At 64.5% G+C, this 57,438-nt stretch carries 51 protein-coding genes (1 of these 51 cut by a window edge); 27 read left to right on the forward strand and 24 right to left on the reverse strand.

What is annotated here, in order from left to right; translation table 11 throughout:
- The first annotated feature begins 163 nt into the window (after positions 1–163).
- The 3 genes from AC5LXK_RS31560 to fnr all read left to right on the forward strand — a co-directional run bounded on the left by AC5LXK_RS31560 (position 164) and on the right by fnr (position 2,419).
- On the forward strand, positions 164–571 hold the full coding sequence (locus AC5LXK_RS31560) for a DUF3005 domain-containing protein (protein WP_493392563.1): 408 nt from the start codon (positions 164–166) through the stop codon (positions 569–571).
- A 530-nt stretch (positions 572–1,101) separates the two neighbouring features.
- The gene (locus tag AC5LXK_RS31565) at positions 1,102–1,569 is read left to right on the forward strand and encodes a universal stress protein (RefSeq protein WP_493392564.1); all 468 of its coding nucleotides are present in this window, start codon (positions 1,102–1,104) and stop codon (positions 1,567–1,569) included.
- Between the two features lie 103 nt (positions 1,570–1,672).
- Complete coding sequence (gene fnr, locus AC5LXK_RS31570) at positions 1,673–2,419, forward strand: fumarate/nitrate reduction transcriptional regulator Fnr (protein WP_493392565.1); 747 nt, start codon at positions 1,673–1,675, stop codon at positions 2,417–2,419.
- Between the two features lie 46 nt (positions 2,420–2,465).
- Here fnr and AC5LXK_RS31575 read toward each other — a convergent pair whose 3' ends face one another.
- Positions 2,466–3,359 carry a LysR family transcriptional regulator ArgP gene (locus AC5LXK_RS31575; protein ID WP_493392566.1) on the reverse strand — a complete coding sequence of 298 codons (894 nt, stop codon included), beginning with the start codon at positions 3,357–3,359 and terminating at the stop codon, positions 2,466–2,468.
- A 109-nt stretch (positions 3,360–3,468) separates the two neighbouring features.
- Between AC5LXK_RS31575 and AC5LXK_RS31580 the strand changes: the two genes are divergently transcribed.
- The 5 genes from AC5LXK_RS31580 (at position 3,469) to AC5LXK_RS31600 (ending at position 9,226) form a co-directional block, all read left to right on the forward strand.
- The gene (locus AC5LXK_RS31580; RefSeq protein ID WP_493392567.1) at positions 3,469–4,089 is read left to right on the forward strand and encodes a LysE/ArgO family amino acid transporter; all 621 of its coding nucleotides are present in this window, start codon (positions 3,469–3,471) and stop codon (positions 4,087–4,089) included.
- Positions 4,090–4,423: 334 nt separating this feature from the next.
- Positions 4,424–5,371, forward strand: coding sequence for an aldo/keto reductase (locus AC5LXK_RS31585; RefSeq protein ID WP_493392568.1), 948 nt, complete (start codon positions 4,424–4,426; stop codon positions 5,369–5,371).
- A gap of 179 nt (positions 5,372–5,550) precedes the next feature.
- Positions 5,551–6,354, forward strand: coding sequence for a hypothetical protein (locus AC5LXK_RS31590; protein WP_493392569.1), 804 nt, complete (start codon positions 5,551–5,553; stop codon positions 6,352–6,354).
- A 188-nt stretch (positions 6,355–6,542) separates the two neighbouring features.
- Entirely contained in the window at positions 6,543–7,511 is a 969-nt protein-coding gene (locus AC5LXK_RS31595; protein ID WP_493392570.1) for a helix-turn-helix domain-containing protein, read from the forward strand.
- A gap of 149 nt (positions 7,512–7,660) precedes the next feature.
- Entirely contained in the window at positions 7,661–9,226 is a 1,566-nt protein-coding gene (locus AC5LXK_RS31600) for a GMC family oxidoreductase (protein ID WP_493392571.1), read from the forward strand.
- An 84-nt stretch (positions 9,227–9,310) separates the two neighbouring features.
- Here the strand turns inward: AC5LXK_RS31600 and AC5LXK_RS31605 are convergent, their stop codons facing one another.
- Positions 9,311–10,291, reverse strand: coding sequence for a helix-turn-helix domain-containing protein (locus AC5LXK_RS31605; protein ID WP_493392572.1), 981 nt, complete (start codon positions 10,289–10,291; stop codon positions 9,311–9,313).
- 176 nt (positions 10,292–10,467) lie between these two features.
- On the opposite strand from AC5LXK_RS31605, the gene AC5LXK_RS31610 reads away from it, so the two are divergent.
- The 5 genes from AC5LXK_RS31610 (at position 10,468) to AC5LXK_RS31630 (ending at position 15,417) form a co-directional block, all read left to right on the forward strand.
- Positions 10,468–11,001, forward strand: a complete 534-nt coding sequence (locus AC5LXK_RS31610) for a 2,4'-dihydroxyacetophenone dioxygenase family protein (RefSeq protein ID WP_175848201.1) — start codon at positions 10,468–10,470, stop codon at positions 10,999–11,001.
- An 18-nt stretch (positions 11,002–11,019) separates the two neighbouring features.
- The gene (locus AC5LXK_RS31615) at positions 11,020–12,318 is read left to right on the forward strand and encodes an MFS transporter (RefSeq protein WP_493392573.1); all 1,299 of its coding nucleotides are present in this window, start codon (positions 11,020–11,022) and stop codon (positions 12,316–12,318) included.
- Position 12,319: 1 nt separating this feature from the next.
- Positions 12,320–13,441 carry a 2,3-butanediol dehydrogenase gene (locus tag AC5LXK_RS31620; RefSeq protein ID WP_493392574.1) on the forward strand — a complete coding sequence of 374 codons (1,122 nt, stop codon included), beginning with the start codon at positions 12,320–12,322 and terminating at the stop codon, positions 13,439–13,441.
- On the forward strand, positions 13,419–14,141 hold the full coding sequence (locus AC5LXK_RS31625) for an SDR family NAD(P)-dependent oxidoreductase (RefSeq protein WP_493392575.1): 723 nt from the start codon (positions 13,419–13,421) through the stop codon (positions 14,139–14,141). Before AC5LXK_RS31620 ends, AC5LXK_RS31625 begins: the two co-directional genes overlap by 23 nt.
- 184 nt (positions 14,142–14,325) lie before the next feature.
- Positions 14,326–15,417: a porin gene (locus AC5LXK_RS31630; protein WP_493392576.1), complete on the forward strand. Its 1,092-nt coding sequence runs from the start codon at positions 14,326–14,328 to the stop codon at positions 15,415–15,417.
- A 68-nt stretch (positions 15,418–15,485) separates the two neighbouring features.
- Here AC5LXK_RS31630 and AC5LXK_RS31635 read toward each other — a convergent pair whose 3' ends face one another.
- Complete coding sequence (locus AC5LXK_RS31635; protein WP_493392577.1) at positions 15,486–16,460, reverse strand: helix-turn-helix domain-containing protein; 975 nt, start codon at positions 16,458–16,460, stop codon at positions 15,486–15,488.
- A gap of 417 nt (positions 16,461–16,877) precedes the next feature.
- Between AC5LXK_RS31635 and AC5LXK_RS31640 the strand changes: the two genes are divergently transcribed.
- Entirely contained in the window at positions 16,878–17,765 is an 888-nt protein-coding gene (locus AC5LXK_RS31640) for a SphA family protein (RefSeq protein WP_493392578.1), read from the forward strand.
- 67 nt (positions 17,766–17,832) lie between these two features.
- Here AC5LXK_RS31640 and AC5LXK_RS31645 read toward each other — a convergent pair whose 3' ends face one another.
- Together AC5LXK_RS31645 and AC5LXK_RS31650 are read right to left on the reverse strand one after the other, a co-directional pair.
- A complete protein-coding gene (locus AC5LXK_RS31645) occupies positions 17,833–19,446 on the reverse strand; it encodes a GMC family oxidoreductase (protein WP_493392579.1) in 1,614 nt (537 codons plus the stop codon).
- Between the two features lie 87 nt (positions 19,447–19,533).
- Positions 19,534–20,988 carry an aldehyde dehydrogenase family protein gene (locus AC5LXK_RS31650; RefSeq protein WP_493392580.1) on the reverse strand — a complete coding sequence of 485 codons (1,455 nt, stop codon included), beginning with the start codon at positions 20,986–20,988 and terminating at the stop codon, positions 19,534–19,536.
- A 459-nt stretch (positions 20,989–21,447) separates the two neighbouring features.
- Between AC5LXK_RS31650 and AC5LXK_RS31655 the strand changes: the two genes are divergently transcribed.
- From AC5LXK_RS31655 to AC5LXK_RS31675, 5 genes are all read left to right on the forward strand, one after another.
- A complete protein-coding gene (locus tag AC5LXK_RS31655; protein ID WP_493392581.1) occupies positions 21,448–22,728 on the forward strand; it encodes a hypothetical protein in 1,281 nt (426 codons plus the stop codon).
- An 82-nt stretch (positions 22,729–22,810) separates the two neighbouring features.
- The gene (locus tag AC5LXK_RS31660; RefSeq protein WP_493392582.1) at positions 22,811–24,934 is read left to right on the forward strand and encodes a LodA/GoxA family CTQ-dependent oxidase; all 2,124 of its coding nucleotides are present in this window, start codon (positions 22,811–22,813) and stop codon (positions 24,932–24,934) included.
- A 32-nt stretch (positions 24,935–24,966) separates the two neighbouring features.
- On the forward strand, positions 24,967–26,127 hold the full coding sequence (locus tag AC5LXK_RS31665; protein WP_493392583.1) for a tryptophan 7-halogenase: 1,161 nt from the start codon (positions 24,967–24,969) through the stop codon (positions 26,125–26,127).
- A gap of 238 nt (positions 26,128–26,365) precedes the next feature.
- Positions 26,366–26,920 (forward strand): AidA/PixA family protein, encoded by a 555-nt coding sequence (locus tag AC5LXK_RS31670; protein WP_493392584.1) that lies wholly within the window; start codon positions 26,366–26,368, stop codon positions 26,918–26,920.
- An 85-nt stretch (positions 26,921–27,005) separates the two neighbouring features.
- Entirely contained in the window at positions 27,006–27,578 is a 573-nt protein-coding gene (locus tag AC5LXK_RS31675) for an AidA/PixA family protein (RefSeq protein ID WP_493392585.1), read from the forward strand.
- A 115-nt stretch (positions 27,579–27,693) separates the two neighbouring features.
- Here AC5LXK_RS31675 and AC5LXK_RS31680 read toward each other — a convergent pair whose 3' ends face one another.
- The 14 genes from AC5LXK_RS31680 to AC5LXK_RS31745 all read right to left on the reverse strand — a co-directional run bounded on the left by AC5LXK_RS31680 (position 27,694) and on the right by AC5LXK_RS31745 (position 46,219).
- Positions 27,694–29,919, reverse strand: a complete 2,226-nt coding sequence (locus AC5LXK_RS31680; protein ID WP_493392586.1) for a TOMM precursor leader peptide-binding protein — start codon at positions 29,917–29,919, stop codon at positions 27,694–27,696.
- Between the two features lie 92 nt (positions 29,920–30,011).
- Positions 30,012–30,374 carry a BMA_0021/BMA_0022 family TOMM bacteriocin gene (locus AC5LXK_RS31685; RefSeq protein ID WP_493392587.1) on the reverse strand — a complete coding sequence of 121 codons (363 nt, stop codon included), beginning with the start codon at positions 30,372–30,374 and terminating at the stop codon, positions 30,012–30,014.
- Between the two features lie 16 nt (positions 30,375–30,390).
- The gene (locus AC5LXK_RS31690) at positions 30,391–30,735 is read right to left on the reverse strand and encodes a BMA_0021/BMA_0022 family TOMM bacteriocin (RefSeq protein ID WP_493385651.1); all 345 of its coding nucleotides are present in this window, start codon (positions 30,733–30,735) and stop codon (positions 30,391–30,393) included.
- A gap of 33 nt (positions 30,736–30,768) precedes the next feature.
- A complete protein-coding gene (locus AC5LXK_RS31695; protein ID WP_493392588.1) occupies positions 30,769–34,785 on the reverse strand; it encodes a TOMM system kinase/cyclase fusion protein in 4,017 nt (1,338 codons plus the stop codon).
- Positions 34,786–34,802: 17 nt separating this feature from the next.
- Positions 34,803–35,804 (reverse strand): FHA domain-containing protein, encoded by a 1,002-nt coding sequence (locus AC5LXK_RS31700; RefSeq protein WP_493392589.1) that lies wholly within the window; start codon positions 35,802–35,804, stop codon positions 34,803–34,805.
- Between the two features lie 1,535 nt (positions 35,805–37,339).
- A complete protein-coding gene (locus tag AC5LXK_RS31705; RefSeq protein WP_493392590.1) occupies positions 37,340–38,596 on the reverse strand; it encodes a hypothetical protein in 1,257 nt (418 codons plus the stop codon).
- Between the two features lie 4 nt (positions 38,597–38,600).
- Entirely contained in the window at positions 38,601–39,380 is a 780-nt protein-coding gene (locus AC5LXK_RS31710) for a hypothetical protein (protein WP_493392591.1), read from the reverse strand.
- A complete protein-coding gene (locus tag AC5LXK_RS31715; protein ID WP_493392592.1) occupies positions 39,355–40,383 on the reverse strand; it encodes a type VI immunity family protein in 1,029 nt (342 codons plus the stop codon). The genes AC5LXK_RS31710 and AC5LXK_RS31715 overlap by 26 nt, the downstream gene beginning before the upstream one ends.
- Positions 40,384–40,391: 8 nt before the next feature.
- Positions 40,392–40,967, reverse strand: coding sequence for a hypothetical protein (locus tag AC5LXK_RS31720; protein WP_493392593.1), 576 nt, complete (start codon positions 40,965–40,967; stop codon positions 40,392–40,394).
- A gap of 16 nt (positions 40,968–40,983) precedes the next feature.
- A complete protein-coding gene (locus AC5LXK_RS31725; RefSeq protein WP_493392594.1) occupies positions 40,984–41,496 on the reverse strand; it encodes a DUF4150 domain-containing protein in 513 nt (170 codons plus the stop codon).
- Complete coding sequence (locus AC5LXK_RS31730; protein ID WP_493392595.1) at positions 41,481–42,575, reverse strand: hypothetical protein; 1,095 nt, start codon at positions 42,573–42,575, stop codon at positions 41,481–41,483. The genes AC5LXK_RS31725 and AC5LXK_RS31730 overlap by 16 nt, the downstream gene beginning before the upstream one ends.
- Positions 42,565–43,590 (reverse strand): DUF2169 family type VI secretion system accessory protein, encoded by a 1,026-nt coding sequence (locus tag AC5LXK_RS31735; protein ID WP_493392596.1) that lies wholly within the window; start codon positions 43,588–43,590, stop codon positions 42,565–42,567. The genes AC5LXK_RS31730 and AC5LXK_RS31735 overlap by 11 nt, the downstream gene beginning before the upstream one ends.
- 7 nt (positions 43,591–43,597) lie before the next feature.
- Positions 43,598–44,095, reverse strand: a complete 498-nt coding sequence (locus AC5LXK_RS31740) for a DUF6484 domain-containing protein (RefSeq protein WP_493392597.1) — start codon at positions 44,093–44,095, stop codon at positions 43,598–43,600.
- A 9-nt stretch (positions 44,096–44,104) separates the two neighbouring features.
- Positions 44,105–46,219: a type VI secretion system Vgr family protein gene (locus AC5LXK_RS31745; protein ID WP_493392598.1), complete on the reverse strand. Its 2,115-nt coding sequence runs from the start codon at positions 46,217–46,219 to the stop codon at positions 44,105–44,107.
- 133 nt (positions 46,220–46,352) lie between these two features.
- Here AC5LXK_RS31745 and tssF point away from each other — a divergent pair, with 133 nt between their 5' ends.
- The gene (gene tssF / locus AC5LXK_RS31750) at positions 46,353–48,230 is read left to right on the forward strand and encodes a type VI secretion system baseplate subunit TssF (RefSeq protein ID WP_493392599.1); all 1,878 of its coding nucleotides are present in this window, start codon (positions 46,353–46,355) and stop codon (positions 48,228–48,230) included.
- Here the strand turns inward: tssF and AC5LXK_RS31755 are convergent, their stop codons facing one another.
- From AC5LXK_RS31755 to AC5LXK_RS31770, 4 genes are all read right to left on the reverse strand, one after another.
- The gene (locus AC5LXK_RS31755) at positions 48,231–48,803 is read right to left on the reverse strand and encodes a hypothetical protein (protein ID WP_059834023.1); all 573 of its coding nucleotides are present in this window, start codon (positions 48,801–48,803) and stop codon (positions 48,231–48,233) included. It lies immediately after the preceding gene.
- Between the two features lie 18 nt (positions 48,804–48,821).
- The gene (locus tag AC5LXK_RS31760; protein WP_077020579.1) at positions 48,822–49,199 is read right to left on the reverse strand and encodes a DUF3592 domain-containing protein; all 378 of its coding nucleotides are present in this window, start codon (positions 49,197–49,199) and stop codon (positions 48,822–48,824) included.
- Positions 49,200–49,672: 473 nt separating this feature from the next.
- On the reverse strand, positions 49,673–50,065 hold the full coding sequence (locus tag AC5LXK_RS31765) for a TnsB C-terminal domain-containing protein (RefSeq protein ID WP_493392600.1): 393 nt from the start codon (positions 50,063–50,065) through the stop codon (positions 49,673–49,675).
- Positions 50,066–50,229: 164 nt separating this feature from the next.
- Entirely contained in the window at positions 50,230–51,216 is a 987-nt protein-coding gene (locus AC5LXK_RS31770; protein WP_493392601.1) for an AAA family ATPase, read from the reverse strand.
- Between the two features lie 279 nt (positions 51,217–51,495).
- Between AC5LXK_RS31770 and AC5LXK_RS31775 the strand changes: the two genes are divergently transcribed.
- The 3 genes from AC5LXK_RS31775 to AC5LXK_RS31785 all read left to right on the forward strand — a co-directional run bounded on the left by AC5LXK_RS31775 (position 51,496) and on the right by AC5LXK_RS31785 (position 53,461).
- Positions 51,496–52,206, forward strand: a complete 711-nt coding sequence (locus tag AC5LXK_RS31775) for a PadR family transcriptional regulator (RefSeq protein ID WP_493392602.1) — start codon at positions 51,496–51,498, stop codon at positions 52,204–52,206.
- Positions 52,207–52,244: 38 nt separating this feature from the next.
- Complete coding sequence (locus AC5LXK_RS31780; RefSeq protein ID WP_493392603.1) at positions 52,245–53,066, forward strand: siderophore-interacting protein; 822 nt, start codon at positions 52,245–52,247, stop codon at positions 53,064–53,066.
- Positions 53,067–53,233: 167 nt separating this feature from the next.
- Positions 53,234–53,461, forward strand: a complete 228-nt coding sequence (locus tag AC5LXK_RS31785; RefSeq protein WP_493392604.1) for a hypothetical protein — start codon at positions 53,234–53,236, stop codon at positions 53,459–53,461.
- Positions 53,462–53,490: 29 nt separating this feature from the next.
- Here AC5LXK_RS31785 and AC5LXK_RS31790 read toward each other — a convergent pair whose 3' ends face one another.
- Positions 53,491–54,072, reverse strand: a complete 582-nt coding sequence (locus AC5LXK_RS31790) for an undecaprenyl-diphosphatase (RefSeq protein ID WP_493392605.1) — start codon at positions 54,070–54,072, stop codon at positions 53,491–53,493.
- A gap of 434 nt (positions 54,073–54,506) precedes the next feature.
- Between AC5LXK_RS31790 and AC5LXK_RS31795 the strand changes: the two genes are divergently transcribed.
- The 4 genes in view from AC5LXK_RS31795 to AC5LXK_RS31810 are tightly spaced (at most 60 nt apart) and all read left to right on the forward strand, a layout consistent with a single transcriptional unit that may run on beyond the window.
- Positions 54,507–55,247: an acetoacetate decarboxylase gene (locus AC5LXK_RS31795; protein ID WP_493392606.1), complete on the forward strand. Its 741-nt coding sequence runs from the start codon at positions 54,507–54,509 to the stop codon at positions 55,245–55,247.
- Positions 55,248–55,299: 52 nt separating this feature from the next.
- The gene (locus AC5LXK_RS31800) at positions 55,300–56,085 is read left to right on the forward strand and encodes a 3-hydroxybutyrate dehydrogenase (RefSeq protein WP_493392607.1); all 786 of its coding nucleotides are present in this window, start codon (positions 55,300–55,302) and stop codon (positions 56,083–56,085) included.
- Positions 56,082–57,299: a patatin-like phospholipase family protein gene (locus AC5LXK_RS31805; protein WP_493392608.1), complete on the forward strand. Its 1,218-nt coding sequence runs from the start codon at positions 56,082–56,084 to the stop codon at positions 57,297–57,299. Before AC5LXK_RS31800 ends, AC5LXK_RS31805 begins: the two co-directional genes overlap by 4 nt.
- A 60-nt stretch (positions 57,300–57,359) precedes the next feature.
- Positions 57,360–57,438, forward strand: partial view of a signal peptide protein gene (locus AC5LXK_RS31810; protein ID WP_493392609.1) — the beginning only. The gene runs 386 nt beyond the window's last position; 79 of the gene's 465 nt are visible here — the first part of the coding sequence; its start codon is at positions 57,360–57,362; its stop codon lies off the right edge, out of view.

Raw genomic sequence — 57,438 nt, forward strand, 5'->3', positions numbered from 1 at the left:
GAAAAGAATCATACTCTGTAGAAAACGCGTCTTCTAGCTGAAATAAATCATGACAAATCAGTGCGCGTCGCGCGACCGCGGCGATCGCCCGCGCGCCTTTTCCCGTCGTGCCCGGAACGGGATTTGCTTCGATCCGGAGCGTTTCGCCGCCAGGAGAGCCGAGATGGAATCATCCGGTCAAACAGGTCGTGTGCATCCGCGCAGCATCGAGCTCGACAACGACGACACGCACGACAGCACGGTCGACACCGACGGCAAGAACCGCGAGGCGTCGCGCCTCGCCGGCGGCGGGCCGATCTCGCCCGACCAGATCACGCGCAGCAATGCGTCGCTCGTCAACGCGATACCGGAAGCCGGCGACGGCTTCGCCGGGTTCGACAGCCGCCCCGGCGGCAACCATCCTGCGTTCGCGCTGCGGGCCGGCTACATGGTGGTCGAGAAAGGCTTCGACGCGCCGCCGGCACACGACGCGCTGTTCGGTCCCGTTCACCGGATGTACGGCAGCACGTACTGGCCCGGCCACGGACGGCGGCCGGAGCGCATCATCGAGCTGACCGTCGTGCCGAGGTAGCCGGCGCGGCGTTTGAATCGGTCGTTCGTTTGCGGAACGCCATCGGTCGCGTGCCGATGGCGCACATCGGCACGCGCGGCCGTGCGCCCATCCGCACGCGGCGCCCAGGCGAACGATTCCGCACATCGGCATCGACCGTCTCATGCAAGCCGCGCATCGCATCGACGCACCTGCGTTGATCGAAGTCATGTCGTCGCGGCGCGCTTGCGATTGAATGGCGATGCGCGCGGCTCATCGGCGCGGCCGCGGTGCCGTGTCGACGCGCGTGGCCGTTCAATGCGCGCGCCGATGCGAGCGCGCGCCGTTTCGCCGACGATGCGGCGAAGCCACACGGCACGCGTCGCGCGGTGCAGCATGCAACGCGCGCATGGCCATTCCGGCCCGCGACGAAAATGACGCGGCGCGCGGCACGACGGCCACCTCACTGCAAAGTCCCCGCCGTTGGTTTACTCTGCCTCGCAGCATTGCGCATTGCCCAGCCTGATCGGCCATCCGGCCGACTTCGTTTCAACCCGCCACTCGGAGACACTATGTACAAGCGTATTCTGGTTGCCGTCGACGGCAGCGACACGTCCCGCCATGCGTTCGATGCCGCGCTGGCGCTCGCGAAAGCGCACGGCGCCGAGCTGCAGCCGTTCTACGTCGTCGAGAACGCCGCGATCTACTACAACGTGCCCGGCTACGATCCGTCCGTGCTGCGCGACCAGCTCGTCGCGCAGGGCAACGCGCTCGCGCAGGATTTCACGAAGCTGATGCAGGCGGCCGGCGTGAAAGGCGAAACGCGGCTGAGCGAAGCGACGTCGCTCAACGATGTCTCGTCGCTGATCCTCGACGGCGCGAAAGCATTCGGCGCCGATCTGCTCGTACTCGGCACGCACGGCCGCCGCGGGTTCCGCCGCCTCGTGCTCGGCAGCATCGCCGAACAATGCGTGCGGCACGCGACGCTGCCCGTGCTGCTGATTCCGGCGGCCGCCAACACGGACGAGCCGGCCGCCTGAACGGCGTCCGGCAGGCGCGGCCGGTCGCGACGTTTTGTCACCCGACAGCGGCAACTTGCGGTGGGACAATGATTCCGTCGATTCAACGCCGGAGTAAACGATCATGCTGACGCCCGTCGCCACTCGCCCCGCCCCCACGCCTCATGCAGGCAGCTGGGCTCCTCGCCAGGCCGCGCACTGCTCGTCATGCGCGATGCGGCATCTGTGCATGCCGCAGGGCCTGGCGCCCGAGGCGCTCAGTCGCCTCGAGTCGGTCATCTGCGCGGCTCGCCCCGTCAAGCGCGGCGAAGCGCTGTTCCGCGAAGGCGACGCATTCGACAACCTCTACGCCGTACGCTCGGGTTCGCTGAAAACCGTCGCGACACGCCATGACGGCCGCGAACAGGTCACGGGCCTGCATCTCGCCGGCGAAGCGCTCGGCCTCGACGGCATCTGCGACGATACCCACCCGCGCACCGCGGTCGCGCTGGAAGACAGCTCCGTCTGCGTGATTCCGTACAGCGCGTTGAAGACGCTGTGCTCGGAAGCCGGCTCGATGCAGTTGCGCATGCATAAGCTGATGAGCGAACAGATCGTGCGCGAAACGTCGCAAACGATGCTGCTCGGTTCGCTGAACGCCGAAGAGCGCGTCGCCGCGTTCCTGCTCGACGTCTCGTCGCGTTACCTGAAGCGCGGTTATTCGCCGTCGGAATTCAACCTGCGGATGACGCGCGAAGACATCGGCAGCTATCTCGGCATGACGCTCGAAACGGTCAGCCGCACGTTGTCGAAATTCCAGAAGCGCGGCCTGATCGAAATGCAGGGCCGCCACGTGCAGATCGTCGACTTCGACGGCCTGCAGCAGGTCTGATCGCGCACGGCGCGCACCTCGCGCGCCGCCTGCATCGCATCCCGCATCAATCGAGAAACAGCGCGGCGCGCGCCTTCAGCGCCGCGCTGAAATCGTCGAGCCAGCCGATCGACAGACGCCAGCTCTGCCAGTAAAGATCGATGTCGATGGTTCGCCCGCGCGACATGTCGATCAGTTCGCCCGCCGCCAGCTGGCGGTCGACCATCCGGTCCGGGCACATTCCCCATCCCAATCCCGTTTCGCACGCGCGCAGATAGCCCGCAACGTGCGGTATCCAGTGCTGCGGCGGATCGAGATCCGCGCGCGTCACGCGCCGGATGAACCGCGCCTGCAGCCCGTCCTTCGGATTGAACATCACGCACGGCGCGCGGCGCAGCGCATCGCGCGTGATGCCCGCCGCGAAATACCGTTCGTAGAACGACGGCGCGCACACCGCGCGATAGCGGATCCGCCCGAGCCGCTCCGACCGGCATCCCTGAATCGGCTCGGCCTGCGCGGTCACGGCGCCCTGCACGCTGCCATCGCGAATGCGCGAGGCCGTGTAGTCCTGGTCGTCGATCACGAGGTCGAGCAGCGTCTCGCGCTCCGTACAGAATGGCCCGACCGCATCGATGAACCACGTCGCGACGCTGTCGTCGTTGACGGCCACGCGCAACGTCGGCCACGCGCTCGCGATCTGGCCCGGCAGCGCCGGCATCCGGCCGCCCAGCTCGGCTTCCAGCAACTGCACGCGTTCGGTATGCCGGCACAGCAGCGCGCCCGACGTCGTCGCGACGCACGGCTGCCCGCGCTTGACGAGCACGCTGCCGACCCGCTCCTCCAGCAGCTTCACGCGCTGCGACACGGCCGACGGCGTGACGTTCAGCTCCCTGGCCGCCCGCTCGAACGAGCCGTGCCGGATCACGGCCGCGAGGGCGTCGAGCAACGCGTAGTCGAGCATTAGATTTCCTTAATCTGCATTAGGTGATTTAGCTTCTCTTAGCTTCGTACTGACCGCAGACTAGCGCTACCCGATTCATTCGTCTACTGCTTCCACGGCTTCCCCCCTCATGAACTGGCTCGCTTTTTCCCACGGCGCCGCACTGTGCGGATCGCTCATCGTCACCATCGGCGCACAGAATGCGTTCGTGCTCCGGCAGGGCATCATGCGCTCGCACGTCGGCAAGATCGTGCTGCTGTGCGCGGTGTCCGACATGATCCTGATCGGCGCAGGCGTCGGCGGCGCATCGGTGCTCGTCGAACGCTACCCGACCTTCGTCCACGTGGTGCTGTACGTCGGCCTCGCGTATCTCGCATGGTTCGGCATCAACGCGCTGCGCCGTGCATTCAAGCCAGGCCACGAAACGCTCGACGTGCGCGGCGACGCGGTCGCGCCGCCATCGCAGAGCGGACTCTCGATCGTGCTGATGACGCTCGCGTTCACTTGGCTCAACCCGCACGTGTATCTCGACACGTTCCTGCTGATCGGCACGGCCGGCGCGCGCGAGCCGGAAGGCGCGCGGCTCGCGTTCGCGATCGGCGCGATGACGGTCAGCGTCGTGTGGTTTCTCGGGCTCGGCTACGGCGCGCGATTGCTGGCGCCGTGGTTCCGCAAGGCGGTAGCGTGGCGCGTGCTGGATGGCGCGATCGGCAGCATGGTGCTGTTTCTCGCGGCGGTGCAGTTGCGCTGAGCGCATCACCCTCGCACGGGCGGCCGCCTGCCGCCCGTCGTCCCCTCCGCTCCGGCGCAACACCGGGGCAGCCAGCCCCCTCGTCGCACCCGTCACAAAAATTCGCTCCCGATCCAACCCGGCCGCACGGAACGCTCGCGCAACGGACGCGGCATCCGCCATCTGCGGCAAGCCGTCCATCATCGCGGCCACGCGCCGCCGGCACGAATCCGCGCGATCGGCGAGAATGTCCGGTGTCCCGCGACAACGGCGGAACCGCCCCGCGCACCCCGCCGCGATCGCCTTGCCCCATCCCGCAGTCCCATCCCTTCACCCGTAGTTACCGGAGCAGAACATGGCACACCGCACCCTCGGCACATCGACCATCCAGGTTTCTCCGCTCGCCTTCGGCGGCAACGTCTTCGGCTGGACCGTCGACGAAAATGCATCGTTCGCACTGCTCGACGCACTCGCCGATACCGGCATCAACTTCATCGATACGGCCGACGTCTATTCGGCGTGGGCACCCGGCAACCAGGGCGGCGAATCGGAAACGATCATCGGCAAGTGGCTCAAGCGCTCCGGCAAGCGCGAACAGGTCGTGATCGCGACCAAGGTCGGCCTGCTCTCGGCGCGCGCGGGGCTGTCGAAAGACAACATCCTGAAGGCCGTCGACGATTCGCTGCGCCGCCTGCAGACCGACTACATCGACCTGTATTTCTCGCACCGCGACCTTGCCGATACGGCCCCGCTCGAAGAAACGCTCGGCGCGTATCAAACGCTGATCGACGCGGGCAAGGTGCACATCATCGGCGCATCGAACTACAGCGGCGCCCGCCTGCGCGAAGCCGCCGACATCAGCCGGCGCGACGGGTTGCCCGCCTACCAGGTCATCCAGCCCGAATACAACCTGATCGACCGCGCCGACTACGAGCGCGATCTCGAGCCGGTCGTGCGCGACCTGAAGCTCGGCGTCGTCAACTATTACGCGCTCGCGAGCGGCTTCCTGTCGGGCAAGTACCGCAGCGAGGCCGACCTGAAGAAGAGCGTGCGCGGCGATCGCGTCGCCGGCTATCTCGACGAACGCGGCCTGCGCATCCTCGCGGCGCTCGATGCCGTATCCGAGAAGCACGGCACGCAGCCGGCCGCGATCGCGCTCGCGTGGCAGATCGCTCGGCCGACCATCACCGCGCCGATCGCGAGCGCGACGTCGCTCGCGCAGCTCGACCTGCTCGGCGCAGCGATCCGCGTTCAGCTCGATCAGGACGATATCCGCCAGATCGACGCGGCCAGCGCAATCTGAAATCGGCGGGGCAGGCCGGTCGACGAAGTCGCGCCAATCCGCGCGGTTCCGCGACCGGTCCGTGCCATGTGCCTTCCGGCGTCGCCGCCTGCGCGAACGCCGGAAATTCGGGCATGACGGATGGATACAATGGCGAGCATCCGTTGCGCCCGAACCCAACCCACGCACACCGACCGCCGATGACTCGCATCGCCCGCCTCGCCTGTTCCCCCCGCCCGCTCACCGCAACGATCGCCGCGCTGCTCGCGTGCGCGCCGGCCGTGTCTTACGCAGGCTGGTACGAAATCGCGAACTACGCCGGCACGATCGGCAATGCGCCCGTCCACGTGTCGCTGCAGACCTACGACACCCTCAACCACAATGACGCGGGCCGCTGGCGCATCGACGGCAGCTACTACTACGACGCACATCGCAAGCCGATCCCGTTGCAGGGCCACCGCGAGCCCGACGGGCGCATGACGCTGTGCGAAGCCGCCCCGCCCGCATCGAGCGCCGATTCGCCGGTCGTGCCGGCCGCCTCGCCGTCACGGCCGAAGCCCTGCCCGATCGCGCTGAACGTCGCCGGCAAAACGGCAACCGGCACCTGGGACGACGGCCGCAGGACGCTCCCGATCACGCTGAACGAAGTCGGGCGACTGAACGACACCGATCAGGACCACCTTCAGCTCGACGGCACCGTCGAGATCCCGATGTGGTATCGCACGAAGACGCACATGCTGGTCGGCGCCTATGCGCTGTCCGACAAGTGCGGCATTGCGATGCAGTCGCTGCGGGCCGTGAACATCGCGACGGGGCGCACCGATCGTACGATCGCGCTCGACTGCGACGCGGGCATGGTGATGACGTCGATCTACGCGAACGTCACCGACGCGCGGCGGGCCGGCTACGTGAGCGTCGAGTTCCGGGGCGGCAAGATGGGCTACGAGCAGGACGTGTCGCTCGGGCTGCCGTCGTCTGCATCGAAGCAGGCCGTCGCCCCCTAGCCCGAAATCGCCGGCGTGTTTTGACTCATACGGCCGCTTTCGTTGACTCAGCCGGACATCGATCGCGCCGCTGCCCGCTGTGCCCCGCCCCAAGCGCGTCACGCGCCCGCCCCGGGTCTTTCACGGATTGACCGCGGCGTTCGACGTGCCGGAGACTGCGCCGCTCGGGCGGTCATTGGGAGAACGTCATGCCGGACACCAGCACGGAGATCGCGACGATCTCGACGCGCGCCGTACGCGGCGCCGAGCGCGTCGACTTCTGGGTCGACCAGGTCGCGCGCACGCTCGTGCGGATCGAATGCAGCGGAAAGTCGTCCGAAGGGATCGACGCGTCGCTGCGCCGGCGCGATCTCGGGCTGTTCGGCGCATGCGACATCGTCTCGAACCGGCACGCGGTCGTGCGTACGCCGCACAACATCCATGCGGACCAGCGCGACGCCGTGTTCATCTGCCTGATGCACGAAGGGCAAGGCTATACGTTCCAGGACGTCGACTGCATGCAGCACGGGCCCGGCGACCTCGTGCTGTACGACACGTCGATGCCGTACGGTCACGGCTTTCCCGCCGACATGGCGATGACCGTGCTCGACGTGCCGCGCGACGTGTTCGAGGCGCGGGTCGGCCCGTGGCGCTACCGCAGCCTCGTCAAGATCGACCGCAACGACGGTGTCGCATCGTGGGCCGTGCGGCAGGTGTATGCGCTGCTCGCCGCGCCGCAGGAGCCGACGCCCGACGCACGCGAACGGCGCGCCGCCGCGATCCTCGATCTCGTGCAGTCGATGCTGCGGCTGCGCGACGGCGACGCGTCGCCGACCAAGTCGACCGTGCATACGCTGTCGCGCGCGAAGGCGTTCATCGACAGCCATCTCGCCGACGACGATCTCGACAGCCAGTCGGTCAGCCGCGCGATCAACCTGTCACCGCGCCAGCTCGCGCGCGTGTTCGAGATCGAAGGGATGCCGCTCACGCGCTACATCCTCGCGCGGCGGCTCGAACGCTGCCGCGCCGACCTGCGCGACCGGTCGCTGAAGCACCTGACCGTCAGCGAGATCGCGTTCCGCTGGGGCTTCAACAACAGCGCCCACTTCAGCCGCAGCTATCGCGCGCGTTTCGGCGAGACGCCGAGCGATACGCGCGCGCCTGCCGACGCCCGCTAGGCCTCCGTTCGCGCCGCCCCTCTCCCGATGTCCCGGCGAGGCAAGCACGGCGTCCGTCCCGGTCAAATGGGGCCGCAACCCGCTCGCTAAGCTGGTTTCCTGCGCGGCGGCACTCGTTCCGCCGCCCGACAGCAAGGAGAAGAAGCGGGATGGAGACGTACGACCACATCGTCGTCGGCGGCGGTTCGGCCGGCTGCACGGTTGCGCACCGGCTGGTGAAGGCCGGCCGGCGCGTGTTGCTGCTCGAGGACGGCCCGAAGGACGACAGCCTGTTCATCCGGATTCCGGCGACGTTCATTCGCGTGCTCGGCACGCAGCGCACGGTCACGTTCGAGAGCGAGCCGCAGCCCGGCGCGGCGGGACGCAAGACCTACGTGCCGCAGGGCCGCACGCTCGGCGGCGGCAGCTCGGTCAACGCGATGCTGTACGTGCGCGGCACGCGCGACGACTACGACGACTGGGCCGCGCTCGGCTGCACCGGCTGGGGCTGGGACGAGGTGCTGCCCGCGTTCAAGCGCGCCGAATCGCACTTGCGGCTTTCCGAGCCGTTTCACGGCACCGACGGGCCGTTGAAGGTCGGCGACACGCGCTTCCGGCACCCGCTGAGCCTCGCGTTCGTGAAGGCCGCGCAGGAAACCGGCATCGCGTACAACGACGACTTCAACGGCGCCGCGCAGCACGGCGTCGGCTTCTATCACACGACGATCTTCGACGGGCAGCGCGGCAGCACGGCGGCCACCTATCTCGCGGACGCGATCGCCCATCCGAACCTGCGCGTGCTGACCGGCTGCCGCGTGACGCGCATCCGGTTCGACGGAAAGCGTGCCACCGGCGTCGAATGGCGCACCGAAAGCGGTGCGACGGGGTCGGCCACCGCGCGTGCCGACGTCGTGCTGGCGGCCGGCGCGCTGAGCACGCCGAAGCTGCTGATGCTGTCGGGTATCGGCCCCGGCGCGCACCTGCATGCGCACGGCATCGACGTACTGCACGACAGCCGCGACGTCGGTGCGAATTATCAGGATCATCTCGAGGTATCGATCTACGGCCGCAGCCACGCCCCGGTCAGCCTGCTGGGCGAGGACCGCGGGCTGCGGGCTTTACGGCACGGGCTGCAGTGGATGCTGTGCCGCACCGGCCTGCTGACGTCGAACGTGGTCGAATCGGGCGCGTTCGTCGATACGACGGGCAGCGGCCGCCCGGACATCCAGTTCCACGTGTTGCCGACACTTGTCGGCGACGTCGATCGCGAACCGCTGCCCGGCCACGGCCTGTCGATCAACCCGTGCCTGCTCCGGCCGCGCTCGCGCGGCTCCGTGCAACTGCGCGGCAACGATCCGGCCGCGCCGATCCTGTTCGACAGCGGCGCACTGTCCGATCCGGCCGACGTCGACGGCCTCGTGCGCGGCGTCGCGCTCGCGCGGCGGATCATCCGCGCGCCGTCGCTCGCCCGCATCGTCCAGGAAGCCGAAACGCTGACCGATGCCGCGCTCGCCGACTACGTGCGGCATCGTGCGAAAACGGTCTATCACCCGGCCGGGACCTGCCGCATGGGCAACGACGAGGGCGCGGTCGTCACGCCGCGCCTCGAGGTGCGGGGTGTCGACGGATTGCGGATCTGCGACGCGTCGGTGATGCCGCGCATCGTGTCCGGCAACACGAACGCGCCGACGATCATGATCGCGGAGCGCTGCGCCGAGTTCATGCTCGCGGCGTAACGCGGCGCGCGCGGCATACGGCACCGCGCCGCAAACAAAAACGGCGCGTGATGCACGCGCCGTCGAACGTCCGGAAGACCGGCATCAGCTCCCGGTCGCACGCGCCGCATCGCGCAGCATCATCGGCGACGCGCCGTAGCGCTCGCGAATCGCGCGGCTGAAGTGCGCCTGGCTCGAAAACCCCCAGCGAAACGCGATCTCGCCGATGCTCGTCTTGCGCAGCCGCGCGTCGGTCAGCTCGCGATGCGCGTGCGACAGCCGCTCCGACCAGATGTGCTGCGTGATCGATTCGCCTTCGGCCGCAAAGAGGCGGCCCAGGTGCCGCAGCGACAGCCCGACCGCATCGGCAACGGCTTGCGGCCCGAGCTCCGGCTCGCCGAGATGGGTTGCGATGTACTGCTTCGCGGTCAGCAGGTACGACAGCGACGCGCGCGACGCGCCCGCACCGTTCACTTCCGTGTCGATGAGTTCGGCGATCAGCGTGCGCGTGTGCTCGGCGAACCGCGCGGCATCGCCCTCGACAGGCGCCTTCATGAACCGCTCGACACTCGCGCGCAACGTCGCGCCGAGCATCGCGCCGGCGCCCGGCTTCGGCGCGATCCGCAGTGGCAGCGCGGCGAGTTCCGCATCGAGCCGGTCGTCGAACGTCGTGACCGGGATATCGATCAGCAGCTGCCGCATCGGCGTCAGGAATCCGAACAGATAAGGCACGCGCGTGTCGTAGACGACGACGTCGCCCGCTTCCGCGAGCAGGCACCGGTCGCGCTGGATGAAATACGCGCGCCCGCTCAGGATCTGGCACGCGAACAGCGATTCCTTCGGCAACTGGCGCACCAGTGCGGGGCTGCGTTCGATCACGTGATCCCGGCCGCTGATGTCGGCAATGCCGAGGCCCGGCAGCGCGATGTCGGTCTTCTCGACCTCGAGCCCGGCCGGCGACAGCGACGAGCAGCGCAGCCCGACCAGCGTCGCCGCGTTGAACGCATCCCAGTACGCCATCCTGTCGCGCGCCGGCACGTCGGCCGTCGAACCTCGCGTGCATGAAAAAACGGTCGAATTCGTCACGTCGCCTCCTGCTGGCGCCTGTCGTGCGGAACGGCACGGATTGGGGGATGGTTCGTCTGGATTTTGGTGCGATGCAATGTCCGGCGCGGTCAAGCATTTCGTCCAGCCCAGTCAAGAGCGGCGCGCACCGGCTGGCTAAAGTCGAGCCCACGACAACTCATACAAGGAGACAAACCGTGGTCGACAAAGCCGTATCCGAATTCTGGCAAAACATCCCGGCGATTGCCAATCCGTTCAAGCCCGATGCACTGCCCGAAGCGTACATCCCGAACGCGGCCACCGACGACGAGCGTTATTACGTTCCGTTCACCGAAACGGTTTCGTCGCGGCCGCTGTGGATCTCGCCGTCGCAGAACAAATGGTGCGACATCCTGATGGCGAAGGAAGCCGGGCTCGTGAACCGGCACTATCACCCGCACGAGGTGTTCGCGTACACGCTGTCGGGGAAATGGGGCTACCTCGAACACGAATGGACCGCGACGCGCGGCGATTTCGTCTACGAGACGCCGGGCGAAGGCCACACGCTGGTCGCGTTCGATCATCCCGAGCCGATGCGCGCGTTCTTCATCGTCACGGGGCCGCTGATCTGGCTCGACGAAGCAGGCAACCCCGACGGCTATTTCGACGTGCACTCGTACATCGCGATGTGCAAGGCGCATTACGAGAAGGTCGGCCTCGGCGCGCAAGCGATCGAGAAGCTGTTCCGCTGACGCACGGCGAGGCTCCCCATGACATCCCCCACCTCATCCAGATCCGCCTGGACGTACGAGAACAGGCTGCTGCTGATCCTGTTCATGACGTTCGGCTTCGTGTTCTTCGACCGCCTCGCGCTGTCGTTCCTGTTCCCGTTCATGTCCGCCGAGCTGCACCTGACGAACACGCAGCTCGGCATGGTGTCGTCCGCGCTCGCGCTCACGTGGGCGCTGTCGGGCGCGGCCACCGGCGCGTGGTCCGACGCGCGCGGCACGCGCAAGCCGCTGCTGATCGCGGCCGTGCTCGGTTTTTCCGTGTGCTCGGCGCTGTCGGGGCTCGTCGGCGGCTTCGCGAGCCTGATCGCGTTCCGCGCACTGATGGGCATCGCCGAAGGCCCGGTGCTGCCGCTGTCGCAATCGCTGATGGTCGAGAGCTCGACGCCGAGCCGCCGCGGGCTGAACATGGGCCTGCTGCAAGGCTCGGCCGCCGGCCTGCTCGGCGCGATGATCGGGCCGCCGGTCGTGATCGGCATCGCCACCACGTACGGCTGGCGCGAAGCGTTCTACGTATCGTGCATCCCGGGCTTCCTGATCGCGTTCTGCATCTGGCGCTGGGTGCGCGAAGTGCCGCCCGGCGGCGTACGGCACGCGCAGGCCGACACCGCCGGCGCGCCGGCCGCGGGCGGCGCAGCCATCAGCCGCTGGGCGCTGCTGAAGGAACGCAACATCCTGCTCTGCATGCTGATCAGCTGCTTCTTCCTCACGTGGTTCGTCGTGATCATCTCGTTCGCGCCCGTCTTCCTCGTGGAAAGCCGCCACCTGTCGCCGTCCGACATGGGTGTCGTGATGACCTGTCTCGGCGCCGCATGGGTGTTCTGGGGCTTCGCGGTGCCGGCGATCTCCGACCGGATCGGCCGCAAGCCGACGATGATCGTGTTCGCGCTGATCGCCGCCGTCTGCCCGATGGTGCTGATCCACGTCGGCTCGGTCTGGGCGCTGGGCGCACTCGTGTTCGTCACGTACACGGGCCTCGGCTGCTTCACGCTGTTCATGGCGACGATCCCGGCCGAGACCGTGCCGCCGCGCGCGATCGCGAGCGCACTCGGCCTGATCATGGGGGCGGGCGAGCTGATCGGCGGTTTCGTCGCACCGACCGTCGCCGGCTTCGCCGCGGACAAGTACGGCCTGCAGTTCGCGATGTGGACGTCCACCACCGGTGCGATCCTCGCGTGCGTGCTGTCGTTCGGCCTCGTCGAAACCGCCCCGGCCGTGCTGCGCAGGCGCGCGCTCGCAGGCGCCGCCGCCGGCCGCCTCGATACGCAGGGAGGACGCTGACATGCGCGCACTCCAATGGCATGGCCCGCGTGACGTCCGTCTCGTGGAAATCGACACGCCGCGCGTCGGCCCCGGCGACGTACGCATCGCGGTCGCGTATTGCGGCATCTGCGGCAGCGACCTGCACGAATATGCGGACGGCCCGCACGCGATTCCGGTCGACGCGCCGCACCCGCTGTCCCGCCGCACCGCTCCGCTGACGCTCGGTCACGAGTTCTGCGGCACCGTCGTCGAAACCGGCGAAGGCGTGACGGCGCTGCGCGTGGGCGACCGCGTCGCGGTCGAGCCCGAATATCGCTGCAGCCAGTGTGCGTACTGCCGCTCGGGGTCGTACAACCTGTGCGTGTCGATGGGCTTCGCCGGGTTGATGGGCGACGGCGGGATGGCCGATTTCGCGGTCGTGCCGGCCTACATGCTGCATCGCCTGCCCGACGGCGTGAGCCTCGAACAGGCCGCGGTGATGGAACCGGCCGCCGTCGCGCTGCATGCACTGCGGCGCGGCGAGCTGCGGCTCGGCCAGACCTGCGCGGTGTTCGGGCTCGGGCCGATCGGCCTGCTGCTGATCATGCTCGCGAAGCTGCAGGGCGCGACGACGATCGTGGCCGTTGACGTATCGCCCGAACGGCTCGCGGCCGCCACGCGCTTCGGTGCGACGCATGCTTTCGATGCGCGCGCGCTCGGTGCGCCGGCGTTGCAGGACGCGATCCGGGCGGCGACGGGCGGGCTCGGCGTCGATACGAGTTTCGAAGCGGCCGGGCTGCAGGCCACGTTCGAATCGGCGATGCAGGCGCTGCGCAAGGGCGGCCGTCTCGTGATGGTCGGCCTGATGCCGCAGGCGGGCTTCGACGCGTTCCGCGCGGTCAATGACGAGCTGACCTTCACCGCGAGCGTCGGCTACCGGCACGCGTACGAAGACCTGCTGCGCATCGTCGCGTCGGGCGCGCTCGACCTCACGTCGATCGTCACGCGCACCGTGTCGCTCGAAGACGCCGTCGCGGATGGCTTCGACGCGCTGCTCGCCGACCGCGCGCAGATCAAGATCCTCGTTTCACCCGCGCAGCGGCCGGCCCGCCGCGCACACACCGTCGGGAGCGTCGAGCATGAGTCGTCAGTGGGCGTTTGAAGGGCAGTCCGTCGTCGTGACGGGCGGCACGTCGGGTATCGGCGCGCGCACCGCGCTGCGGTTCGCGCAAGCCGGCGCGTCGGTCGTCGCGCTCGGGCTCGACGCGGCCGGCCCGCACGCGCCCGTGCATGCGGGCATCCGCTGCGTGGATCTCGACGTGGCCGACAGCGATGCGCTGACGCGCACGATCGCCGGACTGCCGCGGCTCGACGTGCTCGTCAACGGCGTCGGCATCAGCCGGCACGCGGACGAATACCGGATGGACCAGTTCGAGCGCGTGCTGAACGTGAACCTGACGTCGGTGATGCGCGCGTCCGATGCCGCGCGGCCCGCGCTGTCGGCGAACGGCGGCAGCATCGTCAACATCGCGTCGATGTACACGTACTTCGGCAGCAAGGACCGGCCCGCGTACAGCGCGAGCAAGGGCGGCATCGCCCAGCTCACGCGATCGCTCGCACAGGCGTGGGCCGACCGCGGCATCCGCGTGAACGCAGTCGCACCGGGCTGGATCGACACGCCGCTCAGCAGCGGGCTGATGGCCGACGCGCAGGCGTCGCGCCGCATCCTCGAGCGCACGCCGCTCGCGCGCTGGGGCACGGCCGACGAAGTCGCGGAAGTGATCCTGTTCCTGTGCTCGCCCGGCGCATCGTTCGTGACCGGCGCGATCGTGCCGGTGGACGGCGGGTATTCGACGGTCTAGCGCACGGTGCGCGGGGCATCGGCGGGTTGATGCGACCTGCCGATGCCCGCTGCCCGCCGCCCGATGCAGCTTCCTGCGGCGGCCGCTGAATCCGGGTTCACCCGGTTCGTGTTTGTTCATATCAATTAGCAGTCCCATCAAAAATATCCGATTCGATCGGAAACATGTGAGGAGCACTTTGGAGATGACGAAAAAGACCCTTCTGGCGCTTGCCGTCTGCACGATGCCGGCGGCGGCATTCGCACAGAGCAGCGTGACGATGTTCGGCCTGATGGATGCCGGCATCAGCTATGTCAGCAACCAGGGCGGCCATGGCGCCGCGAAATTCGACGACAACATCTTCTTTCCGAACCTGCTCGGCTTCGAAGGGAAGGAGGATCTCGGCGCGGGCACGCGGGCGATCTTCCGGCTCGTCAACCAGTATTCGCTCGGCAACGGCTCGATCATCGGCGGCGGGCTGTTCGCGCGCACGGCCTACGTCGGGCTGCAGAACGACCGGTACGGCACGCTGACGCTCGGCAACCAGTACGAGTTCATGGTCGATTCGCTGGCTGCCAGCGGCAACGAGATCGCGCAGGATCTCGTCGGCCTGTACGGCTTCCGCAACGGGCCGTTCGACAAGCTCGCGCTGCCGAACAATCCGACGGGCGCATTCGACTGGGATCGCGTCGCGGGCAGCAATCGCGTCGCGAATTCGGTCAAGTACACGAGCCCGTTACTGTCGGGCTTCACCTTCGGTGCGCTGTACGGCTTCGGGAACGTCGCCGGGTCGGTCGGCGCGAACAACACGGTCAGCGTCGGGGCGAGCTACGACCACGGCCCGTTCGGTGCGGGCGCGGCCTATACGAACCAGAAGTACGGCGCGACCGACGGGCTGCCGCCCACCAGCGTGCGCAACTGGGGCGCGGGCGTGCATTACACGATCGGCACGGTCACGGGGAAGGCGCTCTTCACGACTGTGCACAATTCGCAGAACGGTGCGGGCGCGTGGTCGGCGGAAGCCGGCGCCGCATGGCACCCGTCGCCCGCGTGGGTCGTCGGCGCGAGCTACACGTACATGAAGGGCAACGACACGCTCGACAATGCGCACGCGCATCAGCTGCTCGCGGCCGTCCAGTACTGGCTGTCGAAGCGCACGATGGTGTACGTGGCGGGCGTGCAGCAGCGCGCGAGCCACGGCAGCAACGCGCAGATCAACGGCGTGATGGACGCGAACGGCGCGGCGAGCGGCACGCTGCAGTCGATCGCGCGGATCGGGTTCAGTACGCGGTTCTGATCCGGAGCGCCGGGCGACGAAGGCACGGCGCCGGTTCGGGCCGCCGCCTCCGTCCCGCCCGGCGACGACTATCGCAACGCTTCCGCTCCATCCATGTCCCGCATGGCCGCATCGCGGCACTGCGACGGCGTGACACCGAAGCGCCGGCGGAACAGCCGCGCGAAATACGCGGGATCGGAGAAGCCCGACTGCAACGCGAGGCGCGTAATGCTCGCCCCGTCTGCACCGGTCTGCGACAGCACGTCGTGGCACTTCTCGAGCCGCAGACGCTGGATCGTCGCCTGCGGACTTTCGCCGATCGACTCGAACGCCTGGTAGAGCGTGCGGCGGCTGACCTTCAACGCCGCTGCAATGCGGTCGGGCGACAGTTCGCCGTCGTCCAGGTGCCGGTGGATGTAGTGCTGCGCGTCACGCAACAGCGTGTCGCGGATCTTGCGCCGCGAAGCGGGCGCCGTACCGTCCGCAAAATCGAATTCCTCGGCGATCAGCGTCGGCACCAGCTCCAGCACGCCGAAGCGGCTGCGCGGATTCATCCGCCGGCCTTCGGCAATCATCGCCTGCAGGCTGGCGAGCGCGACGGCCGCGCCGCCCGTCGTCGGCATCGCCCGGCCGATCGCATGCCGCGCCAATGTCAGCAGTGCATCGTGATCGGCCACTTCGCACAGCATCGTGACGAATTCGCCGTGCGTATCGCTTTGAATCCAGTACGGGCTGCTCGCCTCGTACAGCGTGAAATGCCCGGGCGGCACGACCACGTCGCACGCGCGCCGTTCGAGCGTCGCGACCCCGCTCAGTTGCCAGATCACCTTGACGTAGCGGTGCTTCAGCGTCGTGCATGCGTCGCGCCCGATGGATGCACTGTGCGCGCTTGCCGAAATGCGCGCGACGCGACAGCGCGCATGGTCGAACACGTCAACGCTCGCGTCGAATTCGCCGGACCCACCGGCCTTCAGCTCCAGCGGAAAGAAGCGATGCCGGATCTGCTCCGACCAGCGCGTGATGCCGCCCTCCTGCCGGAGCGGCCGAGAACCCGAATCGATCATGACGTTCGTCTCCAGAAATATCCGGCTTTCAAGTCCGTCCGTTGACTGACCGCCTGCAGGTTCGTGCCGCAGGCGCGATGATCGACTCGCCCGACTTCCCGGTCGTGTTCGGCGACGCGTGCCTGTCATGCATCGAGGGGATCGGATCGAAGCGTACGACGCGCCCGCGCAAAAAAAAATTCGCATAACTCCCATGCATGGCCGGAACGCTACCTGACGCGGTAAAGATTTCACCTAGATGCACTGCACTCCTGACGGCTCTGCACGCAAATCCATGCGACCGGGATAACGGCGCGGCACCCTGCTGGCGGGCGGAAACCCGCTTTTGTTCGGGTTTCGTGCGACCGGCTCGCGCCGTCACGCACACCGCCCGGAGACAAACGGCGGCCGCTCGCGCGCCGCAGGAGGAGACAACCGATGAAACGACTACGCATTTCCCTGATGCTTGCCGCACTCGCCGCCGCGCATGGCGCCCAGGCCACCGAAGGCGGCGGCTCCGTGTACCCGACCGGTGCGGAAGGCTACCTGTGCTGCGCCCTGCCGCCGCCCGGGCTCTACGCGCTGATCTATGCCGAGCGCTACCACGCCGGCGAGCTGCGCGACAACGACGGCCGCAACGTCGCGCCGCCGGATTTCAGCATCACGGCCTATGCGGTCACGCCGCGGATCGTGTGGGTGACGCCGTACACGTTCGCCGGCGCGTCGCTGGCCATGCACGCGCTGCTCCCGCTCGTCACGCTCGACGTACATGCGGGCGGACAATCGCAGCGGCGGACCGGCATCGGCGACATGACGTTCGGGCCGGCGCTCGGCTGGCACGTCACGCCGACGCTCCACACGCTGCTCGCCGTCGATGTCTTCGCGCCGACGGGCCGGTACGACCAGAACGACCTGGCCAACATCGGCCGGAACTACTGGGCAATCCAGCCGATCGCGGGCCTCTCGTACGGCGGCCGTACCGGGCCGGTGTTCGACGCGAAGGTCATGTGGACCTTCAACCAGCGCAACCATGCGACGGACTATCAGTCCGGGCAGGAATTCATCGTCGACTATTCGGCGGGCTGGGGCTTCGGCAACGGGCTGACGGTCGGGGCGGGCGGCTATTTCTACCGGCAGGTGACGGACGATTCGCAGGCCGGGCAGACCATCGCCGGCAATCGCGGCCGTGCGTTCGCGATCGGCCCGTCGATCAAGTACGACAGCGGGAAGGGCTGGTTCGTGACCGCCAAATACCAGATGGAGACCGATGTGCGGAACCGCCCCGAAGGCGCGGCATTCTGGCTCAAGGCCGTGTTTCCGCTGTGACCCGGACGGATCCGCGCCGGCACCGGCCGGCGCGGCGGCGGCGCAGATCGCGCCTGCGCCGCGTGTTTCAGCGGCCGAGCAGCAGATCGGCGCCGCGCTCGCCGATCATGATCGCCGGCGCATTGGTGTTGCCGCTCGGCACCTGCGGGCAGATCGAGCAATCGATCACGCGCAGGTTCGCGAAGCCGTGCACACGCAGCGACTTCTGGTCCACCACCGAGGTCCGCGGGTCGGTGCCCATCCTGCAGGTGCCGGCCGGGTGGTAGACGGTCTTGATGTCCTGCCGCACGAATGCCTCGATCGCCGGCAGGTCGTCCGGATCGATCCGCGCCGGTGCGACGATCTCCTTCACGTGCGCCTGCAGCGCCTTCGCGGACAGGATCCGGAGCCCGGCCTGAACGGCACGGATCTGCCCCGCGAGGTCGGCCGGATCGCTGAGGAAGTTCGCGTCGATCGTCGGAAGATCCGCCGGGTCCTTGCTTCGCAGCAGTACCTGCCCGCGCGACTTCGGCTGCAGATGGCCGACCTTGACCGACATGCCGTGCTCGCTCGCCGGCGGCTTCTCTCCCGGCGTGTTGTCGAAATTGTCGAGCAGCGGCAGGAAATGGAACTGGACGTCCGGCCGCCCGGTGCCCTGCGTGTCGATGAATGCGCCGCCTTCGAGGATATTGCTGGTCAGCAGCCCGCTGCGGAAGCATTTCCATTGCAGGAAATGACGCATCGCCCTGAGCCCTTCGTTCTCGCCGTAAAGGCTGGTCGGCGTGCGGATCGACGCCTGCACCGACATGTGCAGATGATCGTGGAAATTCCTGCCGACCGGCAACGCGGCGACGGTATCGATCCCGAGCGCGGCGAGCTGCTCCGCCGGCCCGATGCCGGACAGCATCAGCACCTTCGGGCTGCCGATCGTTCCCGCACTCACGACGACCTCCTTGCGCACGCGCACCGACACCGGCGCATTGCCGTCCTCGCTGAATTCGACCGCCACCGCACGCCCCGCGTCGGTGCGAATCCGGTGCACGAGCGCACCCGTCACCACCTTCAGCTTCGCGTCGTCGCGTACCGATGCCAGATACGTGCGGGCCGTACTCGCACGCTCGCCGTTGCGCGTCGTCGTCTGGTAATAGCCGACGCCCTGCTGCACTTCGCCGTTGAAATCGTTGACGTAGGACAGCCCCATTTCCTGCCCGGCGCGGATGAACGCGGCCGTCAGCGGATGGCGATAGCGGTTCTCGCTCACGGGCAGCGGCCCCGTCTGGCCGTGATACGCGGGCCCCAGGCTTTCGTTCGCTTCGGCCCTCATGAAGTACGGCAGCACGTCGTCGTAGCGCCAGTCCGTGCAGCCCCACTGCGTCGCCCAGTCGTCGTAGTCCTCGCGCTGCCCGCGGATGTAGATCATCCCGTTGACCGAACTGCCGCCGCCCAGCACCTTGCCCTGCGCGATGATCATCCGGCGGCCGTTCGCGTTCGGTTGCGGCTCGGTCATGTAGGGCCAGGATTTCTTCTGGAACACCATCATCACGCCGCCCGGAATCCGGTGAAACGGATTGTCGTCGCGCGTGCCGGCCTCCAGCAGCAGCACCGAGCCGGCGTTCTGCTGAATCAGCCGCGCGGCCACGACGCAACCGGCGGAACCCGCGCCGATGACGACGTGATCGAAGGTCAGGTCTTGAGTAGTCATGTGTCTGTCGATTGGGGTAAGCGGGCCGGCAATGCGCGGCCCGTGGTCTCGTTGTTGTGTGATGACTCCACGCCGGAACGGGCGCGGCTACATCGCGATCGTGACGACCTTCTCTTCCAGGTACGCATCGAGCCCGCTCTGCGACAGGTCGCGCCCGAGGCCGCTGTCCTTGAAACCTCCCCACGGCAGCCGCGCATCGAGCGGGCTCCACGCATTCACCGCCACCGCGCCGACCCGCAGGCGGGCGGCCGTACGATGGGCGGTCGCGAGATCGCGCGTCCACACCGTCGCGGACAGCGCGTAGACGGTGTCGTTCGCGAGCGCGACGGCCTCGTCCTCGGTATCGAACGGGATGATGGTGCCGACCGGCCCGAACACCTCGTCGCGTGCGATGCGCATCGCCGGATCGACGTTCGCGAAGATCGTCGGCCGCACGAAGAAGCCTTGCGATGGCACCGGCTCGTCGCCCGCGACCAGCGTCGCGCCGTCGCGAAGCGCCGCTGCGATGTGCGTTTTCACGCGATCGGCGTGGCGCGCGCTGATCAGCGCGCCCATCTGCGTCGCCGGGTCGAACGGCGTGCCGACCTTGACCGAGCGCGCCGCATGCGCGAGCGCGCCGACGACGTCGTCGTAGTGGCGGCACTGCACGAGCACGCGCGTGCCGGCCGCACACGTCTGCCCCTGGTTGACGAACAGCCCCATTGCCACGCCCGCGACCGCCTGTTCGAGGTTCGCATCGTCGAAGATGATCTGCGGCGCCTTGCCGCCGAGTTCGAGCGTCAGGCGCTTGAACTGCGCGCCGGCTTCGCGCGCGATCGTCCGGCCGACCTCGGTACTGCCGGTGAAGCTGATCTTGTCGACGCCCGGATGATTGACCAGCGCGGCCCCGACCGATGCGCCGATGCCGTGCACGAGGTTCACGACGCCCGGCGGAAAGCCCGCCTGTGCTGCGAGGTCCGCCAGCGCGCCGACGGCGAGCGGCGCATCCTCGGACGGCTTGATCACGACCGTGCAGCCGGCCGCGAGCGCGGGCGCCAGCTTCCAGCACGCGATCATCAGCGGCGCGTTCCACGGCACGATCAGGCCGGCGACGCCGACGGCCTCGCGCACCGTGTAGTTGACGGTCGGGCGTCCCATGAAGCCGCCGGTCGGAATCTGCCGGCCTTCGAGCTTGTCGGCCCAGCCGGCGAAGTAGCGCAGCGTGTCGATCGACATCGGCAGGTCCATCATGCGCACTTCCATGGCCGGACGCCCCTGCTCGCGCGCCAGCAGCTCGACGAAGCGCTCCGCATCGTGTTCCAGCAGGTCGGCCAGCCGGTGCAGCAGCTTCGCGCGCGCGGCGCCCGGCAACCGGCTCCAGTGCCCGCCGTCGAATTCCGCGCGCGCCGCACGCACGGCCCGGTCGACGTCGGCTTCGGTGCCGGCCGCCACGCGCGCGAGCAGGTGTCCGGTGCACGGTTCGAATTTCTCGAACCACTCGCCGTGCACGGCGTCGCACGGCTCGCCTGCGATCAGGTGTTTGAGGGTGTAGTCGGCTGTCATGTCGCTGTCTCCAGATTCAAGGGCCGATCCGGGGCATGAGGGATCGGCCTGTCTGGCCCACTGTAGGACGCGGGTTCAAGCGACGCTGGGACATCCGTGCGCCGGATGCAGGATTCGCATGCATGCGCGCTGCCGGCAACGCGCGCAGGTGTAATCACGTGTAATTGATTCGACAACATCGTCAATCTAGCCTTGGGTTCGAACAGGAACGGCCCGATCGAACAACAGCGCCGCACGGCCCGGCAGGGGGAACCTCGATTTCGGCACAACGCGCACGTAATGAACCGGACGGCGGACGCGACGGCACACGCGATCCGTCACGACGCACCCACGCGCCATTTCAATCATCGATGAAGCGAACCGGCGGATGCGCATTGCGAAGCCGGGCCGTACGGCGTCGCAACGCAGGACCGTATCCGGTGTTCTGCCCCACTGACCATTGAACAAGCGGAGAAACGAATGAAAAGCCTTGGCACTTGCGTGGCGATCGCCTTGATGAGCTGTTGCGCCGGGTTCAGTCAGGCCGCTGCGGCGGAGACGACATGCACGGGATACGACCAGTGGTTTACGTCCACCGGCATCACCGAACCGGACTACCTCAATCCCCAGTTTCGGGATTCAAAGGATCCGAAGAACGAGAACTGCAATTTCCACAGATTCTCGTGGCACGCATTCCTGTGGCTGACCGACAAGTTCAATGGCGCGCCCCGCTTCGACAGCCTGTATTCCGATGCTGCCATCGACCCGAACGCGGCCGCACCCACCGAGCACGTCCTGGACGGCGTGCAGCAGGCGGAGTCGCTTGGCATCGTGGTCGACCGGAACGGCCGTGCGGTCTACACGAACATGTACATCAATTCCATCTATCGCGATTTCGTCATCTCCAACCGGCTGTACACGCGTACGGGCATGAAGAACGCCGCACCCAAGCTGGAGTTCTCGACCGGCGCGCTGTCGCTTAAGGCCGCGTGGAAGATCGTCGGCCCGAACGAAGACACGAGCCGCTTCTATACGACCACCGCGAAGATCCAGCTGCTCTCGAAAACGGGCAATACCGTCGGCATCCCGCCGCAACCCGGGACCGCCACCGTGAAGGTCGCGCTGGTCGGATTTCACATCGCGTGGGTCGTCGACGGTCATCCGGAGGCGATCTGGTCGACGTTCGAGCACGTCGACAACGCACCGGACTTCAAGCCCGACCAGCAACCGTCGCAGCCGGTCTCCGACAAGTCGTTCACGTTCTACAAGGCCGGCACCAAGGCGTCGGACTGCAACGTCAACAATGCGTCGCGGATGACGCTCAACGAACAGACCCAGACCCTGTCCCCGATCACGCAGGTCTGCCGGCAATTCCGGTTCGGCGGGGCAGACGCCATGAACATGGCCAACATCCAGGAGCTCAACAGCGACATCCTGGCCCGCCTGGTGAAACGCAACTCCGTCTGGCAGTACTACAAGGAAGTCGGCGCGGTCTGGATCAAGGATCCGCTTCAGCCGTTCGGCCCCGACTGGAGCCCGAATCTCGATCCCGGTCCCATCCGCGGCACACCGATGCTGTCCAATTCGGTCATCGAAACCTTCACGCAGAACCAGGTTTCGAAGCATCAATGCTTCAGCTGCCACAACTCGATGGCCGTCACCGATACCAACGACCTGACGCTCACGCTGCCGGGCAAGGAAATCAGCACCAGTCACATCCTGTTGCGCAAGTACATGGACAACCCGCAGATCCAGCGATAGTGCCGGCACGCATCCGCTTCAGTCCATCCGTGCAGGACGGCAACGTCCTGCACGACCGCCATCGAGCTTCCAGAGGCCCGTCATGTCAAACACGAAGTTACGCATCCATCCCGCTATCGGATTCGCACGCGTCGGCAGCAGTCCGGATTACTACATCGCGCCCGAGACCTCGGCCGGGCTGCCGATCGACGGGCAGCAAGCCCTCACCGGAGGATTGCCGATCAAGCCGGGCACGGAAAGCACACCGATCACCAGCGGCGAGCTGCGCGACGCCGCGGGCCGCCTCAAGCGGCAAGCCGCCCGCTTCAGGATCTATCAGTACGACGATGCGGCACTGGCGCACTATCCGTCCGGGTCGGGCACCGAAGTCGTGATCGGCTCGTCGGTGGACGGCAAGGTCGTGAAGGACATCGTGTGGACCGTGCACCTCGCCAACAAGAAGGCCAACTGCTGGATCATGGAGTCGAGTCCGGCGGGATTGCCCGCCTACGCCAACGGCGCCTACCCGCAGATCCGCAACGCGGGGTTTGCATCGTCGCTCGATCCGTCGAACCGGACGCGGCTGCAAAAGCTCGTCATCGATGCCGGGCCGCGCGCGATCAAGGCGTCCGCGGGCGGAACCGTCTCATTCGACCAGACCACGCGGCCCAGTTACGGCACGTCCACCGGTGGCGTGGCCGACGTGCCGCGCTACCCGATCTCGTTTCCGGCGACGGATGCTGCGAACCTGCCGCCCGGATCGGGCAGCAATCCGATCACCACGCTCGGCGAAATGACCACCGAACGGAACGGGCGGCTACTCGTGCTGGGTGCGTCCGGCCTCGCGTGCGGATTCGATGCCGATGGTCGCGCAACCGCCGACGCCGTGCTGGGGCAGGACGTCGACAACGACAACTGGTTCGACGACACCGGCGACGGCCCGGTCACCGCGTGGATCGTGTTCAGCGACGGTACCGTACGCGCTGCCGACAGCGGCGCGTGGGTGGTCTCGACCGATCCGTCCTATGCCCCCCAGACGAGAAACATCGTGACGCTGTGGGACGAGATCCTAACGACATGGATCGAGAATTTCGCGCTGCGTCCTGACATCTACGACGGCCATTACCGGACGGATTTCCGGCCGGCGTTCGACGAGCACGTCTTCCCGATCCTTCGCGCGGCATCCCTGCAGATGTGGAACACCAATCTGCCGGTCACGGCCATGAAGAGCCACGACAATATCGACAAGCTCACGGCTGCCAAGCCGCCCTTCAACATCATGTCGTTCATCCGGGACAGGGATACGAACTCACCGACGGCACAAGTCGGCTCGCCGCTGATGCCGCTCGCGCTGGGCGACAACCAGACGAGTTTCCTGACGCTGACCGCGGCACAACACTTTTTCGTCCAGCAATGGGCGAATGGTCTGTCCGAGCAAGCGACGCCGGCGTCGTACGGCCCCGGCGAAGCACTCGACCGGAACGTATTGTCGAACTGCCTCGGCGGGCGTTTCAGCCCCGGCATCGACCTGACGTTCATCGTCCGCGATCCGAAGCTGTACAACCCGAACTGGACGGCCGCCCGCGCAACGGGACCGGTGGTCGGCCCGTTCCGCATCAACATGCGCCCGCTCGACTACACGACCGTCAGCGCAAACCAGCCATTCCTTGGCGTCGGTTATTTCCCGCTGCGCGACAATCCGGTCGAGCCGGGCGATCTGTGCAAATTCATGGCGATCCCGTGGCACACCGACTACAACTCGTGCTCGACACATCTGCCCTCGCCCAATCCGGGTGGCGAGATCAAGCCGGACGGCAGCAACGTCTACAACGGCGTGGTGAACACGACCTTGTACTGGTCCTGGCCCGCGCAGCGGCCGGTGGCCGTCTACACCTACGACGACCTCGTCGCGAACCACGGCGAGCTGCCCGAGCAGCGCTATTCGTTGCGCGGGGAAGGCACGGCCGCCATTCAGCAGGATTCGACCAAGAAGTTCAATGCTCCGGCGATGAACGTCGGGCGATATCAGAAGCGCCTCGACATCCTGCTCAACTGGGACAAGATCGGCTTCGTTATCCAGGGTGTCGCGATCGACAAATACGACAGCAGCTATCCGCCGAACTACTACCTCGAAGTACAAAGCCTGTTCAAGAAGGACTACAGCAATCTCGTCCAGCCGTGGCCTAACACCGTGACCGACACGCTTCAGCCGCCCGACAACGGCTGAGGTCGCGAATGCGCGTCGAACAGGCCACACGAATGCCGGCCATCGAACGACCCGATGCGTCGGCTGCCAGCCAGGCCCGCTACCGGGTCGTCGTGATCGGCGGCGGGCCGGCGGGTAGCAGTTGCGCGCTGGCGCTGGCAAGGGCAGGCGTCACCGACATTCTGATCGTCGAAGCCGGTTCCTATGCCGCCCCGAAGATCGGCGAGAGCATTCCGCCGGAGAGCCGGATACTGTTCCGGTGCCTCGGCATCGACGCAGCCTTCATCGCGCAGGCGCATGAACCGTGCTACGGCAGCTGCTCGTACTGGGGCAGCGACAAACGCGGCTACAACGACTCCGTGCTGAACCCGCACGGGCACGGCTGGCATCTCGACCGGCGCAGGTTCGATGCATTCCTCGCGTCGCAGGCGCGCGCCGCCGGCGTCGAATTGCTGACTGGACACGCACTGCTCGCGTCCGAGCCGGACGACCCGTCCGGGTACCTGCTGGGAATCGGCCTCGCCGGACACGTCACGTCGAGGATCCACGCGGATTTCGTCGTGGACGCAAGCGGCACGCGTTCGGTATTTGCGCGCCAGCGCGGCGCAACACGACTCGATTCGAATCCGCTGATCTGCCTTGCGGCACGGTTTGTCCGACCGGATACGGGTTCGCCTGCTTCGATGCTGACCCACCTCGAAGCGGTCGAGCACGGCTGGTGGTACCTCGCGTCCGTACCGGATCATTCGGTCATCGCGATGTTCGCTACACATGCGCAGGCGGTCCGGACCATGCGTCTGCATCAGGCGGACCCATGGCATCGCATGCTGCGCGCCGCGCGGCACACCTGGCCGCTCATTTGCGAGCTGGGCCTCGATCTGTCCGGCCTGCATACGACATCGCATCCGGCGCCCTCCCGGCGTCTCGACCGGCTGCACGGCGATCGGTGGCTCGCGATCGGCGATGCCGCGTCGGCCTACGATCCGATCATGGCGCAAGGCATCGTCAAGTCGTTGTCGAACGGCGTCGCGGCAGCGGAGGCCATCCGGAAACGACTGGACGGCGATACTCATGCGCTGCCGGCGTTTTCGCAGATGGTGCACGAGCAATACCGGCGCTACCTGCAGATCCGGCATCACTTCTACAGCCTCGAACAGCGGTGGCCGGCATCGCCATTCTGGAAGCAGTGCACAGAATCGCCGATTCCGGGATGACGGCGGGTCACGGCATGCGGCGCTTCCGGTCAGCCGACGCCGCCGCGCACCGCATCACACACTCGCTGTAACCACGTGTAATCGATTCGCGATGCAATTCTTCTTAAGCTGTCCTGACTCTTCCGCGAGCCTGGTTTCTCGACGGGCGCCGCTTCGCAGGACGAGAGGGGTGACGGCGCGACGAGCGTCGCCAATCGGCAACGTGTTCCGCCAACGACAAAGCGTAAAAGGAGCTGAAATGTCTCATGTCTTGAGCACCTACAACATCGTCGACGTGCTGACTGCCTTCGACGTGGAAAAAATCCTGGGCTATCAAAAGCCGGGCGATCAACTCAGTCCGGACCCGACGAACCCGACGATCCTGCCGAACAACGGCTACGACGAGGTCTACATGATCACGACGGACCGGAACGTCATTTCCGGCCAGGCCGGGAGTAATTTGAGCATGCGAGTCGAGGTCAACGACATCGTCCGGTGGCGCACGATCTCGCTGACCGACGTGGCGGACTACAAGTGCTTCATTCACACGTTCAAGTTCATCGGCATCAACGATCCGGACAAGTCGCCGCTGTCGATCCCGATATTCGAACACACCTTCCCGAACGAGCCCGATCCCGCGCCGGGCTGGCCGAACAACGGCGTGCAGCAACGATCGAGCTCGGACTTCTACTGGCAGGCCACCGCGCGACTCAAGGGTTCGGCGACCTACACGTTCGTCGTGGCCGTGTACAAGCGCAACGGCAATCCGTTGGGCTACTTCAAGTGGGACCCGTCGATCACGATCCTCGACTGAAGTCAAACGCGTACCATGCGGCCGCGCGATCACACGCGCCGCTACCCGGCAGTTTTCTCAACGTTATTACCCGAAAGGAACCGTCATGTCCCAGATCCTGAGTACCTTCAACATCATCGACGTGCTGACCGCATTCGACGTCGACGAAATCCTGAGAAAGAACAACAACGTGCTCAGCACGAAACCGGACCAGCCGACTTTTCTCGGGAACAACCCCGATACGGTCTACATGATCACCACGCTGGCCAACGCGGCGTATGGCTACGGGCAGGGCCCGCTGCAGGGCGTGAACCAGGGTGAAGCCGGCAGCAATCTGCGGATCAAGGCCGACGTCAACGACGTGATCCGCTGGCGCACCGTGTCGCTAACCGACGTGGCCGACTACAAGTGCTTCCTGTATCGCTTCACGGCGATCAGCGGCAACCTGCTGAGCCAGGTGTCGTACCTCACCGCCAACGTCACGGAGCCTTACCCGGCAGCGGGCTGGCCCGACAGCAACCGCGTGAACGAAGAGCCGCGCGCGGATTACTACGCGCAGGCCACCGTGCTCCGGCCCGGCACCGAAACCTACAAGTTCGTCGTCGCCATTTACGATCGGCACGCGCAACTGAAGGGCTACGTCTACTGGGATCCCTACATCACCGCCAACAACCGCTGATCCCGGACGGGCGCCTCGACAGGGCCGGTGCAGGCTTCGCACGAGGCGCCCGGCGACACCGGGCGGACCGGTCCGCCCGATGGCGTTTGTCGACATGAACAGCGCGGCGGTCGGATCACAGAAACAGCAGCGCCGGATTCAGCGCCGTTTCGTCGCACGGCTGCGCGCGCCAACCCCGCTCCACCGGCACCGAATAAAGCCGCCGCGCCCCGAAACGCGGCCAGAAATGGCACAGCCCCGGCGCAATGACCTGCACCACGCACAAGCCGATATCGGGCCTCGTCTTGTCGACGACCAGCACGTCCATGCCGGCCGCCGCGATGCGCGCGGTGCAATCCGCGAGCGTCGCCGGCAACGACGCGGCATCGAACGGCTGCCACGACGTGCCTGTCGTTGCGGGCGCACCCGTCGCCGGATACAGGAATCCGGTTTCCGACAGCTTGTCGCGATCCCACGGATGCGGCGCATCCGCTGCGATATCGAGCAACTGGTTGACTTCGGTCAGTGCGCGCTGCACCGCGATCCTGCCGTCGGGATGACAGCCGAACCCGATCGAGAAACGCCCGTCCTGCGGATTCTCCGCGAGCGCGGCCACGGTCGGCACGCCGAGATCGGTGGTGATGTCGAGCGCCCACACGCGCCATCCGAACGTCGCGTATTCGTGTACGAGCGCATCGAAATACGCATCGCGGAAACTCGCGAGATCGATGCCGGGGCGGGCGATCCGGTTGTACCACCAGATCGCGACCGCATCGCGCTCGATCAACTCGAGCATGCCCTGCAGAATCGCCTCGTCGATGCTCGAACCGGCCGCGCAGCCGTTCGGGTTGTGCACGCAGGCGGCCGGGGCCTGCGCACTGCCGGGCGCTTCCGCATAGCAGTAGCTCAGCGGCACGAGGCGGCACTCGCCGTTCACGAGCGACCACGCCGGCGTCCAGTCGATGACGTCGTGCGACGTGAAGCGCGGCGGCACCTGCTTGCGGACATCGCGGGTCAACGCATTGATCGCGTCGCGCGCGTCGAATTGACGTTCGCTGAATTGCTGAAGATCGTTCACGTGGATGGGCTCGGCATCGCAGGCCGGATCGGCCGCGAGGCTTTCGATGCTGCCGGTCAACGTCGCCTCGTCGCCCTGATACACGCTGCTGAAGCGTTCGAGCGCCTCGCACAGTGCGCTCACGCGGGCTTGCTCGTCGGTGCGGCCCTTGCCGGAGCAGATCCGGTCGAACCGGTTGCTGTCGGGCACCGCGGCCGGGCACACGAGGAAGCCCGACGCATAGACCTTGCGCAGGCCCGCGTGCCGCTTCGGCATCGGATGCAGATACGCGATCGCACCGCTGACCGGCGAGATCAGATGCGCGTGACGCTCGAACACCTGTTGCGGATCGGCGGTCCGGTAGCCGCCGTCGGCGCGCGCCAACGGCGCATGCGCGGCAAGCCGCGGCGCACGCGCCGCCTGCTCGCGCATCCATGCGGGATTGCCGCAGCACGTGCATTGCGGGCGCCGGATCACGCGGTGCCGTTCGGTGGCCAGCGTGTCGATGCGCTGCACGACGATATGCGCGTGCAAGCGTTCCGCCACCGCGCGGTTGGCCGCGATCTGCTCGACCGTCGCCGCGACGAGCGCCGCCGTCGCCGCGGCCCCGGCACGCGACGCGGCCGGCGGCAGGCGCGTCGCGTCGCTGCCGTGATGGTGCGCCAGCAGCGCCTCGACCGGCCGGTTGACGCGAATCCAGTAGCGCACGCATTCGATGCACGGCGCATCGGCACCGGCCAGCAACGGCCCGATCAGCGTCTGCACGCCACCGCCGGCCACGACGAGCAGCGCGCCGCCGCGCGCCGTCACGCGGGCGGCACACGCGGCAAGATCGTCGCGATCGTGCGTATCGGCGACTGCAACCGTAAGTTCCGCATCCGGCACGACATCGATGCCGGCCGCGTCGAACGCGCGCCGCAGCGCCGTGCCGTCGGCCCCGAAGGTTTCCACCGCGACGCGCAGTTGCGCGACACGTGCACACGCCGCGTCGCCGTCGAGTCCGGCACGCTCGAAGAAGCCGCGCGCCGCATCGTCATCGTGCGGCGGATCGGCGCGCACGTACCCGCGGCGCACCAGGTGATCGAGCCGTGCGAGCACGTCCCATTCGCCGAACGTGCCGGCCAGCGACGTCACGATTTCGGTGATCGTCATGCGCGCCCGCAGGCACGCGGCGATCCGCACGTAGATCGCGCCGGACAGCATCGCGCGCCTGAATTCGTCGACGACGAACAGGGTTTCGGGCCCCGCATCGAGCACGAGCAAATGCGGCTTGAAGCGCAACACGCGCGAAAGGTCGTCGAGCATCGTCTGGTTCCGTGCGATGGATCGGAAAAACGTTGCGCGGCCCGGGCACCCGCCCCGGGCCGCGCAATGGTGCGCGGTTCAGCCGCGCCCGGTCAGCAACAGGTGAACAGGTAACACGGCCCCGCGTCGCAGTAGGCCGCGAGTGCAACGGCCTCCTCGTCCAGGTTCGTCGGCTGCTCCGGTATGCCGACCGTCATCGCGTTGCGCGGCAGGTTCCAGCTCCCGCCGCCTTTCCCGTCGCTCGTCCAGCCATGGTCGCCGTCCGTCTTCTCGATCTCGATGTCGATGATCCACGGGCACTGGTAACCGAAGTATTTCGCGAGCGTATCCAGCGGCTTGTCCAGCAGTTCGCCCTTGAACGCCGGATCCCGCCATGAAAGCGCGATCGCACGCAGATAGACCTTCTGGAATTCCAGCATCGATTCGAGCGTCGGATTAGCGTTGTCCTTTGACATGTCGGTTTCCCCGGAGTCATTCCATGATGGTGATGTGGCTCGCGTTGTACGCGGCCAGGGCCTGCGCGAATTGCGCCTCGTCAGCCGGCGCGGGTGGCAAGTACAGCGTGAGCCTGTTTTTCTGGCCGCCCGTCCAGTCGCCGTTGACGGTCGGCGTCCACTCCGACGATTTGATCTGCACCTTCAGGTCGAGCTTGAACGGAAAGTGATAGTCGAAATGCTCGCGCAACGCGTGGACCGGGTCGGTCTCGAGCTCGTCGAGAAATGCCGGGGAATGCCATGCGAGGGCGATTGCCCGGATGACGGTCGCGCGGTATTCGAGAAACTGTTCGTACGTCGGTAATCGAAGATCCTTGCTCATCGGTCTGCTCTCCTGAATGACGAATGGAACTGCTTACGGCAACGACTGCAACGTCGCTTCGGCGAGCCTGGCGATCCGGCCCATGCCCGCCGTCGTTGCAATTTCGACTGCGCGCCGGCACGCGTCCAGCGCAGCCACGCCCCCGCAACGCGGATCGGCCCGGCGCAAGTACTCGCACTGCTTCAGCAACAGCTGGGCTTCGTAATACCGTTCCCCGGTCGACTCGCACCATGCGAGGCACTGCCCGATCTGCGCGAGCGCGGCGCCGTAGTCGCCGCGTCCGGCATCCAGCTCGGCAAGCAGCGACGCGTAGTAGGTCAGCCCCAGCAGGCCACCCGACTGCCGCTGCGCATCGAGATGCGCGACGACGCCCGCGCGATCGTCCAGCGCCCACGCATGAATGATCGCGGCGTAATGCCCGACCGCGCGCAGCCGGTGCGCGTCCGACAGGCGGAGGATCGCTTCCGACAGCGATCGCGCCGCGTCGCGATCGCCTGCGAGCTGGTACGTGCGCGCGAGGTACATCATCGTGACGCCGAGCGTCGGCAGATGGTCGAGACACGTCGCGCAATACACGGCTTCGCGCGCCATCGCGAGCGTCGGCTGCGGGTCGTCGTCCATGCACCAGCGCACGCTCGCGAGCGATGCCATCGCCCAGGCGCGCGTATCGAGGCCCAGGATGCGCCGGTGGCCCGCGTCGCGCCGCACGTCGTAGCCGGCCAGCACGGCGTCGAACGCGGTACGGGCGCGCGCAAAGTGACCGTCGACCCACAGGCTCATGCCGCGCATCGCGTCCGCCGCGACCTGGACGCCCGCATCGCCGCGCTCGGTCGCGAGTGCATCGAGCCGCAGGCCGATCGCGCGCACGGTGGGGCGATCGCCTGCCACGTGGTAGTAGGTCGACAACGTCCACAACGCGCTGATTTCGAGCTCCGGATCGTCAAGCGTCTGCATGTGCCGCAACAACTGCTCCGCATGCTCGCGCACTTGCGGATCGGCCCAACCGAAGCGCGCCATCGTCGCGTGCGTCAGCGTGGTGCGGATACGCGCACTGTCGTGCTCGCGCTGCGCGTGGTCGGCGTGGTCGAGCCACCCGAACACGGCCTGCCCGTAGCGGATCGCGTCGTCATACCGGGCGCGTTCGAGTGCACGGCGCGCGGCGTCGATGCCGTGGGCGATCGCATCCGCGCAAGCGCCTGCGCGTGCGAAGTGTCCGGCGACGCCGAACGCGTGCGCGCCGGCACCGCGATCGGCTTGCCGGACCAGCGCGCAGCCGACACGCGCATGGTTGTCGCGCCGCACGGCAGGCGGCATGGATTCGTACGCCGCGTCGCGAATCAGCGCATGACGGAACGCATAGAACACGCGATCGCGCCGGTGTTGCGCATACACGATCCGCTCTTCGAGCAGCAGCCGCAGATGCGCGTCGAGCGTCGTCCGGTCGTGCGACGATGCCTCCGCGAGCAGTTGCGCATCCACCTCGAGCCCGATGGTCGCGGCGAGCTGCGCGGTGTCGCGCGCGTCGTCGATCCGGTCGAATGCAAGGCCGAGCATGCCGCCGAGACTGAGCGGGAGCGGATTCGGGTCGGTTGCCCACGGCCCGGCGAGCGAGCCGTCCGCGCCGCCCAGCGCCAGTTCGCGCGCGACGGCCTCGATGAAGAGCGGAATGCCCGCCGTACGATCGGCGAGCCGGTCGAGCCACGCCGGATCGAACGTGCCCGGGCCCAGATGCGCCGACATCAGGCGCTGCGCATCGTCGCGCGGCAGGCGGCGCAGCACCAGGCGATCGGTCGTGTCGCGCCAGCGGGCGAGCTTGTCGGGGCGCGACGTGAGCACGATGCACAGTGCCGCCGCACGCGGCGAGCGCTGCAGATACGCAAGAAACGCGTCGGTCGAGCGATCGATCCACTGAACGTCCTCGATCACGAGCAGCACCGGCGCGCCATTGCCGAGCGACACGATCAATTGCTCGAGGACATCGAACAGCGCGTGCTGCTCGCGGACGCTCGACCACAGGAACCCGCCCGCCTCGCAGGGCAGCCCCAGCCAGGTCGCAAGCGCAACCCGGGCTGCCGCGTGATCGCAGTCGAGCGGCGCGATCATCGCGTCGATCGCCGCGAGCGCGACGCCGGGCGCGCTGTCGGCATCGATATGCCAATGCGCGCCGATGAACCGCAGGACCGGGAACAGCGCATGGTTTTCCCGCTCGGGCAGGCACCCGCAATGCGCGAACGCGTGGCCGCGGGTCCGGACGGCCTCGCACAGCTCGTGCACGAGCCTCGACTTGCCGAAGCCCGCGTCGCCGACGACGAGCCGCGGCACGCCGTGCGCCGCAGGCTCGCCGCGCAGCGCGCGACGATGGCGCCCTTGCGTCTCGCGCCACACGCGCAGCAGCGCATCGAGCTCGCGCGCGCGGCCGACCATGGGTGTGCGCATGCCGGCGTCGAGCGAATCGAACGGCGTATCGGCGTGCCGCTCGCCGAGCAGTTCATGCACCGGCTGCGACACGAGGCCCGCCCGCGCGAGCCGCAATGCGGACGGCCGCGAATCGGCATGCCGTTCGAGCACGAGCCGCGCATCGTCGCTGATCAGGACCTGTCCTGGCCCGGCCAGCCGCAACAGCCGCGACACCGCGGCGGACGTCGATACGCCCGACATGTGCGCCGCATGCGCGAGCACCTGCCCGACATGAATCGCGGCGGCCACTTCGACCCGCCAGCTGTCTTCTGCACCGGCCACACCGCCGGCAGCCGTCGGCACCGGCAGCCGTGCGCGCTCGGCGGCTCGCACCATGTCGAGCGCCGCCCGCGCCGCGCGGCGCGCGGGCCGGTCGATGTCGCCTTGCAGGCCGAAGTGGAACAGCAGCGTGTCGCCGAGCCGCCCGCCCGTGTGCGCACCGTAGCCGACGGCGATATCGGCGCACTTCGTCAGCCACTGTTCCTCGTAGCCGTCGAGCGCATTGCCGTGCTCGGTTCCCGCATGGCGTTGCCGGCCCTCTCCGGCGATCGTCACGCAACAGCACAGCGTGGTGATCTGGCGGTATTCGCCGACCGCGGCGATCGTCTCGCCGTGCTGCGCGGGCGGACGCGAGCGCATCTGCCTGCCGGCATCGAACTGACCGACGAGCGCCGCGAAGTTGAGCGCACGAAACTGCGCCGCGAGCGCGTCGGCCGACGCCGCACGCTGCAGCGGATTCTTGTTCAGTGCGTGCCGCAATACCGTACCGAGCGGATGCGACGCGATCGACGGCGGGAGCGCGACATCCACCGGGCTCAGTTGCTGATAGAGGATGTCCGCCACGCTTGCGCCCTGCATGACGACATCGCCCGTCAGGCATTCGATCACGATCAGGCCCCACGCATACAGGTCGCTCGCAGGCGTCGGCGGCTCGTTGCGCAACTGCTCCGGCGCGCAATAGGGCGGCGAGCCGAGCACCTCGGTCGCGAGCGTCACGGTCTGGCGCGCGATGTCGTCGGTACCGGGCAGCAGCGCACCGATGCCGAAATCGAGAAGCTTCGCGTGGGGCCCGTCATCGGCCGTCGCGATCACGATGTTCTGCGGTTTCAGATCCCGATGCACGATGCCGCGACGATGCGCGGCCGCGAGCGCGTCGAGCACCTCCGTCATCAATCGCCCGGTGTCGACGGCCGACAGCGGCCCGTCCGTTGCGAGCCGGTCGCGCACGGTCCGGCCCTCCACCAGTTCGAATACGGCGAACAGCCGCCCGTCGGGCGCTTCGCCCTGATCCAGCAGCGCGACGATGTTCGGATGCCGCAGCGCCTCGCACAGGCTCGTCTCGCGCCGGAAGCGCGCACGCCGGCGCATGCGCTCCGCCGCGGTCAGCGCCGCATCGTCGCGCATCAGCTTGATCGCAACGTCTTGCCCCGTCTCGGCGCAGGTCGCGCGAAACACCACGCCGTTGCCGCCTTCGCCGAGCAGCGCGCCGAGCCGGTAGTGCCATGTGCCGGCAAGCGCCGCGAACGGCGCTGCGTGCCATCCCGGTTTGGCGACGTCCGGCCCGGCGGACGAGCGGGCTACCGTTGAAGACATGGCCGTCTCCCCCGCGTTCACGAGTAATGGACGACCGGGCCCGGCGCCGCACGCGGCACGCCGATACGCGGCCCGGCGGCCGGCACCGACTCGCATTCGAGATGCTCGCCGCGCATGATCCGGAACGGAAAATCGCCGAAGCGCACGCTGCCGCGCCGGCGCTCGACGAGCTGGCTCGCGCCCAGCCCCGGCAAGGCCGCGAACTGGCTCCGCGCGCGATGAATCTGCACGTTGACATGGGACGTATCGATGCCGAGCATGCGCGCGAGCCGGTCGAGTTCGATCCACCCTTGCGTGGCGGCGTCGAAGCCGGCCTGCATGTCGGCCGAACGGGCACGGGCGAGCGTGACGAGGCTGTAGTGATGCGCGCGCTCGCCGAGGTCGACCACGCCGCCGCGGACATGCAGCAGCATGCGCACGTGCTCCTCGTTCCGGCTGACGAAGAATTCGAGCATCTGCGCCGGCGCGACCGGATCGACGGGTGCGGCAAGCATCACCGTCGAGCCGTTGCGCGCGAGTGCGAGGCGCCACGTGAAGTCGCCGGTCGACACTTCGTCGCCGTCATGGAGCGCACGCGGCGGCAACGTGTCGTCGCACAGCCATTCGCCGGCCGGCGAACGGATGATCGTGACCGGCTGGGCGGCCGGGGCAGGCAGGCTCTGGCGCGGTGCGAGCACGATCGGCGCCGCGGCGCCCCGTATCGGCCACAGCGTGTCGGCCGGATCGTCGAGCGACTCGACCCGCCAGGGCGCCACCCCGGCCCTGCCGAAGCGGATCACGTCGCCTTGCCGCAGCACCGCGTGCTCGCCGTCGCGCAACGACACGCCGGAGACCGACGTGCCGTTGCTGCTGTGATCGTGAAGCTCCCAGAGGCCGCCGACCCAGCGGATATGGGCATGGACACGGGACACCGACCCGTCCCGGATGACCGTGTCGCAACGTGCATCGTCGCGACCGAACACGTGATACGCGCGGAGCAGGCACGCTTCGCCGGAAGAATCGTTCTTGAGTATCGCCATGGCCGCCCCGTGTCGGATTCGCCCGGTTCGCTCGAGTGACGCATCGACGCTACCGGGCAAGCGATTGATTCAATGACCGCGAACAGTGCCGATCGTCCGCGCCTCGTTTCCTGTTGTCTGGCCAGTTTCCTTTCAAATCATTGCCCGGTCGCCGTGCGTCATTTCAGTAAATTGAATGGTCGAGCGCTTTGTTGTTTTAAAACCGGACAACTTGATGAAAATCCTGCCAAATAAAATCATGGGCCGCAACCGGAATAACCGGTTCGCGATTTTATATTGCAATGCTTTACATTTTCGGTGAATTTCCGGATCGCAAATAAAGGGTCGAAATTCGTCATCAGCGCCCAAACCGCCGCCACACATGCGCTATCCAGTGATGACGACATTGAATGACGAGATTAATTTAATGACCTTTGCTGTCGCGGACGTTTTGTTTGATCGGGCGAAAATAAAATAAATCATTTCGATAAATTAAATAATGTCCATTGATGTTTTTATAATTTCCATTAATTAAATTATTCAGAAATCCTGCTGTGCGACGGCGAAAGTTTCGCAAGCGTGTCGGCACCCGCGTATCCGGTCTATGGGTTGAACGACAGCAACACCGGATCCGGCATCGACCGTCCTCCGGTCGCCGGAGTCGACTCGCCTGCGACATCGTTGGCGTTCATCGACGGAAATCCTCACCGCAAGCACTCCGGCACAGCTGTAGGGTCGCAAAAAAGATGACCTCCGCGGCCCATACAAATCAATGACTTGGTCATCTTTTCTGCAAATTTCCTCGCGAGGATGCGGCAGAAAAGATGGCCTTTCCCTACAGAATTCGCAGAAAGTTGGCCCCAGATCGAAGCCCTGTCTAGAAGTTTTTGAAAATCAGAGACTTACGCTCAGGGTGGGGCCCAAGAAAAGGTAGCACTCATGGATCGAGACGGCCCGACCTACGCCACATACGAGTTGCCGATGCCCTGCTCGCTTGAGGTTCACGGCCCAATGGCAAGCCTGTGTGCGCTATAAATATGCGCATGGTATGCAAACAGTGAAGGGCTACGATCGTAGATACGATGATTTCGTATCTGTTTTGCTCCCGGAAACAAGAAATTTGCTAAGAGAGTGAGATAGCTCTCGGTCGTACCGGCTGAGGATTCTATGAACTTGGGCAGCAAGCGACATTGGTCCTAGTTCCGAATAGCGGTAGAAAAGTCGCGTGCGGTGCCATAGGTCCGATCAACCAGCTAAGCAGAATTCCTCGGTTGCCGCCACATCGGCGTTCGGATGACCGCTCGGGGCAGACGTTTCGTAACAGCATTTCGGAACTGGCATGGGGTTCGTATGCCTGGTGCGCCTCGGAACCGGAGCACATCATGGAGTTGTGGGCGGGAAGTGCGCGTAAGTTGACTGACGGTGTGTCCGACTAACATTCGCGTCGACCACGCACGTGCTTCCCCATCACACGCCGGAGCAGTAGGCTGTCGGCCAACATCTAACGCCGCTCTCGTCATGAAAGTTAGTCTCCGATAGAAGGGCGAAGTGGCCGCTTATGCAAATCTGAGGGGCATCGCCGAAAGTTCTTGGACCTGAAAAAAGCCCGGAGCTGTGGGGTCGAGACGGCCCCCTCCCTCCAGATTCTCAAGCCAATATCCAGCGATGACGCGCTGCAGCTGCCCTCCTTTTTGAAATATCGAAATAGCATTCTGTATCGATATCGCTTGACCAGCGATGACGCGACTACCCGATGACGCATTTTCAATTTGCAATTCTGCGCCATCCTGCGCGTTTCGATGGTTCCCCTCGTGGAAAAAGAACATTTCCGGCTGATCGAGGGGTGCAAATTCAACGCTCGAATCGTCCTTTCCGATCCGCCCCGGACCAGACACGCGCTCCGCAGGTAGATATCCCACAACGGCAACATGGCACAGTTTTGCCAACGTCGACAATTGAGGAGCATCGATTTTGCCGGACAGGTAAGGAATCTGAGCCGGCAATCCGGAAAATGCAGCACAGACAAGCGCCTCGCGGCGCTGCCCCTGATTTTCCAGTCGTTCGATCCATTCCGGAACGACGGACGGAGGCAAAACGGTCATGGCGCGATAAAAGAGTTCGGGGCAATCCAGATCCGTCCACTGAGCCCGCCAAAGCCGGTCGAGTGCGGCCGCGCCCTCGAGCCGGAGCAGCGCCATGAACGCCGCGGACCTTACTGCACGGTCTTGATGCTCGAGCAGAATCGTCATGTCGCCCGCAAAGCGCTTCAATCCGAACTGGCGAACCGTATTGGCAATCGCGGTCACGACCGCCGATGCCGAATCCCGCGGCGTGGAAGCAATGACGGCATCAGCCTCTTCGGGTGTTGCTGCGGCGTTCAGTCGGCATATGACGTCGAAATCGTTATCGAGCCCGGCGAGCCTGAATTCACCGATCCGATACCAGGCAGGCCCGATCCATTTTGCGATTTTTTCCATCAATGGATAGCGCGGCACCTGATCGTCCAACCATGTCCGATATTCTTCGAGCCGCCCCCGATCGCCTCCTGCGAACGCAACGATACCCGCTGCAAACAACATTCCCGGCGTGGCCCCTTGAGTGTCGATGCAATTTCTGATGCATCGCCACGCGGTCGCTTCGCGCAATGTCAGACCTCTCAAGTGACCGAGCAGGCGCCTGTCCATTCGAACGAAATCGTCGAGCGTAAAATCGGACAAGAGCGAAGCCCGCTCACGGACGCGGTCCAGATGCACGATTTCCTCGAGGTGTTCCGTACAGAAACGCTCGGAAAACAGTTCGTTGCTATCCGACATGGCATCAGGTCACCGTCAGTCGACGGATTTTTCGCCCGTCGCGATGAATTCTCGACAAATAGCCGACGAGTGCATCGAAACACGCCGGATCGACTCTGAATACGTAGTCGAAACTCGAAGCAATCGTATGCGAATCATACTGATAGGTGCCGCTCGCGAACGTTCCCGCGTTCGCGGGATCGACGCCCGGCGGAGCGAAGCCGCTCCGGGCGACAACGTTCGCCCATGTCTCGATCGCGGCACATATCGGGGTTGCGGCCTCTTTGGTGAGGGGCTGATCGAACTCGATTTGTACTTCACACCCGCGAATCGAATCACGCCCGTCGAGCTTCTGCACGAACGCAAATGGCGCATCAACCGGGGGGCGAGGCCATTCCCCCTGATCCACGACAAGCTCCCGCTCGACCGCATTCGCGTCAGGTTCTTCAATGTGCACGATGCTGGGGCGAATGCCCATCGCCGCCAGTAGATTGGTCGCGACCCGCCACTGCCATGCCGGAAGATGATCCGTGGCAACGCGCCAACGTTGCGTTTCGCTCGCTGGATCCCACGTCGACGACACGACCTTCGCCGATGCCCGGCGATGCTCGCGAGCATCGCTCACATAAAAGCCAAGATCGATGTACCCGGCAAATAACGGCAACGGATCGGACATGACCAGATCGGAAGTTTCGAGCGAGGTCCCTTCTGCATTTTTTTCGAGATAGGCGACGCCCATGCCGCGTCCCGTGATATCGACTCGCATCACGCATACCTCGTCAATGATTCGATCGATCGAAGACATCGAGCCATTCCTGCGCCCCGTGCTGCCGAAACTCCCATGGCAGCAGGCCGCCATCCACCGAATCGAGCCTGACCGGTCGCACCAGTTTTGCCACAGGACTGTATGCAGCAACGTAATCGTCGCGAGAGGCGTCTCCGAGCTGTGGCTCCGGCGTGGCCTGCAGGCACACACCATGTTTGAGCCGGCGCATACGCACCGCTGTTCCGGCAATGTGTTCCTCGATCCCGGAAATGCCGCCGATCCAGTCGACCTGATTCTCGCTCAGGAAGGTCAACCAGTTCGCCCGTTTCAGATAGGGACGCGCAATGGCTGCCTGATGCCGCTCCGTGAACTCGGGGTCGCGCTGCCGCAACTTGTTGCCAACGCCGACCATGACGCTCGCGACATCGAACCCAGGATATCGCTGCATCAACGCGGCTACCCGATTGCGGGTTTCCGTATCCAGATCGGGAGATGGAAAATTGATGGGAAAGTTGAGCCCAAATCCACAGGATCCCGAAATAAAGCGTCTGTTCGCCACGATATCGAATTCGCACAGCCAGTCCGCGACACGATTGCCGGTCACCAGCGGATGGTCGAGCGGCAACGTCAAATTGAGGATCGTGTGCATCGGGAGCGATCGCCGCTCTGTCGCACGCCATTGCTTGAGTTCGTCAGGCGTCGGTTCAACATACGGACGATGGGCGAAGTCGATTCGCAGGCTGCTGGCCGTCGCCCCCGCATCGGCGCCATTTTCCATCAGGCAATAGAATTTCTTCGGAAAAGGGATGGGGTTTTCGCACCAGGTCTTGACGAGACTTTCCGCCCGCTTGTTGATGGGCTTCCAGCGTCCGTCGCCAGTGTTGTAGTGCGTCAGGCGATCGCCCAATGCTTCCCGCGCACGCCTGTAGAAATCGAAGATTTCAGGACCTTCGTCGAACTCCATCGCCCACTCGAATAACAGGCACGGACTGATCAAAGCGACATCGGCCCTTTCGAAGCCAAGATTCATTGCGTCTTGCATCACGCTCCTCACGGAATGACGAATTCGGGAACCATACCCCCAGCCCCAGCTCCGCCCAAGCCAAAAGATGGCAACCCATTGGGAGATTCGAAAAGAGGCATGCCATACATCCCCATCGCTGGAACCTCTTTCACGACCTCTTCTTGTTGGACCTTCGTACCCTTCCCACACCCGCATTTCTCCGGGTCCAGGCTCGGGTCCTCATTGGAGTATGGATTACGCCCGCCGTTCTGCTGCTCGTTGATCGTGTTGTAGTCCTGACGCTGCAAATTACCATTGCCTGCACCTGGGTTCGTTCGCCAGGTATCCACGGTTCCATCGGAGCGCGTGAACTTCAGATCGAGCACGCTCGTTTTTCCGCCGTTGGTTACCGTGAGGTCCGGGAAGCGCATCTGTTCGGTCGCCCCTTTCAGGAAACTGTTGAGCAGGTGCTGCCAGCTGGAATACTTGCTGTTCCAGCTGCCATCGGGGCGTTGCCCCCAAGGCTTCTGGGACTCGATATCCATGTCCTTGTTGCCGGTTGCGTCCTTGTACTTGTCCCATGCTTCCTGGAAGCATTTTTCCTTATCCGACATCTTTGGCATATGAAATTCTCCTGCATCAGGCGGTTATCCCGCCCGTCGGCACTTGCTTGATCTTGACGAAGTCGCCACCATCATTCCCCGCATCGCACCAGCAAAAAATGCGGCATAGAATTCCGCCCTGGTCGAGCAGATTCGACTGGACCTCGGCCGGCGTATTGGTATTCGGGTTATTGCCATTCATCATCATGGGATCCGAGAGCCGAGCGACATTGCGCCCCTCGATCTTGACGTCGTAGCTGTAGTTCGTAAATTTCGCCCATCCGCGATTGACGCCCGACACGACGCCGCCTCCCACACCAGGCTCGTCGCCATAACTGGGCTTGAACTCCGACTCCTTCAGCGCAGCGGGAACGCCATTCGTACGAACGGTCTTCGATCCATTGACCAGATCGCGCGAAAACGCAACGTTCGTATAAGGCACCACACCGGCGCCCGGCGTCTTGCAAAAGTCCGGCGCCGCGCAGGTAGCGATTCCCCCGCTTTTCGAATGAACATTGGTCAGCTTGTTGACGATTACTGTAGATGCCACGGTGCCTCCCCCTCATGAGAACCCATACGCTCAAGCAGGCAGGCTGCGCGAGATAGCCTGGTATCCGATGCGGAAAAAACCAGCGAACGCCGTCGCGGCGTCACGATATCCGTGAGTTCATCGTGCGCCAACATACACAGCATTGCGGCAGACGCCGCCCCCGTATCGCCCCAAATCTCCGCCGGGTGGCTGATATCGAGCGGGTGCGCAAACTGGCGGCCGTTACGCAGAAACGCGAAATCCCATTCGGCACTGCGCCAGGTCTCGCCGGTCAAATCGCCATAGCAATTGTCCACCTGGATGTCGGTGGACAAGCACTGCGAGATTGCGGCCGTCAGTCCGTCGCCGCGCGACGCCCGATCGGCATACCACGGCATGGTTTCCGTAGCGAGACCAACGGCGCGCAATACGACACGCGTCGTGTTCTCCACTGACGCTCGCCCCACGTCCGCGCGCAGAAGAGCAAAAGCCGCACCCTCACCTGGAACCATGCCGAACGGATTGTCCTGGTGCTTGAGTCGGTCGGTATCGTCGAGCCAGTGCAGATAATTCATATCGAGCGGCGAGTCGACCCCGCCAACGATGCAAAAATCCGCCTCTCCAGCCTTCAAGATGTCGACCGACCTGGCCAGACCCGCGATAAAACCCGTATGCCCGCTGCAAAAAAATCGACTCCCGCCACGTGAAAATTGCGGCATCGATTTGCAGATTTCCCCGGCGACGGACGCGATATCCGCATGCGGCAAACCGGGACGCTCGGGCGGGAGCGAAAGCAGCACCGGAATGGGCCTTGCCGGCATCCCGGCGGATGCGCCCAGAATGTGCCCATGACGGGCCAATAAATCGTCCAGCGCCCGGCGAGCCAGCTCCGTCATTCGCGAAACACAGGCCGCATCCTCACTCAGACAATCGAGCTTCGCGAGCGCAATGGCGCCGCCCCTGCGGGCATACGGGTAGCGTTTGTGTCGCGCGATGCGCGACACGCTCGACAGTACGGCATTGCAAGATTCGGCAGCGGACAAGCCCACCGACGTACACGCACCGAATCCGCTCACCACGATCGGGCTGTCAAGCCCCATAGAACCTCCCGGTATGCAGATCCCGCTTGGTATCGACATACGTGACCTGTACACGACGAGCATCACGCCCGCATGCCAGGACGCTGCGCCACACCATCACCAATCGACTGTCGTCCGGCTCGACTATCACGCGATCCAGTTGTGCGTGTTGACGAATCGTCCGGCCGCCTATTGTCGTCAACAGGTTGAAATGCACGCGAGGCAGCCGAAATGTCATTTTCGCCGACGGCGTCAGGTGGGCAAGCACGACACGTTCGCCGCCTCTTAACGGAACTGCGGTCGCCATGCCCGGCGAGGCCGAGTTGAAGAATGCGACATCGAAATCGTCCGGAACCAGCGGTGCGCGCGTCGTGATCCACTGTTCATCAGTTGTACCGCTGTAGCGTGCACGCGCCGGCCACAGCGGCGGGATCGCATTCATCCCGGCCGGCGCTGGTCGGTCTTTCCACGATTTGATCAGATGGCGCGGATCCTCGATATGGGGCAGCTTGCCGTCGCGCGCGTCGTCCCGGTCCACAAAGAATCCCATGCCCAGCGGATTGTCGGAGAATCCGTCCTTTTGCCGCGAACTCGTTCCGCCGTAGGCGAATTCGTACCGTAACGGCCAGCGTGAAAACAATTCGGAATCCGTCATACGCAGTCCGAATAACCCAGAATCCCAACGACGCGCGCCGAACACCCTGATGACTCGATGTATCGACCCGATCGAGATGCCGACATCGAGCTCACGCAACGGTTCATCTTCGGGTGCGTATGCCGAACCGTTGACCATGATGGCGCTCCCCGGATGCGCGAACACGATTTCGGCGTCTCGCCTCAGGGTCGAGTGCCCCGGCTCTCCGAAATACTCCGGATGCGTTTTCACAGGCTCTTGCTGTTTCGATAGCGACAGTGTGCCGTCAGGGTGCAGGTCGTAAGTTGCCTTGACGACCACGACCCAGAGGTGCCCGCCGTGTCGGTCGAACTGTACTGCTCGTTCCGCAGCAAATGGCGTCACATTTTGCAGTTGCAACATGTCGAGTTCAGTTCAGCTCGACGACCGATCCGCGCAACCGGAGCGTTCCGTCGGCATAAGTCGCCACATTCGTCCCACGTACGATGACGCGTCCGTCCTTGTTCAATGTGAGACTTGCCTGGCCGCACTTCAGCGTCATCGCTTCGGCCGCTTCAACGCATACGTGCGATGCTTCCGTGGTCGCAGAGATAGCCGGCGTGATGGCGTGAACGGCGGCCTCCGCCTCGGCTTGATTTCTTGTTCCGTGCCGGCGCAGAAGGCCCATGAGGATAGGTTGCGCCGGGTCACCCTGCACGAATGCCAATACCACTTCGCGTCCGACGTCTGCCGCAACGACACTCGTGGCGCAAATCGCGGCAAGTGGAGCTTGGTACGGGTTATCGGGGTAGTCGATCCAGACACCATGATTCGAATCGACCTTGGCTATGGTTCCGAGAACCAGCTCAGCCGTCCGTTGGGTCGGCGGTGCAACACTCAGTGCGGCAATATGTTCTGCGACTCCCATCTCGGCCCCCTATGAATTGATATCGACGTTATTTCCGCTGATTCTCACCGGGCCCGAACCATCGATGGAAAGTGTGGCCCCGCTGATCGAGATGTTCCCGTTGCTCTCGAGCGTGATGCGCGCCTTGCCAACCTTGATCTCGAGCCGATCCCCGGCGCTGATCGACCAGGTCTTGCCGACAATCGTCTTTTTCGACAGACCGACTTCTTCTGCCTGAGCGAGACCTACTGCCGTGTTCATCGCTCCGGCAACCGTGACGGTATAACCGGCGCCGATTGTCAGCGCCTTGGCCAATCCGATCGTCTCGGCCGAAGCAAGTGCGATCAGGAGATTTTGCCAACCCTCGATCGTTTCGTTCCGGTTGCCGCCGACCGTCAGTGTCTCGTTGCTGCCAACGCGTTCGGTACGATCCACGCCGATCGTGATGGTCTCATTGTTGTCGACCGTCTCGGTTCGGTCATGGCCGACATGCACTGTCTCATCGTGATCGATGTTCTTCTTTCGATCGTTTCCAACCCAATGCGATTCGTCGTGCTCGACCTCGAGGCGCTGATCCTTCTCGGCGTGCAACCAAACTTCCTCAGAGCCCTTCTTGTCTTCGAAGCGAATGGCGTTGGCCGTGTTGACGTTGCCTGTCTTGGTCGAGCGCGTGAGAATCCCGCTCTGTGTAGCATTCGTGGGCAATCCCCACGGAGGCATGTTCCCGGAGTTATAGACGCTCGAGATGATCAAGGGCCTATCCGGATTACCGTCGAGGAAAATTACGACCACCTCGTCACCTATCCGTGGGATCTGGATCATCCCGAATCCGCGACCGGCCCACGGTTGCCCGACGCGCACCCAGCATGAACTGCCTTGATCTCGCTTGCCCAGCCGATCCCAATGGAACTGCACCTTCACGCGGCCCAGGTTGTCCGTGTAAATTTCCTCGCCCTCGGGACCGACGACGACGGCCGTTTGCGGGCCGATGATTGACGGTCGCTCGATCGTGAACGCCGGCCGATACGGAATCTTCTTGCGGATGCAGGTGAAACTGCACTGGTAGTTTGCTGCGCCTTCTCCGGCCTGATAGTTGTTCGTTCCGCTGTGGGTGATCGTCGTCAGCAGAAACTGTCGATCCTCCTGTTTGGCATTGCTGTGGTCGTAGTGATCGTCGAGTTCGAAGTATTGGCACGGCGTCAACCGCCGGCTCGTGCTCGTTCCGATGAAGACCTTGCTGTGTGCCGCGAGCGCCTGCGTTCTGAAGCGCGTCAACGCTTCTCCGCGATCGCTGTCCGCAAACCCATGCTCGCCCAGATAGTCGTAGACTTCGTACGACGGTACTTCGCCCTGATTGACTTCGGTTCCGCCCGAAACAAACCGGCGCGCGTGCGGTGCCTTGTAATCAAACGTCTTCAGCCCGACACTGTTGGATTCCAGTTGTCGGCTCGCCTGGAATGACGTGATGACCGCCAGATTGTCGAGCGCCTCGCCTTTTGTGTATTGCAGCAGCGGACTGCGGCCGCTAATCGGCTTCGCGCTAATCGAGTTGTCCGAGATGACTAGTTTGTGACCGTCTTTCGCGTGCTCGAAGAAGAAGAACAGGCCATCTTCTTGCATGAGGCGCTCGACAAATTCCAAATCGGTTTCACGGTACTGCGTGCAGTAGCTGCGATTCTTCGTCGCCTTAGACAACCGGAACTCGAACGACGCAATCTTTCCGTAGTCTCGAAAGACTTTTGAAAGAATCGCTTCGGTATTCTCTTCCTGAAAAATCCGGATGTCGCGACTGCGCGAGAGCATCCAAAGCCATGGCACGAGTGTCGCGCTGTAGATGGTGAAGCTACCGTCGTGGTCGAGGTGGGTGAAGTTGGCTATGTAGCCGTGGAAATACCGTTCTTCCGAGCTCGCCAGCGCATCAGTAAGCTGTAACGTGATCGTCACAGGCTGACCGATCAACTTCTTCAGTTCAATGTTCGAGTCTTGAGAGGCGAGCCGAACGTGGAACTCGAAGTTTTGAGATAAGCCTTCGGTACCGTGAAAATCGACAAGCACCAAGTCAGATCGGCCCTTCATAGGCGTCTGGATGGTGAACAGCCGATTGCTCTGTAGCCCAAAAAAACTTGGAATATCTGACAGTTGCATGGCGCCCTCAGATCCCCGCATCGGAATGGCAGGATATTATTCGTCGGTGGATTTTAAACTGCTAGCCGCCGAAAAAATCAAGTTTTGCGTTTCTTGGACCTCATATATGGGGACGGAGTTGTAGGGAAGGTGAATGGATAACCTGTTGCCCCACTACGAATACGAGGTCGGTTTACTGCTCCGTGGCGTTACGGAATTTGCACGACGCTATCCGAAAATCGGCGCCCGACTCGGGATTGCAAACGGGCAGGGCGATCTGCATATCGACCGGATGATCCAGGCGTTTGCATTGCTGGCCGCGCGTGTCGATGCAAAGCTCGAGGACGCCTATCCGGAATTCACTGAATCGCTGCTGGAGGTGCTGTATCCACAGTATCTTCGCACCGTGCCTTCTTGCGCGATCGCGCAGTTTGATCCGTCGGATCTCTTCGGTCAGTTGACAACGCCGTTCACGATGCCACGTGGCACGCTGCTCGATGCCAACGCGGCGCCGTACCGGTTTCAAACAATCTATGACATCACGTTGTCCCCGTTACGAGTTCACTCGGTACGCTATGCCCCGGCTACGCTCGTCCCTGCGGCTGTCCGACTCCCACCCAATGTCACTGGCATACTTTCGATCGCGCTCGCCAGCGCGACAGCGATGGAGATCTTCGATGAGGCAATTCCGTCCGGTACAGTTCGTGTTCACCTGTCCGGTGATCGGCCGCGCGTTGCTGCGCTCACCGATGCTTTGCTGCTACGTGCCGGCGCCGCATTTGTTGAGATCGATCAGAGCGGCCGGTGGGCGGCATTATCTAGGATACCGATCGAATCGGTAGGTTTTGGCGAGAATGAATGCCTGCTGCCAAAAGAATCGACCACTACATCGGATGCGTACCAAACGCTCATCGAGTCCTTCGCGTTCCCCGAAAAATTCGACTTTGTTGACATCGATCTCGGACGAATGCGGCGGGCCGCACGCACGCCAGCGGCAAAGCGACTGACGTTGCATCTCGCAATCCTTGACACACCAGCCGAATCCGCCGTAGCACAGGTACTGACTGAACTCGATGCCTCATCCTTTCGGTTGTACTGCACACCGGTGGTCAATCTGTTCAAGCGAGATGCGATTCCGATCCAGTTGACAAGCGCTGATAGGGCATACCCCGTCACACCGGAGCCGCTGGAAACCGGCTCCCCGCTCGACGTGTACTCGATCGATGCCGTTCATTTAGGCGATCGCTTGCAGGCTGAACAAGAGAGGGGCCCGCCATCGACCAGTAGCCACGTACGTACGTACGTATTGCCTTACCGGGCGTTCAGCCATGCTCGCGCCCCTGATCCCGCGATTGCATACTGGGCTGCGTTTCGCGATCCGCATGCGGCAACTGGAACAACGCGCGCGCCACTGCTGCTATCACTCATCGGACTGGAGGGCCGTGCTGCCCAACTGAAACATCCGCAAGTCGACGTCGACGTCACGGCTACCAATGGAGATTTGCCCGCCCGGTTGCCGATCGGTGCACGCGACAGTGACCTGCTGCACGAGGGCGCGGCGTTAGCCTGCCCCATTAGATTGCTTACGCGCCCGACCTTGCCGAGCACTCTGCCGCGCGGCCACGACGCATTGTGGCGGATCCTTGCGGGCATGTCGTTGCACCCGTTCGATCTGACGCAAACGGGGTTGAAGGCGTTTAAAGACTTTCTAAGACTGCACGCGCCGCGCGCGAGCATCATCGCGCAACGGAGCATTGACGCGATCACCGACCTGGACCATCACCCCGCGATCAGATGGATGTCACCCGATGGCGAGTTCCCGTCGTTCGTCCGCGGTGTCGAGATTGTCGTCTCTCTCGATGAAGCAGCGTTGCGCGACGTCACGTTGCACTTGTTCGCGCGAATGTTGGACAGGTTGTTTGCCCCGTATGCTGCGATGAACAGCTACATCGAGCTGGTTATTTGCTCCTCGCAGACGGGGCGCGAACTTCGACGCTGTCCGGCGCGAATCGGAACACGGCCGCTGATCTAGTTAATGCAGATAACCGACCAAAATGCCTGCGCCGCCTCCAGCTATGAGGCCCACAGTCGTCCCGCCCATCACCAGGGCGGCTCGCGCGTGAGCGATTGCGTTCTCTGCCAGCCACATCATTGCGGGGCTCGATAATCCGAGCGCAAGTTGTGCGGGATTGATACCGAGAAGCATGGCCGTGCCTGCCTTGCCGTACCCGACGCCGACGCCTCCGTCGAGATAGACCGTAGCCCCTTGAAAATCCGACTTGGAGAGCTCTTTGCCGTCAAACGCCGGCAACATGTATATCAAGCCAGCGCTATCAAAGGACTTGAGCGAACCTGCGCCCCCGACCTCGTGCCCGGCGATCTTCGGAATCTTGATCTCAGGTATCGAAAATCTAGGCAACTTGATCTTCGGGATTCGGAGTCCAAGGCCATATCCGATCCCAAGACCGCCGTAATAGAAGTCGAACAGTTGACCGCCGGGATCCGCCAGGACGATCGTGCCGCCCGAAGCAACGGCAAGTTCGAGACTGACACCACCAGTTGCACCAGTTTTGTATGTCCAGTCACTATGCCTGAAAATTGACACGTGGCCCTCTCAAGTCGTTTATTTTCTGGATGGCAGGTTCATCAGCGAGAAGAGAATGAAGCCGACGCCGAAGATCAGTGCCATCAACGTCCAATTCCAAACTGCGCCGAATCGATCGATCGTGGCGGATCGCAGAGGCGCGTCCTCCTGATACAGCACGGTCACCTTATCGCCGACCTTCATGCCGTAGATCATCCCACCTTGAGGATAGGAGACACGCTGGCCTGCTTTGGTGACAAATTCGACCTGAGGATGGCTCCCGCCTGCATTCAGGCTGACAACTTCCCCGGGTACGGCAATCGCCGTTTGGAGAAATTCGTGAGTCGACCACGCGACGAAGGCCGCGATTATGAGAAAACCGATCCCCATCACAATGCCTAGGATAGCCTTGACCATGAGCCCTCTCGATTTCTTTCATTCGACACGCGGAGTTTGACCGCAGCCTGTCTGCGCTGGATTTTAGCGCATCGCCGGCTATCAAATCGGCGCAGGCGGTTTAGGCAACCTCATGACGTCGCTTTCGACGCGTCTTGCCTGTAGTTGTGATGCTGATGAAATAGCAGCGAGCGCACCAGTGGCCACGCCGGATAGAATTGGGCGTAGCTAGCCAGCGATGGCCCCGCGCGCACTCCCACTCCAGCCTTGTCGCACTATTCACGTAGCTTGTGGAGACACACATTCCTCCACGCTCGGCCGCAATCGTACGCATCAGGTCGATACCGAGTTTGGCCGCATTGTGACTGCAGGCGGCGCACCAATAACCTCGAACGACTGCTCCTGGATATCTGTCGATGGCAACCGTGATCCATGGTCGGCCCGACGGCAAGTTTGTGACCAAGTCGATAGCCAAGATGTCGAGCGGCGTGTGGTCAATCTCGACACGATGCAAAGGAAAATCCGCCACGGCCATTCCATGCACCCAGCGAGCCTTTCTTTCGGCCGCGTCCTTTCCAAGTCGCGCCGCATCTATCGACAGCGACGAGATACGGGATGCCATAACCAGGGTGTTCTCGATGCAAGTTGACAACTCTCCCCCAATCCGCCTTCGGCAAGATTGCGCGCTTGAGGCACTGAAGCACCGACTGTGCAGACGGCGCTCGGAAGCTTAGATAGAATCCGAGAATCACTCGACAATATCGCGTTCTGATCGAGACGTCGCAGCCAGCGATACATTGTTGACTCGACAGGACAGGTAAGCGGCGCCTGGTCAGGTCGATGCTTATTGTATTGATTGATCTTCTCGACCAACCTACCGTAGACATCTTGTCCCGAGTGCTTCTGCGGATCGAGATATATCTCGTTAACAGCCTCCTCGAATAGCGCCTGGATGACGTTGTCGCGGCGGCGTCCGCTATTCTCTCTGCAGTCGGTCAGCTTGGTAACGCTTCGCGTGTGTCGGTATCGTCTCCACCAGCGCTTGATACTGCTAACCGAAGGCACCAATGTATCGCCGATCTCTGCTGCGATTTTTGCAGTCTGCAGGAACAGCATCCAGAAGGTGATTGAGTTCCTGCAGGCGCCCAGGTGCTTCCGGCGTACCGATGATTTCCTTTAACCGCGCATAGGTCGTCCCCGCCGAATAGCCCTGCGCGTAGCTTGCATCGTCCTCATCATGTCGCGCTAACGTCTGGGCTTCATCACGTGCGGTCATCTGGTCACGGGCGATGCCCTCACGTTTGAGTCGCAACGCCGTCTGTTTGTCACTTCGAAGAACAAGTTCAGCATCCATCTGCTCGTTGAAGTGGCCGACAAAGTCGTTGAACTTGTCCATGCCAAACAACGCCGCGATGAGTTCAGTGCGTTGCGCCGGGGGCCGGGCGGCCATCCGGGAGAATGCATCAATCCGGTTTTTTTCGATAAAACTAAATCGATAGCGGTCAGCGTCGGCAATCACCTGAATGTCATTGCCGTTCGCGGTCGTCGCGACGAGTCGCGGTTCGACAAAGTTGCGCGTATGGATATTCGCGAGATATCGCCGCTCGTCGATGCGCTTGAGTTCCGCCTCCTCAACCGAGCCCAGTAGACCCCGTTCCAATGCCTCGCAAAGACTGGTCTTCCCGCTGCCGTTTGGCCCATAGAACAGGATCACTCGTCTGCGAAGATCGAACTGCTCTTCGCGCCGGAAGCCTCGAAAGGGGCCGACGGTCAGTTCCTTGAGTCGCCGCCATGGCCATTCTTCGGCTGCCGCAGGTATATCGATCTCGGGAAGTTCAGCGGGGCTCGCCGCAAGGTGCAGGCGAGCCAACCCAGCCAAAGCTGCCGATCGCGCATTCCGTTGCCGGGCAGTGGCTGCGATCTCGTCGAAATCGGCCAACACCATATTGGCAAAGCGCTTCGCCGCCTCGTTGACACCATGCTGCGGATCGTGGAGCCAGCGCAAAAAAAGAACATAGCCCTGCTTGGCAGAACCCATCTTCTTATTCCCCCGAAGTCGCCGCGCAAGCCCCCTGCGGCATTTTGGCTCTTACTTTAAGCCTGACTGGTCAGCCCGACCAGACAAAAACGCTGGGAAGCGCGCCGACAACTATTGAATAAAAAAATCAATAGCTTTGATCAAATACTGCAAAAAAGGTCATCTTTTTTGCCAACCTACAACAGCCGCGCGCGATCATCCAGCCCCAATAATTCCCCTTGACGCCCTATCTTTCGATATATATCTTTAGATATGTTTTACGACATATAGGACTCGATCATGCGACACAACCACTCCCGCGGCCATGCCCGATGCGACGGTCATGGTGCGCATGCCGGCCCTGACGAATTCGCCGGTCTCTGGTACGCGATCGGCCGCCACCGCCGCGGCCACGATTCATTCGGTGGCGGCCCGTTCGGTGGCCGTGGCGGGCGCGGCGGCTTTGGCGATTTCGGCGACGACGGCATGCCGCGCGGCCGCCAGTTCAGCTCCGACGATCTCCAGTTGCTGCTGCTCGCGCTGGTCGCCGAGCAGCCGAGCCACGGCTACGAGCTGATCAAGGCGCTCGACACGCGCTCGAACGGCTTCTACAGCCCGAGCCCCGGCATGGTGTATCCGGCGCTCACGTATCTCGAAGAAGTCGGCTTCGTCGAGTCGCAGGCGGAAGGCAACCGCAAGCGCTATGCGCTGACCGATGCCGGCCGCGCGCATCTCGACGCACAGCGCGAACGCGTCGACACGCTGTTCGCACGCCTCACGCATCTCGCCCGCAAGATGGAATTCATGCGCCGCGCGTTCGCCGGAGAATCGGCGGGCAACGAAACGCAGGACGAATCGCAGGCCGGCTGGCTGCCTGAGTTCGTCGAAGCACGTCTCGCGCTCAAGCGTGCGCTGCTGCACAAGAGCGCCGCCGATGCCGACGAACAACGCCGCATCGCGGCCATCATGCGCCGCGCGACGGCCGAAATCGAAGACGGCTCCGGCGCGTGATCCGCGCCACCCCGTCAAACCCTAAGGAGAACGGATTGATGCAGAACACGTCCGAACGCACCGTGACCCGCGTGCGCCACACCCTCAAGTTCCGCCTGCTGCAGGTCCTGCGCGTGCATGCCGTGACGCCGCACCTGCTGCGCGTCACGCTCGGCGGCCCCGATCTCGCGGATTTCGAATCCGCGTCGTTCGACGATCACGTGAAGGTATTTTTCCCGCCGCCCGGCGCCGAACGGCCCGCGCTGCCGACGCTCGGCTCGAACGGCCCGGAGTTTCCGGAAGACGAACCGAAGCCGGTCGCGCGCGACTTCACGCCGCGCCGCTTCGACCGCGCCGCCGGCGAACTCGATCTGGAATTCGTGCTGAACCATCCGGGCCCCGCGTCGCAGTGGGCCTCGCACGCACGCGTCGGCCAATGGCTCGGCATCGGCGGCCCGCGCGGTTCGTTCGTCGTCCCGACCGGTTTCGACTGGCACCTGCTGATCGGCGACGATACGGCGCTGCCGGCCATCGCGCGGCGTCTCGAGGAATTGCCGGCCGGTGCGCGCGCGGCAGTCGTGCTGGAAGTCGCGGATCGCACCGCGCAGATCTCGTTCGATACGCGCGCCGACGTGCATGAAATCTGGCGCTTCCGCGCCGAAGCCGATGCGGTGGAGGGTGATGCGCTGCTGAATGCCGTTCGCGACCTGCCGCTGCCGCCGTCCGGCGACGGCTACGTGTGGGCGGCCGGCGAAGCGCTGTCGATGCGCGCGGTACGCCAGCACCTGACCGGCGAGCGCGGCGTCGACAAATCGCGCATCCGCGCCGCGGCCTACTGGAAGCGCGGCGCGGCGGCCGTGCACGAAACGCTGGAAGACTGACGTCTACGGGTACCTGGCGCCGGGCAGGCGGCACGCGCACACACGGAAACAATCGTGGCGCCGGCGCACCAGCGGGCTTGGCACCGGTATCGCGGCTGGTATATATGTATGGCTGCGACGCCGCTGTCTGGCGACAGCCGCCGCAGCCTGCCCAGGAGCGCCCGGTCATGACAAAAGAAAGCCACGCTTCGCCTTTCCTTCGCAACCTGAAGATCGTCGGCTATTGCGGCCTCGCCGCAGTGGTACTCGCGCTGTTCGTCGCGATGTGCGCGATCCTGAAGGAAAGCGCCCTCGAGCGCGATACCGCCCAGCATCCGGCCGATACGCCCGAACTGCACGACGCGGGCGGCGGCCCGTCCGCATCGGCCGAATCCTCGGCCAAGACACCCGGCTGACGGCGTCCCGGCCGGCTCCCGCCTTCCGCTTACGGCGTGTGCCGGCGCCCCATCACGACTGCATGCACCGAATCGCCGAGCCGTTCGAGCAGCGCGGTCACGCGTTGCCCGTACAGGTGCGCGGCCAGCGCGCCGGCCGTGCCGACCAGCACGCCGCCGGCCATGTCGAACGGCCAGTGCACGCCCGCATAGACACGCCCCCATGCGATCGCCACGGCCATCGCGGCCATCACGAACCCGGTGACGCGCGTCGTGCCGCCGAGCATCAGGCCGACGGCCATGCTCCACGCGAACGTCATGTGATCGCTCGGAAACGAGCTGTCCGGTGAGTGCGGAATCAGCTGGGTGCCGACGCCGGCCATGAACGGACGCGGCGAAAACCAGAAATGCCCGAGTACCTGCGCGAGCACGATCGCCACGCAAACGCCGACGCCGGCTTCGATCGCCTGGCGCCGCGTCGGGCGCGCGCCGAAGATCCAGGTCAGCAGCAGCATCGCCGGCAGCGCATAGACGAGCCAGTCGGCGGCGAAGATCGCGAGGCGGGCGACGCCTGGCTGCGGTGCAACCCCGGCGTTGATGGCGGAAAAGAGGGTGAGATTGAGGTTCTGCATGAATCAGGTTGCGTGGGGCGTAAAAGGTCGACCGGTTGCCCGGCCGGATACGAACGATGCTAGGGCGTGCCCGCTTAAGCGATGCTTAATGGGGCGGCCGCCCGGGGTGAGACCCGCGCGACGAACGCACTTAGAGCCTGCACTGCAACACAAGTTCACACAATTGTCACATTCCCGTGCGATTACCTCCCGTAACGGCTCACCCTATATCCCGTAAAAGCTCACCTATTTCACATCATGGCGTCATCGACGTGTGCGACCATCGAGCCGCCGGGCGCCAATCAGGCCGTTTGCATCGTTCATCTCAATATTTACGCCGCGAATTATTCGAAATCGGCAACAATTAATTCCAGATGCGGCATCGCACAACGGCAACGCACAGGCATACGATTACGAGCACTCATCCACGAAGCGATCAACAACAAGGAGTCCGCATGAAACCCAGCGATGTCCGATCGAAAGCGTTTGCGATGCCGTTGACCAGCCCTGCCTTCCCGATGGGCCCGTACCGTTTCGTCGATCGTGAGTTTCTGATCATCACGTACCGCACCGATCCGGACTTGCTCCGTGCCATTGTTCCCGAGCCGCTGCAGATCACCGAGCCGCTCGTGCATTACGAATTCATTCGCATGGCCGATTCGACCGGCTTCGGCGATTACACCGAAAGCGGCCAGGTGATCCCCGTCGAATACAACGGCCAGCCGGGCGGCTACACGCTCGCGATGTATCTCGACGATCACCCGCCGATCGCCGGCGGCCGCGAGCTGTGGGGCTTCCCGAAGAAACTCGCGTCGCCCACGCTGCACGTGAACACCGACCACATCCTCGGCACGCTCGACTACGGCAAGGTGCGCGTCGCGACCGGCACGATGGGCTACAAGCACAAGGAACTCGACATCGACGAGCAGACGAAGCGTCTCGCCGGCCCCAATTTCCTGCTGAAGATCATCCCGCACGTCGACGGCACCGCGCGCGTGTGCGAACTGGTGCGCTACTACCTGCAGGACATCAAGATGAAGGGTGCGTGGACGGGCCCCGCATCGCTCGAGCTGGCGTCGCACGCGCTCGCGCCGGTGGCCGATTTGCCCGTGCTCGAGATCGTCGAAGCCCGGCACCTCGTCGCAGATCTGACACTCGGCCTCGGCGAAGTCGTCTACGATTACCTGGCTCAGTAACACGTCCGCAGTCCTTTCTCCCTGTCAATCCTTTCACCACGGGAATTCGAACATGAGCAACCTGAATGGCAAGACCGCAGTCGTCACGGGCGCCGCGAGCGGCATCGGCAAGGAAATCGCACTCGAGCTCGCGAAGGCGGGCGCGGCTGTCGCGATTGCCGACCTGAACCAGGACGGAGCAAATGCGGTCGCCGACGAGATCAACAAGGCAGGCGGCAAGGCGATCGGCGTCGCGATGGACGTGACGAGCGAGGACGCCGTGAACAGCGGCATCGACAAGGTCGCCGAAACGTTCGGCTCGATCGACATCCTCGTGTCGAACGCGGGTATCCAGATCGTCAACCCGATCGAGAACTACTCGTTCTCCGACTGGAAGAAGATGCAGGCGATCCACGTCGACGGCGCATTCCTGACGACGAAGGCCGCGCTCAAGCACATGTACAAGGACGATCGCGGCGGCGTCGTGATCTACATGGGTTCGGTGCACTCGCACGAAGCGTCGCCGCTGAAGTCGGCCTACGTGACGGCCAAGCACGGCCTGCTGGGCCTCGCCCGCGTGCTGGCGAAGGAAGGCGCGAAGCACAACGTGCGCTCGCACGTCGTGTGTCCGGGCTTCGTGCGCACGCCGCTGGTCGACAAGCAGATTCCGGAGCAGGCGAAGGAGCTCGGCATCAGCGAAGACGAAGTGATCAAGAAGGTGATGCTCGGCAACACGGTCGACGGCGTGTTCACGACGGTGCAGGATGTCGCGCAGACGGTGCTGTTCCTGTCGGCATTCCCGAGCGCCGCACTGACGGGCCAGTCGTTCATCGTCAGCCACGGCTGGTTCATGCAGTGAAGCCCCGCGCCCCCACCGAAAAGCAGGCCGTCGACGCGGCGGACCTGCATCACGAAGCCGGCGCGCCGGCCTCCGCGCGGTCACTGCCGTACGAAACGATCTCGCTCGTCCTGCAAGGCGGCGGCGCGCTCGGCGCGTACCAGGCCGGCGTGTTCGAAGGGCTGCACGAGGCGGGCATTCCGCTCGACTGGATCGCGGGCATCTCGATCGGCGCGCTCAACACCGCGCTGATCGCCGGCAATGCGCCCGAGCATCGCGTCGAGCGCCTGCGCGAATTCTGGGAAACGATCTGCCAGCCGGCGTTCTTTCCGACGATTCCGGCCGCGTTCGAATTCGCGCTGTTCAACAGCATCGACCAGGTCCGCACGTTCTTCACCGCGTCTCAGGCTGCCAGCGCGATGATGCAGGGCCAGCAGGGCTTCTTCGTGCCGCGCTTCCCGCCGCCGCTGCCGGGCGTGTCCGACCATCCCGAGAAAATCAGCTGGTACGACACGTCGGCGCTGCGCACGACGCTGCTGAAGCTGTGCGATTTCGACCGGATCAATTCGGGCGAGACGCGCGTATCGGTCGGCGCGGTCAACGTCGGCACCGGCAACTTCGTGTACTTCGACAACTCGCGCATCCGCCTCGCGCCCGAGCACTTCATGGCGTCCGGTGCGCTGCCGCCCGCGTTCCCGCCGGTCGAGATCGACGGCGAGTACTACTGGGACGGCGGTGTCGTGTCGAACACGCCGCTGATGGAAGTGCTCCGCGCCCGGCCGCGCCGCGATACGCTCGCGTTCCAGGTCGATCTGTGGAGCGCGCGCGGGCCGCTGCCGCGCACGATGGCCGACGTCGCCGAACGCACGAAGGACGTGCAGTACTCGAGCCGCACGCGTTTCGTCACCGACACGCTGCAGCGCGAACAGCGCTACCGCAACGTGCTGCGCCACGTGCTCGAACAGGTACCGGAAGAGCATCGCAAGAACGACCCGTGGTGTGTCGAGGCCGACGCGATGTCGAGCGGGAAGAAGTACAACATCCAGCACCTGATCTACCAGCAGAAGGCGTACGAGCATCACTACAAGGACTATCAGTTCGGTCTGTCGACGATGCGCGACCACTGGTCCGCGGGGCTCGACGACATCCGCAAGACGCTCGCGGTGAAGGACGGCCTCGCGCTGCCCACCAACGACGCGGGCTTCGTCACGCACGACATTCACCGTCGCCGGTAATGCCGTGTCCGGCGGCCCGGCGCGATGCATGCGCCGGGCCGCTCTCCTTTCAGATTCAACATGCCGATTTTCATTGCGCTATTCGCGCTCATCGCTGCCGGATGGGGCGCGGTTCACCTGTTTCACGTCATCGCCGCGC

Source organism: Burkholderia pulmonis (genome assembly GCF_984667975.1).

What these genes read in the sequence shown, in the direction of transcription:
- AC5LXK_RS31795 (WP_493392606.1), top strand. Translation starts at nt 54,507, where the DNA reads ATGAAACCCAGCGATGTCCGATCGAAAGCGTTTGCGATGCCGTTGACC.
- AC5LXK_RS31600 (WP_493392571.1), top strand. Translation starts at nt 7,661, where the DNA reads ATGGAGACGTACGACCACATCGTCGTCGGCGGCGGTTCGGCCGGCTGC.
- AC5LXK_RS31560 (WP_493392563.1), top strand. Translation starts at nt 164, where the DNA reads ATGGAATCATCCGGTCAAACAGGTCGTGTGCATCCGCGCAGCATCGAG.
- AC5LXK_RS31720 (WP_493392593.1), bottom strand. Translation starts at nt 40,967, where the DNA reads ATGCCAAAGATGTCGGATAAGGAAAAATGCTTCCAGGAAGCATGGGAC.
- AC5LXK_RS31585 (WP_493392568.1), top strand. Translation starts at nt 4,424, where the DNA reads ATGGCACACCGCACCCTCGGCACATCGACCATCCAGGTTTCTCCGCTC.
- AC5LXK_RS31690 (WP_493385651.1), bottom strand. Translation starts at nt 30,735, where the DNA reads ATGAGCAAGGATCTTCGATTACCGACGTACGAACAGTTTCTCGAATAC.
- AC5LXK_RS31775 (WP_493392602.1), top strand. Translation starts at nt 51,496, where the DNA reads ATGCGACACAACCACTCCCGCGGCCATGCCCGATGCGACGGTCATGGT.
- AC5LXK_RS31770 (WP_493392601.1), bottom strand. Translation starts at nt 51,216, where the DNA reads ATGGGTTCTGCCAAGCAGGGCTATGTTCTTTTTTTGCGCTGGCTCCAC.
- AC5LXK_RS31680 (WP_493392586.1), bottom strand. Translation starts at nt 29,919, where the DNA reads ATGCTCGACGACCTTTCGCGCGTGTTGCGCTTCAAGCCGCATTTGCTC.
- AC5LXK_RS31660 (WP_493392582.1), top strand. Translation starts at nt 22,811, where the DNA reads ATGTCAAACACGAAGTTACGCATCCATCCCGCTATCGGATTCGCACGC.
- AC5LXK_RS31650 (WP_493392580.1), bottom strand. Translation starts at nt 20,988, where the DNA reads ATGACAGCCGACTACACCCTCAAACACCTGATCGCAGGCGAGCCGTGC.
- AC5LXK_RS31630 (WP_493392576.1), top strand. Translation starts at nt 14,326, where the DNA reads ATGACGAAAAAGACCCTTCTGGCGCTTGCCGTCTGCACGATGCCGGCG.
- AC5LXK_RS31620 (WP_493392574.1), top strand. Translation starts at nt 12,320, where the DNA reads ATGCGCGCACTCCAATGGCATGGCCCGCGTGACGTCCGTCTCGTGGAA.
- AC5LXK_RS31575 (WP_493392566.1), bottom strand. Translation starts at nt 3,359, where the DNA reads ATGCTCGACTACGCGTTGCTCGACGCCCTCGCGGCCGTGATCCGGCAC.
- AC5LXK_RS31635 (WP_493392577.1), bottom strand. Translation starts at nt 16,460, where the DNA reads ATGATCGATTCGGGTTCTCGGCCGCTCCGGCAGGAGGGCGGCATCACG.
- AC5LXK_RS31705 (WP_493392590.1), bottom strand. Translation starts at nt 38,596, where the DNA reads ATGTCGGATAGCAACGAACTGTTTTCCGAGCGTTTCTGTACGGAACAC.
- AC5LXK_RS31700 (WP_493392589.1), bottom strand. Translation starts at nt 35,804, where the DNA reads ATGGCGATACTCAAGAACGATTCTTCCGGCGAAGCGTGCCTGCTCCGC.
- AC5LXK_RS31685 (WP_493392587.1), bottom strand. Translation starts at nt 30,374, where the DNA reads ATGTCAAAGGACAACGCTAATCCGACGCTCGAATCGATGCTGGAATTC.
- AC5LXK_RS31595 (WP_493392570.1), top strand. Translation starts at nt 6,543, where the DNA reads ATGCCGGACACCAGCACGGAGATCGCGACGATCTCGACGCGCGCCGTA.
- fnr (WP_493392565.1), top strand. Translation starts at nt 1,673, where the DNA reads ATGCTGACGCCCGTCGCCACTCGCCCCGCCCCCACGCCTCATGCAGGC.
- AC5LXK_RS31590 (WP_493392569.1), top strand. Translation starts at nt 5,551, where the DNA reads ATGACTCGCATCGCCCGCCTCGCCTGTTCCCCCCGCCCGCTCACCGCA.
- AC5LXK_RS31780 (WP_493392603.1), top strand. Translation starts at nt 52,245, where the DNA reads ATGCAGAACACGTCCGAACGCACCGTGACCCGCGTGCGCCACACCCTC.
- AC5LXK_RS31655 (WP_493392581.1), top strand. Translation starts at nt 21,448, where the DNA reads ATGAAAAGCCTTGGCACTTGCGTGGCGATCGCCTTGATGAGCTGTTGC.
- AC5LXK_RS31760 (WP_077020579.1), bottom strand. Translation starts at nt 49,199, where the DNA reads ATGGTCAAGGCTATCCTAGGCATTGTGATGGGGATCGGTTTTCTCATA.
- AC5LXK_RS31670 (WP_493392584.1), top strand. Translation starts at nt 26,366, where the DNA reads ATGTCTCATGTCTTGAGCACCTACAACATCGTCGACGTGCTGACTGCC.
- tssF (WP_493392599.1), top strand. Translation starts at nt 46,353, where the DNA reads ATGGATAACCTGTTGCCCCACTACGAATACGAGGTCGGTTTACTGCTC.
- AC5LXK_RS31665 (WP_493392583.1), top strand. Translation starts at nt 24,967, where the DNA reads ATGCCGGCCATCGAACGACCCGATGCGTCGGCTGCCAGCCAGGCCCGC.
- AC5LXK_RS31800 (WP_493392607.1), top strand. Translation starts at nt 55,300, where the DNA reads ATGAGCAACCTGAATGGCAAGACCGCAGTCGTCACGGGCGCCGCGAGC.
- AC5LXK_RS31745 (WP_493392598.1), bottom strand. Translation starts at nt 46,219, where the DNA reads ATGCAACTGTCAGATATTCCAAGTTTTTTTGGGCTACAGAGCAATCGG.
- AC5LXK_RS31715 (WP_493392592.1), bottom strand. Translation starts at nt 40,383, where the DNA reads ATGCAAGACGCAATGAATCTTGGCTTCGAAAGGGCCGATGTCGCTTTG.
- AC5LXK_RS31730 (WP_493392595.1), bottom strand. Translation starts at nt 42,575, where the DNA reads ATGGGGCTTGACAGCCCGATCGTGGTGAGCGGATTCGGTGCGTGTACG.
- AC5LXK_RS31765 (WP_493392600.1), bottom strand. Translation starts at nt 50,065, where the DNA reads ATGTCTACGGTAGGTTGGTCGAGAAGATCAATCAATACAATAAGCATC.
- AC5LXK_RS31710 (WP_493392591.1), bottom strand. Translation starts at nt 39,380, where the DNA reads ATGTCTTCGATCGATCGAATCATTGACGAGGTATGCGTGATGCGAGTC.
- AC5LXK_RS31640 (WP_493392578.1), top strand. Translation starts at nt 16,878, where the DNA reads ATGAAACGACTACGCATTTCCCTGATGCTTGCCGCACTCGCCGCCGCG.
- AC5LXK_RS31785 (WP_493392604.1), top strand. Translation starts at nt 53,234, where the DNA reads ATGACAAAAGAAAGCCACGCTTCGCCTTTCCTTCGCAACCTGAAGATC.
- AC5LXK_RS31580 (WP_493392567.1), top strand. Translation starts at nt 3,469, where the DNA reads ATGAACTGGCTCGCTTTTTCCCACGGCGCCGCACTGTGCGGATCGCTC.
- AC5LXK_RS31790 (WP_493392605.1), bottom strand. Translation starts at nt 54,072, where the DNA reads ATGCAGAACCTCAATCTCACCCTCTTTTCCGCCATCAACGCCGGGGTT.
- AC5LXK_RS31565 (WP_493392564.1), top strand. Translation starts at nt 1,102, where the DNA reads ATGTACAAGCGTATTCTGGTTGCCGTCGACGGCAGCGACACGTCCCGC.
- AC5LXK_RS31615 (WP_493392573.1), top strand. Translation starts at nt 11,020, where the DNA reads ATGACATCCCCCACCTCATCCAGATCCGCCTGGACGTACGAGAACAGG.
- AC5LXK_RS31740 (WP_493392597.1), bottom strand. Translation starts at nt 44,095, where the DNA reads ATGGGAGTCGCAGAACATATTGCCGCACTGAGTGTTGCACCGCCGACC.
- AC5LXK_RS31645 (WP_493392579.1), bottom strand. Translation starts at nt 19,446, where the DNA reads ATGACTACTCAAGACCTGACCTTCGATCACGTCGTCATCGGCGCGGGT.
- AC5LXK_RS31735 (WP_493392596.1), bottom strand. Translation starts at nt 43,590, where the DNA reads ATGTTGCAACTGCAAAATGTGACGCCATTTGCTGCGGAACGAGCAGTA.
- AC5LXK_RS31695 (WP_493392588.1), bottom strand. Translation starts at nt 34,785, where the DNA reads ATGTCTTCAACGGTAGCCCGCTCGTCCGCCGGGCCGGACGTCGCCAAA.
- AC5LXK_RS31625 (WP_493392575.1), top strand. Translation starts at nt 13,419, where the DNA reads ATGAGTCGTCAGTGGGCGTTTGAAGGGCAGTCCGTCGTCGTGACGGGC.
- AC5LXK_RS31675 (WP_493392585.1), top strand. Translation starts at nt 27,006, where the DNA reads ATGTCCCAGATCCTGAGTACCTTCAACATCATCGACGTGCTGACCGCA.